General features: G+C 38.4%; 47 protein-coding genes and 8 pseudogenes. 32 read left to right on the top strand and 23 right to left on the bottom strand.

Going from position 1 to position 57,671, the window contains the following annotated elements:
* Nucleotides 1-335 precede the first annotated feature (335 nt).
* A pseudogene (locus V757_RS18830) lies at nt 336-736 on the top strand (aquaporin); the annotation flags it as partial.
* A gap of 109 nt (nt 737-845) precedes the next feature.
* Here V757_RS18830 and V757_RS18825 read toward each other — a convergent pair.
* The 6 genes and pseudogenes from V757_RS18825 to argF all read right to left on the bottom strand — a co-directional run bounded on the left by V757_RS18825 (nt 846) and on the right by argF (nt 7,298).
* Nucleotides 846-1,626, bottom strand: a pseudogene (locus tag V757_RS18825) (ABC transporter ATP-binding protein).
* 22 nt (nt 1,627-1,648) lie between these two features.
* Complete coding sequence (locus tag V757_RS18820; RefSeq protein ID WP_147628847.1) at nt 1,649-3,292, bottom strand: ABC transporter permease; 1,644 nt, start codon at nt 3,290-3,292, stop codon at nt 1,649-1,651.
* A gap of 91 nt (nt 3,293-3,383) precedes the next feature.
* A complete protein-coding gene (locus V757_RS18815; RefSeq protein ID WP_245586958.1) occupies nt 3,384-4,391 on the bottom strand; it encodes a Fe(3+) ABC transporter substrate-binding protein in 1,008 nt (335 codons plus the stop codon).
* A gap of 151 nt (nt 4,392-4,542) precedes the next feature.
* Nucleotides 4,543-4,872, bottom strand: coding sequence for a rhodanese-like domain-containing protein (locus V757_RS18810; protein ID WP_023950076.1), 330 nt, complete (start codon nt 4,870-4,872; stop codon nt 4,543-4,545).
* A 191-nt stretch (nt 4,873-5,063) separates the two neighbouring features.
* On the bottom strand, nt 5,064-6,281 hold the full coding sequence (locus V757_RS18805) for an argininosuccinate synthase (RefSeq protein ID WP_023950074.1): 1,218 nt from the start codon (nt 6,279-6,281) through the stop codon (nt 5,064-5,066).
* 66 nt (nt 6,282-6,347) lie between these two features.
* Nucleotides 6,348-7,298, bottom strand: a complete 951-nt coding sequence (gene argF / locus V757_RS18800; RefSeq protein WP_031274272.1) for an ornithine carbamoyltransferase — start codon at nt 7,296-7,298, stop codon at nt 6,348-6,350.
* Between the two features lie 127 nt (nt 7,299-7,425).
* Between argF and V757_RS18795 the strand changes: the two genes are divergently transcribed.
* Nucleotides 7,426-7,716, top strand: coding sequence for a DUF3579 domain-containing protein (locus V757_RS18795; RefSeq protein ID WP_023950072.1), 291 nt, complete (start codon nt 7,426-7,428; stop codon nt 7,714-7,716).
* A gap of 394 nt (nt 7,717-8,110) precedes the next feature.
* On the opposite strand, the gene rpsT is transcribed toward V757_RS18795, so the two are convergent.
* Entirely contained in the window at nt 8,111-8,374 is a 264-nt protein-coding gene (rpsT, locus tag V757_RS18790) for a 30S ribosomal protein S20 (RefSeq protein WP_023950071.1), read from the bottom strand.
* A 188-nt stretch (nt 8,375-8,562) separates the two neighbouring features.
* Here rpsT and V757_RS18785 point away from each other — a divergent pair, with 188 nt between their 5' ends.
* Nucleotides 8,563-10,332: an SLC13 family permease gene (locus tag V757_RS18785; protein WP_023950070.1), complete on the top strand. Its 1,770-nt coding sequence runs from the start codon at nt 8,563-8,565 to the stop codon at nt 10,330-10,332.
* A 95-nt stretch (nt 10,333-10,427) separates the two neighbouring features.
* Here the strand turns inward: V757_RS18785 and V757_RS18780 are convergent, their stop codons facing one another.
* The 5 genes and pseudogenes from V757_RS18780 to V757_RS18760 form a co-directional block, all read right to left on the bottom strand.
* Complete coding sequence (locus V757_RS18780; RefSeq protein ID WP_023950069.1) at nt 10,428-11,024, bottom strand: SCO family protein; 597 nt, start codon at nt 11,022-11,024, stop codon at nt 10,428-10,430.
* 26 nt (nt 11,025-11,050) lie between these two features.
* Nucleotides 11,051-13,108: a M3 family metallopeptidase gene (locus V757_RS18775; RefSeq protein ID WP_023950068.1), complete on the bottom strand. Its 2,058-nt coding sequence runs from the start codon at nt 13,106-13,108 to the stop codon at nt 11,051-11,053.
* A 188-nt stretch (nt 13,109-13,296) separates the two neighbouring features.
* On the bottom strand, nt 13,297-14,154 hold the full coding sequence (folD, locus tag V757_RS18770; RefSeq protein ID WP_023950067.1) for a bifunctional methylenetetrahydrofolate dehydrogenase/methenyltetrahydrofolate cyclohydrolase FolD: 858 nt from the start codon (nt 14,152-14,154) through the stop codon (nt 13,297-13,299).
* Nucleotides 14,155-14,172: 18 nt separating this feature from the next.
* Nucleotides 14,173-14,790 carry a response regulator transcription factor gene (locus V757_RS18765; protein WP_023950066.1) on the bottom strand — a complete coding sequence of 206 codons (618 nt, stop codon included), beginning with the start codon at nt 14,788-14,790 and terminating at the stop codon, nt 14,173-14,175.
* Nucleotides 14,780-16,536, bottom strand: a pseudogene (locus V757_RS18760) (PAS domain-containing sensor histidine kinase). Before V757_RS18760 ends, V757_RS18765 begins: the two are co-directional and overlap by 11 nt.
* A gap of 293 nt (nt 16,537-16,829) precedes the next feature.
* Here V757_RS18760 and aceE point away from each other — a divergent pair.
* From aceE to lpdA, 3 genes are all read left to right on the top strand, one after another.
* Nucleotides 16,830-19,517, top strand: coding sequence for a pyruvate dehydrogenase (acetyl-transferring), homodimeric type (gene aceE, locus V757_RS18755; RefSeq protein ID WP_023950065.1), 2,688 nt, complete (start codon nt 16,830-16,832; stop codon nt 19,515-19,517).
* A gap of 62 nt (nt 19,518-19,579) precedes the next feature.
* Nucleotides 19,580-21,253 carry a dihydrolipoyllysine-residue acetyltransferase gene (aceF, locus tag V757_RS18750; protein ID WP_023950064.1) on the top strand — a complete coding sequence of 558 codons (1,674 nt, stop codon included), beginning with the start codon at nt 19,580-19,582 and terminating at the stop codon, nt 21,251-21,253.
* A gap of 14 nt (nt 21,254-21,267) precedes the next feature.
* A complete protein-coding gene (gene lpdA / locus V757_RS18745; protein ID WP_023950063.1) occupies nt 21,268-23,040 on the top strand; it encodes a dihydrolipoyl dehydrogenase in 1,773 nt (590 codons plus the stop codon).
* 104 nt (nt 23,041-23,144) lie between these two features.
* Here lpdA and mutM read toward each other — a convergent pair whose 3' ends face one another.
* Nucleotides 23,145-23,960, bottom strand: coding sequence for a bifunctional DNA-formamidopyrimidine glycosylase/DNA-(apurinic or apyrimidinic site) lyase (gene mutM / locus V757_RS18740; RefSeq protein ID WP_023950061.1), 816 nt, complete (start codon nt 23,958-23,960; stop codon nt 23,145-23,147).
* 131 nt (nt 23,961-24,091) lie between these two features.
* On the opposite strand from mutM, the gene V757_RS18735 reads away from it, so the two are divergent.
* From V757_RS18735 to V757_RS18710, 6 genes are all read left to right on the top strand, one after another.
* Nucleotides 24,092-24,637, top strand: coding sequence for a cytochrome b (locus tag V757_RS18735; protein ID WP_023950059.1), 546 nt, complete (start codon nt 24,092-24,094; stop codon nt 24,635-24,637).
* Between the two features lie 77 nt (nt 24,638-24,714).
* Nucleotides 24,715-26,025, top strand: coding sequence for a bifunctional tetrahydrofolate synthase/dihydrofolate synthase (folC, locus tag V757_RS18730; protein ID WP_023950057.1), 1,311 nt, complete (start codon nt 24,715-24,717; stop codon nt 26,023-26,025).
* Nucleotides 26,026-26,042: 17 nt separating this feature from the next.
* Nucleotides 26,043-27,110: an SPOR domain-containing protein gene (locus V757_RS18725; protein ID WP_023950055.1), complete on the top strand. Its 1,068-nt coding sequence runs from the start codon at nt 26,043-26,045 to the stop codon at nt 27,108-27,110.
* Between the two features lie 2 nt (nt 27,111-27,112).
* Nucleotides 27,113-27,601, top strand: coding sequence for a CvpA family protein (locus V757_RS18720; RefSeq protein ID WP_023950053.1), 489 nt, complete (start codon nt 27,113-27,115; stop codon nt 27,599-27,601).
* 21 nt (nt 27,602-27,622) lie between these two features.
* A complete protein-coding gene (gene purF / locus V757_RS18715; RefSeq protein WP_023950052.1) occupies nt 27,623-29,134 on the top strand; it encodes an amidophosphoribosyltransferase in 1,512 nt (503 codons plus the stop codon).
* Between the two features lies 1 nt (nt 29,135).
* Nucleotides 29,136-30,149 (top strand): NAD(P)H-dependent flavin oxidoreductase, encoded by a 1,014-nt coding sequence (locus tag V757_RS18710; protein WP_023950051.1) that lies wholly within the window; start codon nt 29,136-29,138, stop codon nt 30,147-30,149.
* 155 nt (nt 30,150-30,304) lie between these two features.
* Here V757_RS18710 and V757_RS18705 read toward each other — a convergent pair whose 3' ends face one another.
* Complete coding sequence (locus tag V757_RS18705) at nt 30,305-31,351, bottom strand: ornithine cyclodeaminase (RefSeq protein WP_023950050.1); 1,047 nt, start codon at nt 31,349-31,351, stop codon at nt 30,305-30,307.
* A gap of 129 nt (nt 31,352-31,480) precedes the next feature.
* Between V757_RS18705 and V757_RS18700 the strand changes: the two genes are divergently transcribed.
* Entirely contained in the window at nt 31,481-31,909 is a 429-nt protein-coding gene (locus V757_RS18700; RefSeq protein WP_031274263.1) for an Lrp/AsnC family transcriptional regulator, read from the top strand.
* A 93-nt stretch (nt 31,910-32,002) separates the two neighbouring features.
* Here the strand turns inward: V757_RS18700 and V757_RS18695 are convergent, their stop codons facing one another.
* Both V757_RS18695 and V757_RS18690 read right to left on the bottom strand, forming a co-directional pair.
* Entirely contained in the window at nt 32,003-32,506 is a 504-nt protein-coding gene (locus V757_RS18695) for a disulfide bond formation protein B (RefSeq protein WP_031274261.1), read from the bottom strand.
* Nucleotide 32,507: 1 nt separating this feature from the next.
* Nucleotides 32,508-33,114: pseudogene (locus V757_RS18690) on the bottom strand (MarC family protein).
* On the opposite strand from V757_RS18690, the gene V757_RS29585 reads away from it, so the two are divergent.
* Nucleotides 33,032-33,208 carry a hypothetical protein gene (locus V757_RS29585; RefSeq protein ID WP_261796488.1) on the top strand — a complete coding sequence of 59 codons (177 nt, stop codon included), beginning with the start codon at nt 33,032-33,034 and terminating at the stop codon, nt 33,206-33,208. The pseudogene V757_RS18690 and the gene V757_RS29585 sit on opposite strands and share 83 nt — an antisense overlap.
* Here the strand turns inward: V757_RS29585 and V757_RS18685 are convergent.
* Both V757_RS18685 and map read right to left on the bottom strand, forming a co-directional pair.
* Complete coding sequence (locus V757_RS18685; RefSeq protein WP_023950047.1) at nt 33,200-35,797, bottom strand: [protein-PII] uridylyltransferase; 2,598 nt, start codon at nt 35,795-35,797, stop codon at nt 33,200-33,202. The genes V757_RS29585 and V757_RS18685 overlap by 9 nt on opposite strands.
* Nucleotides 35,798-35,808: 11 nt before the next feature.
* Nucleotides 35,809-36,612: a type I methionyl aminopeptidase gene (map, locus tag V757_RS18680; RefSeq protein ID WP_023950046.1), complete on the bottom strand. Its 804-nt coding sequence runs from the start codon at nt 36,610-36,612 to the stop codon at nt 35,809-35,811.
* Between the two features lie 315 nt (nt 36,613-36,927).
* On the opposite strand from map, the gene rpsB reads away from it, so the two are divergent.
* The 17 genes and pseudogenes from rpsB (at nt 36,928) to rnhB (ending at nt 51,806) form a co-directional block, all read left to right on the top strand.
* Nucleotides 36,928-37,665, top strand: coding sequence for a 30S ribosomal protein S2 (rpsB, locus tag V757_RS18675; RefSeq protein ID WP_023950045.1), 738 nt, complete (start codon nt 36,928-36,930; stop codon nt 37,663-37,665).
* Nucleotides 37,666-37,800: 135 nt separating this feature from the next.
* Nucleotides 37,801-38,676, top strand: coding sequence for a translation elongation factor Ts (gene tsf, locus V757_RS18670; RefSeq protein ID WP_023950044.1), 876 nt, complete (start codon nt 37,801-37,803; stop codon nt 38,674-38,676).
* A 338-nt stretch (nt 38,677-39,014) separates the two neighbouring features.
* Nucleotides 39,015-39,728: a UMP kinase gene (gene pyrH / locus V757_RS18665; RefSeq protein WP_023950043.1), complete on the top strand. Its 714-nt coding sequence runs from the start codon at nt 39,015-39,017 to the stop codon at nt 39,726-39,728.
* Nucleotides 39,729-39,765: 37 nt separating this feature from the next.
* On the top strand, nt 39,766-40,326 hold the full coding sequence (frr, locus tag V757_RS18660; RefSeq protein ID WP_023950042.1) for a ribosome recycling factor: 561 nt from the start codon (nt 39,766-39,768) through the stop codon (nt 40,324-40,326).
* Between the two features lie 6 nt (nt 40,327-40,332).
* A pseudogene (gene uppS / locus V757_RS18655) lies at nt 40,333-41,087 on the top strand (polyprenyl diphosphate synthase).
* A gap of 2 nt (nt 41,088-41,089) precedes the next feature.
* Nucleotides 41,090-41,494, top strand: a complete 405-nt coding sequence (locus tag V757_RS27455) for a cytidylyltransferase family protein (RefSeq protein ID WP_052019256.1) — start codon at nt 41,090-41,092, stop codon at nt 41,492-41,494.
* Nucleotides 41,457-41,663, top strand: coding sequence for a phosphatidate cytidylyltransferase (locus V757_RS29885; protein WP_147628846.1), 207 nt, complete (start codon nt 41,457-41,459; stop codon nt 41,661-41,663). Before V757_RS27455 ends, V757_RS29885 begins: the two co-directional genes overlap by 38 nt.
* A complete protein-coding gene (locus V757_RS27450; RefSeq protein ID WP_052019254.1) occupies nt 41,626-42,003 on the top strand; it encodes a phosphatidate cytidylyltransferase in 378 nt (125 codons plus the stop codon). The genes V757_RS29885 and V757_RS27450 overlap by 38 nt, the downstream gene beginning before the upstream one ends.
* A 3-nt stretch (nt 42,004-42,006) precedes the next feature.
* Entirely contained in the window at nt 42,007-43,179 is a 1,173-nt protein-coding gene (gene ispC / locus V757_RS18645; protein WP_023950041.1) for a 1-deoxy-D-xylulose-5-phosphate reductoisomerase, read from the top strand.
* A 2-nt stretch (nt 43,180-43,181) separates the two neighbouring features.
* Nucleotides 43,182-44,522 (top strand): RIP metalloprotease RseP, encoded by a 1,341-nt coding sequence (gene rseP / locus V757_RS18640; protein WP_023950040.1) that lies wholly within the window; start codon nt 43,182-43,184, stop codon nt 44,520-44,522.
* Nucleotides 44,523-44,638: 116 nt separating this feature from the next.
* Complete coding sequence (bamA, locus tag V757_RS18635; RefSeq protein WP_023950039.1) at nt 44,639-47,002, top strand: outer membrane protein assembly factor BamA; 2,364 nt, start codon at nt 44,639-44,641, stop codon at nt 47,000-47,002.
* A 45-nt stretch (nt 47,003-47,047) separates the two neighbouring features.
* A pseudogene (locus V757_RS18630) lies at nt 47,048-47,609 on the top strand (OmpH/Skp family outer membrane protein).
* Between the two features lie 3 nt (nt 47,610-47,612).
* Nucleotides 47,613-48,719 carry a UDP-3-O-(3-hydroxymyristoyl)glucosamine N-acyltransferase gene (gene lpxD, locus V757_RS18625; protein ID WP_023950038.1) on the top strand — a complete coding sequence of 369 codons (1,107 nt, stop codon included), beginning with the start codon at nt 47,613-47,615 and terminating at the stop codon, nt 48,717-48,719.
* Nucleotides 48,720-48,744: 25 nt separating this feature from the next.
* The gene (fabZ, locus tag V757_RS18620; protein ID WP_023950036.1) at nt 48,745-49,200 is read left to right on the top strand and encodes a 3-hydroxyacyl-ACP dehydratase FabZ; all 456 of its coding nucleotides are present in this window, start codon (nt 48,745-48,747) and stop codon (nt 49,198-49,200) included.
* Nucleotide 49,201: 1 nt separating this feature from the next.
* On the top strand, nt 49,202-49,999 hold the full coding sequence (gene lpxA / locus V757_RS18615) for an acyl-ACP--UDP-N-acetylglucosamine O-acyltransferase (RefSeq protein WP_023950034.1): 798 nt from the start codon (nt 49,202-49,204) through the stop codon (nt 49,997-49,999).
* A 6-nt stretch (nt 50,000-50,005) separates the two neighbouring features.
* Nucleotides 50,006-51,175 carry a lipid-A-disaccharide synthase gene (gene lpxB / locus V757_RS18610; protein ID WP_023950032.1) on the top strand — a complete coding sequence of 390 codons (1,170 nt, stop codon included), beginning with the start codon at nt 50,006-50,008 and terminating at the stop codon, nt 51,173-51,175.
* A 13-nt stretch (nt 51,176-51,188) separates the two neighbouring features.
* Nucleotides 51,189-51,806 carry a ribonuclease HII gene (rnhB, locus tag V757_RS18605; protein WP_023950030.1) on the top strand — a complete coding sequence of 206 codons (618 nt, stop codon included), beginning with the start codon at nt 51,189-51,191 and terminating at the stop codon, nt 51,804-51,806.
* On the opposite strand, the pseudogene V757_RS18600 reads toward rnhB, so the two are convergent.
* From V757_RS18600 to V757_RS18580, 5 genes and pseudogenes are all read right to left on the bottom strand, one after another.
* Nucleotides 51,787-53,716: pseudogene (locus V757_RS18600) on the bottom strand (ABC-F family ATP-binding cassette domain-containing protein). The gene rnhB and the pseudogene V757_RS18600 overlap by 20 nt on opposite strands.
* A 131-nt stretch (nt 53,717-53,847) precedes the next feature.
* Complete coding sequence (gene prmB, locus V757_RS18595) at nt 53,848-54,654, bottom strand: 50S ribosomal protein L3 N(5)-glutamine methyltransferase (RefSeq protein WP_315970367.1); 807 nt, start codon at nt 54,652-54,654, stop codon at nt 53,848-53,850.
* Between the two features lie 34 nt (nt 54,655-54,688).
* Nucleotides 54,689-55,822: a succinyl-diaminopimelate desuccinylase gene (dapE, locus tag V757_RS18590; protein ID WP_031274254.1), complete on the bottom strand. Its 1,134-nt coding sequence runs from the start codon at nt 55,820-55,822 to the stop codon at nt 54,689-54,691.
* A gap of 10 nt (nt 55,823-55,832) precedes the next feature.
* Nucleotides 55,833-56,654, bottom strand: a complete 822-nt coding sequence (gene dapD, locus V757_RS18585) for a 2,3,4,5-tetrahydropyridine-2,6-dicarboxylate N-succinyltransferase (protein WP_023950026.1) — start codon at nt 56,652-56,654, stop codon at nt 55,833-55,835.
* Between the two features lie 133 nt (nt 56,655-56,787).
* Entirely contained in the window at nt 56,788-57,201 is a 414-nt protein-coding gene (locus V757_RS18580) for a type II toxin-antitoxin system HicB family antitoxin (protein WP_023950025.1), read from the bottom strand.
* A 199-nt stretch (nt 57,202-57,400) separates the two neighbouring features.
* On the opposite strand from V757_RS18580, the pseudogene V757_RS29145 reads away from it, so the two are divergent.
* Nucleotides 57,401-57,671: pseudogene (locus V757_RS29145) on the top strand (transposase); the annotation flags it as partial.

The following is a 57,671-nucleotide window of genomic DNA, read 5'->3' as shown; positions in this document are numbered from 1 at the left end:
ATAGGCAATATAGTAGTCTAAGCTATGCTTATAGTGGGGTAGTCTTGGTGACAGACTATTTTCAATTACTTTATTTTTCACTGATATCCTACTCTTAACTAAGCAGATTATACCTAACTGCTTTGTACGGATATTATCTGTATCAAAATATATTTGTGTCTTGATAAGAAATAAAATTTAAACGCTTATCAGTTTGTGTTGCCAATGTGCTAACGCCTTAGATGTAATTGTTAATTAATCCAAATAATTGTTAATAATGCTTATCAATACTTTAAATATTAAGCAAAAAGGAGTAAAGTTCACTGCAACTTAGCTATTTAGCAAGTTGTTGTTTTCTTTATTTAATTGCTTCTGGTAAAGCAGGTTTCGATGCATCAGCAGGTTTTGCTAGCAATGGTTTTGGTGAGCATTCACCTGGTGGTTATTCATTAGTATCAGCATTTGTTATTGAAGTGGTCTTAACAGCTGTATTCTTATTTATCATTATGGGTGCGACTGATTCACGTGCACCAGCTGGTTTTGCGCCAATTGCCATTGGTTTAGGATTAACACTTATCCATTTAATTAGTATTCCTGTGACTAACACTTCGGTTAACCCAGCACGTAGTACTGGTGTGGCTTTATTCCAAGGTAGTTGGGCAATTAACAATTATGGTTGTTCTGGCTTGCTCCTATTGTTGGTGGTATTATTGGTGCGCTATTATATCGTTGTGTATCATGCAATAAAAATGCGTAATAATTTATCTAATCCTTTGTTTTAGGTAGCTTTATTGTATAGAAGAAATGCCTTACTGATTTTGTCAGTAAGGCATTTTTTATGGAATGGTTAGAGAGGGGATATTTTATTAGGCAGATTTTAGAAGTTGTTTAAAGTCTTGATAACTGTAAATTGTATCTTTACGAATATAGTTTTTTACCTCTAGGGAATTAGGATTCTCAAGTAATTGATCTGGTGTTGACCATTGCAATAATTGTCCATTGGAGAGAATACCAATCTTATCGGCAAAGACTAATGCTTCTATTTGGTGATGAGTGACCAAGATAGCACTTAGTTTTTTTTTCTTTTAGAATAGATTTAACATCTAATGCGAGTTTTTCGCGTGTATCTATATCTAGATTGGAAAAAGGTTCATCTAGCAGTAATAGTTTAGGTGATGGAGCTATAGCTCGTGCTAGTGCTACTCGTTGCTGTTGACCTCCCGATAACTGATGAGGGTATGCATTAGCATATTGAGTAAGGTTGATTAACTCAAGCATTTCATAGGTAATTCTTTGCGCCTCCGCTTTCGGAAATTTGTGTAAACCAAAACGAATATTTTTTTCAATGGTCAGATGTGGAAATAAGGCATAATCTTGAAACATCATACCAATATGACGATGTTCAGGTGGTAGCATGTTTGAGGGAGTGGACAATAGTTTATCCATCAATAGAATTTTTCCCTCATAAATTGGTTCAAATCCTGCGATGGATCTCAGTAAGGTGGTTTTTCCACAACCAGAAGCACCAATAAAAGAAGCAATTTCACCTGGTTCAATAGTTAAACTTAAATTATGAATAACTGTATTAAAAGAACTATTTTTTTTGTACCCCAAAGTGATGGAGTCAAGAGTTAATAAAGGGTTCATGATTTTTAAAATAAAAAAATTATCAAGCCTGTGAATGTTGTGTTTTAGCAAGAATAATAACGGGTAAAATGCCTACAACTACAATTAGAAGTGCAGCAATAGCTCCATCTTCATATGTTCCACGAGCTGCTTCCGCATAAAGTAATGTAGATAATGTTTCAAAATTAAGTGGTCGCAATAGTAAAGTAGCGGATAATTCTTTCATGGCATCAACAAAGACCAGAAGAGAGGAAACACCTATAGCCGATTTTAGTAAGGGGAGGTGAATATATCCAAAAATTTGATAAGAATTATAACCAAGAGTTGATGCTGCATTATCAAGGGATAGAGGAATTCGTGCATAGCCAGACTCTATGGAACCAATAGAAATGGCTAAAAAACGAATACAATACGCAATGACTAAACCTGCGATACTTCCCATGATATAAAGCTGAGATGGTACGTAAAAGAAGATATTTAGTATCCAATCAATAAAGTTATCCATTATAACAAATGGACTTAATAAGCCAATGGCTAAAATTGTTCCGGGTATAGCATAGCCAAAGCTATTAATTTTGCTCAGCGAGTAGTGTTGATTGCGAGAGTTCATTCGTTGGACCCAAACAATAAAGATACCAAGTAGTACGGTAAATAGAGTGGCTATGCTAGCAAGCAGGACGGTATTAAATGTACTTGATAATAGATTTGCAGATAATTGCTTAAATCCTTGCCAGCGTTTCGTGGTTTCACTCAATAAATATAAGACTGGTAATAGAAAGCCACATACAACAGGAATCCAGCAAAGAATCATTAAAATAACCGCTTTATAACCAGTAATTTTTTGAGGTGAAATCGGTTTAAGTTTTTGAGTGTTGGCATAACGATGATGAAGTCTGCTATTTTTTTCAATATATAACAACAAACTTACAATGAGTAGCATGATAATAGCAATTTGTGCAGCACCTGTTAGGTTAGATCGGGTGACCCATTCATTATAGATAGCGACTGTTAATGTACGTACACCAAGAAATTCAGAAGCTCCTATATCATTTAGTGTTTCCATTAAGGCTAAACTAATGCCTACAGCAAGGGCAGGGCGAGCCATGGGAATGATAATGTAATAAAAAGCTTCTCTATGTGAATATCCTAATGTTCTTGCTGCCTCTATCAGATTCATTGGTTGACTAATGAACATAATACGAGTGCTTAAATATACGTAAGGATAAAGTGCTAAACCCATGATAAAAATAGCACCCCATATTCCTCGTATATCAGGTAAACGAAATTCTCTAGGTGAGGAAATATTTAGAATATCTCTGATGGTTGTTTGAATCGGACCAAGTGGGTGTAATAAATCTAAATAGGCAAATGCCATAATATAGGTCGGAATAGCAAGTGGGAGTAATAATGCCCAGAGTAATATTTTTTTTGAGGGGAAATCATAAGCAGAGGTTATCCATGCACTGCCTGCTCCAAGTAGGCTAACGATGATTGCTACGCCTACCAGTAGCTGTAATGTATTGAGCGAAACTTCAGGAATGACGTAATGTAATAGATTGTCCCAATGTGCCAAATTGCCTGTTAGTGCAATGGTAAGCAAAGATAAAACAGGAGCAATAACACATAGAGCTACTATATATGAAAGAACTTTGCGAGGACTCAATGTATTTAATAATTTACGGCTCATATTTTTGAGCATTTTTAGTTTAAAAAATAAAGACACAACCTGTTATTTTAATAGCTAATAACAAGTTGTGTCCTTAAAGAAAGGGAAATAATTAATTGTCAAAGCCAACTTTATCCACTAATTCACTGGCCTTTTTACGATAGTGAGATATTTCACTCATTGGCAATTCATCAGGAATAAAGTTGCCTAATGATGCGATAATAGGGTCAGGGGTAACATTTTTACGTACAGGATATTCAAAATTTATTTTTGCATATTCACTTTGCGCCTTTTCCCCGACTAAATATTCCATTAATTTAATGGCATTTTCTTTATTTGGTGCATGTTTTGCAACAACAGCGCCTGAGATATTCGCATGAGTACCAGCATTTTGGCCGTTATTGAATGTAGGACGAATAACCTTAATTGCATCTGCCCATTTACGCTGTTCGACATTTTTACCTGTGGCAGTTTTCATTTTGCCTACATAATAGGCATTACCAATACCAATTTCACAAATACCAGCTAAAATATCTCTAGCAACATCACGGTCACCGCCAGTTGCTTTACGTGCTAAATTAGCTTTAACTCCTTTGAGCCACTCCTCTGTTTTTACCTCACCATGATGAGCAATCATCGCTGCAATAAGACTAGTGTTGTAAGGATGTTGGCCAGATCGAATGCATACTTTACCTTTCCATTTAGGGTCAGCTAATTCCTCATAAGTGAAAGAGTTTATGTTTAAATCTTTATGCACATATAGTACACGATCTCTTAGAGAGAGGGTGAACCACTCATTTTTGCTATCGCGATATTGTGCAGGAATAGTTTCTGTTAATATTTTTGAGTCAATGGCCTGTGCCAATCCTTTTTCAGAAAGTTCTGTTAATTTACCGATATCCACCATCATGAGCACATCAGCAGGAGATTTATTGCCTTCCGTTTGAACACGTTCAGCTAATCCATCTTTAACAAAAACCGTATTTACTTTGATACCAGTATCTTTTGTGAACTCATCCAGAAGAGGTTGTAATAAGCCAGGCTCTCTAGTGGTATAAATGTTTACTTCATTTGTGTTTGCAAGGGTAGTACATGTCAAACTTAAAGAACAAATAACCATTATTGATTTTAAAATCGTATTTAATCGCATCAAAAATCCTTATAGAAATAAAAATTATTCTCATTATAATATTCAATAATAATTTTTTGTGGAAATTAATGATGGATTAAAAATAAATTGTATTGGAAAATCTGGGTAGCATCAGAAATGATCAATAGCTAGGTATAGTTGGATCAATAATCTGTGACCATGCGTGAATACCTCCTTGGAGGTTATATATGTCGTCATAACCAATATGATTTAAATATAAACCAACTTGCATACTTCGCATACCATGGTGGCAATAAATCACAATAGGGTGGTTGTCATCAAGCTCCTGGTGACGCATGGGAATTTCATCCATAGGAATATGCTTATTAACACCAGGGATATGGTTAAAGGCTATTTCTTCATTAGTTCGTACATCAAGTAAGGTAAATGGTTTTTCACTTATTAGCCATTCTTTTAAGGTATGAACGGTGATAGTTGAGACTGTTTGCATATTGTTACTTTGGAGGGAGAATCTGAATAATAAATGAGGAAATATTGATAGTAATAATGTGATGATAAAAAATTAAGAAAACCACTTCTTTAAACTAAACTGCCTCAACTGGTGAGGTACAGTTCATTGTTAAGAAGTGGTTTGTTGAGAACTATTTTTTAAATTCGATGTGTAGTCCTCAAGCCTCTGGTTTATCGTCCTGCTTTTGTACCAATACGCATGCGTAGTGCATTTAGTTTGATAAAACCACCAGCATCAGCTTGGTTGTATGCACCACCATCATCGTCAAAGGTAGCTATTGTTTTATCAAATAGGCTATCTTTTGAGTCACGAGAAACAGTGTATACATTGCCTTTGTAAAGTTTTAAACGAACAAAGCCATTCACGAATTGTTGAGTATGATCAATCAATACCTGTAACGCTTTGCGCTCTGGAGACCACCAGTAGCCGTTATAGACAAGTGATGCATAACGTGGCATTAAGTCATCTTTTAGGTGAGCTACTTCACGATCTAGTGTGATAGACTCAATAGCACGGTGACCTTTTAGCATAATTGTACCGCCAGGGGTTTCATAGCAACCACGTGACTTCATGCCAACATAACGGTTTTCTACTAGGTCTAAACGACCAATACCATGTTTACCACCAAGTTCATTTAGTTTAGTTAATACTTGAGCTGGACTTAATTTGATGCCATTGATAGCAACAATATCACCACGTTCGTATTCTAAATCAATATACTCTGGAGTATCAGGTGCTTTTTCTGGTGATACTGTCCAACGCCACATGCTTTCTTCGGCTTCTGCATTAGGATCTTCTAGGTGTCTACCTTCGTAGCTAATGTGCAGAAGGTTTGCATCCATAGAATAAGGTGCACCACCTTGTTTATGTTTCATGTCGACTTCAATACCAGCTTTTTCAGCATAAGCAAGCAATTTCTCACGAGAGAGTAAGTCCCATTCGCGCCATGGGGCGATGATGCGAATGTTTGGGTTTAAGGTATAGTAGCCTAATTCAAAGCGAACTTGGTCATTGCCTTTACCTGTTGCGCCATGTGAAACAGCATCAGCGTTGACTTGTTTAGCGATTTCAATTTGACGTTTAGCAATAAGAGGGCGAGCAATTGATGTACCTAATAGATATTCGCCTTCATAAATTGCATTGGCACGGAACATAGGGAAGACAAAATCACGCACAAATTCTTCGCGTAAGTCATCAATAAAAATATTTTCTGGCTTAATACCAAATTTCAGGGCTTTAGTGCGTGCTGGTTCTAATTCTTCACCTTGGCCAATATCTGCAGTAAACGTAATTACTTCACATTGGTAAGTGTCTTGTAACCATTTTAGAATGACTGATGTGTCTAGCCCACCAGAATAAGCAAGTACAACTTTTTTAACATCGCTCATATATATCTTCTCTCATCAAGGAGTTAATTAACTAAATCATTTTACGCTTTAGTGACAAAAAAAACATTAAAAACTAGGTGTTTCTTTTTTGCCTAATAATAAAAATTCCATTAAGGCTTTTTGTACATGTAGACGATTTTCGGCTTCATCCCAAACCACACTTTGTGGGCCATCAATCACTTCAGCGCTGACTTCTTCTCCACGATGAGCGGGTAAACAATGCATAAATAAAGCATCAGGATTGGCTAGGGACATCATTTCTTGATCGACCATCCAGTTAGCAAAGGCTTGACGACGTTTTTCATTTTCTTGTTCATAACCCATACTGGTCCATACATCAGTGGTAATTAGATCCGCATTGGTTGCTGCTTGCATGGGATCATCAAACTCTTGGAAATGTTTTGGGTTAATCGATGCGATACGCTCTTTGTCTAGCTGATAGCCTTTAGGAGCGGAAATATGCAATTTAAAGTCTAATAGTTGGGCAGCTTGTAGCCATGTATAAGCCATATTGTTGGCATCGCCAATCCACGCCACTGTTTTGCCTTGAATTGAGCCATGGTGCTCAATATAAGTTAATAAGTCCGCTAGAATTTGGCAAGGATGATATTCGTTGGTTAGACCATTAATGACAGGTACACGAGAGTGGGCGGCAAAACGCTCCAAACGTGATTGCTCAAAGGTTCTAATCATTACAATATCAACCATACGTGTGACGACACGTGCCGTATCTTCAATAGGTTCAGAACGGCCTAGTTGGCTATCATTAGAGGTTAGGTTAATGACTAACCCTCCCATTTGATACATGCCCGCCTCAAAAGATACTCGAGTTCTTGTGCTAGCTTTTTCAAAAATCATGGCTAAGGTTCTATCATGCAAAGGCATATGTGGCTCATAGCGTTTGAATTTTTGCTTAATGTAGTGAGCACGTGTTAAGACATAAAGTATTTCAGTCGCAGAAAAATCAGTTAATTGTAAAAAATGGCGCATAGGAGCACTGGTGGTTTGAAGTGACATAGCAATAAAAGTAAAAAGTAAGAACTTGAAAGTATAAATATTAATAATAAACAATTATGCCAAATTTTGTCGAAATTCTTGTGTAAATAGAATAAAATAACATGTCTATTGATGCAGAGTAGAAGAAGTGCAACAATTAATCATTATTGGTCTGACCAAAAAAGGTCAAAAATTTCGCCCTAGTGACTGGGCAGAGCGTTTGGCAGGTGTAATGGCGCAATTTCGTCCACCCGGATTGCAACAAAGCCATATCGCTTATTCCCCTTATGTTATTCCTAGTGATTTTAATGGGAATAAATGTTTGATAGTTGATGAACGCCTACGCCAATTAGAGCCTAGAGCATGGAAGTTTGTTAATGATTTTGCTGTAGATAATGATCTTACTATTGAGTTAAAGGGTGAACCTGAGTTTGATTAAGGTCCTATTCTTTTTGTGTCGATTTAGAGAGCTCTTAAGTGTTTACTTAAGGGCTTTTTTAATGACCTTAAAAGAATGAGAGGAGGGTGCTTTTTTTAGCAAAGAGTTTAGCTAGAGAGGAGAAATAAGGCTAACTGGATAGCATAAAGATATCTAATAGATAGATAATGCTGAAAATAAAGTGAGGGGAAAAGAGGAGGGTGATTATATTAAGAGAAGTTGAGAGATTAAGGCTTCAAGATTAAGAAAAAGTCGTGCGATTAAGGTTTAAAGAAAAATCAGGAAAGAAAAAAAGACGCCATCTTAAATAGCGTCTTTTTTATGCTGAACCCTAGCGTAGATAATTATTTATAGAGGACTATCTGCGCACAACTTAATATGTGAGCAATGAAAATTAAGCTAGGGCTTTAATAGCTGCAGCCAAACGGCTTTTATGACGAGCAGCTTTGTTTTTGTGAATGATTTTCTTATCAGCAACGCGATCAATTACGCTAGTTGCACGAGAGAAAACTTCATTCGCTTTAGCTTGATCGCCGGCTTCGATAGCTTGGCGAACGCGCTTAATTGATGTACGTAGTAAAGAACGTAAGCTAGAGTTGTGTTTGTTTTGTGCTACAGCTTGGCGAGCACGTTTACGAGCTTGGGCAGTATTGGCCATATGTGTATCTTCTATTAAGTTAATTCAGCAAAGCTAGTATTCTAACAGTAAGTATTTAATAACGCAAGGATTTTGCACTTTTGTTGTCTAAAAACCTAAGTTTAAGGGTAAAAACTGTGATTTTTTAATCTTCTTTGCCAGAGAAACTTATGATTCGATTTTATAATAGACAGCCGAAGGAGTAATGAATGGATGTAAATATAATTGCGACATTAACAATAACATTTTTGGCTGTTATATTGTTTGCTACAGAAAAAATTCGTATGGATGCCGTAGCCATAATAGTATTGGTTTTATTGGTGATAACTCATCAGGTCTCGGTCGATGAAGCTATTGCAGGTTTTAGTAACTCAGCTACTATTACTGTGGCGGCTATGTTTGTGTTAGCGACTGGATTACAAAAAAGTGGTGCTTTGGATGGTATTGGTGCTTTATTGGGCAAAGCAAAATCAGCATGGATTTTTTTATTGATTCTGCTCATGATTACTTCTGTTATATCCCCTTTTGTTAATAACACCGCTGTAGTTGCTGTATTTATTCCAATTGTTATTTCGGCTTGTCAGCAAATCAAATTATCACCGTCAAAAGCGTTGATTCCTCTATCTTTTGTTTCACAAATGGCAGGAGTATCTACTCTTATAGGTACATCAACGAACTTATTGGTGAATTCTATTGCTATTCAACAGGGACATAAAGGGTTTGGAATGTTCGATTTCACACCGATGGGAGTGATTTTTTTAGTAGTCGGGGGAGTTTATTTACTCTTTATCAGTAAATGGTTGCTACCTGATACGCATGCCAAAATCGAAGATGAGTTAGGGTTTGGTAAGTATGTTGTAGAGCTAAAAATACTTGCATCATCACCGCTTATTAATAAATTAGCTGATGACGAAAAATTGAATGAAAACTTCAATGTTTATATTCTTGGCTTATTACGTAATGGTGAGAAGCTATCTACGCCATCCCATCAAGAACTACAAGAGAATGATATTTTGTTGGTGCGAGGAGAGGTTGAAGATATTTTAAAGTTGGTCGCTAAGTATGAATTAGCACATAGCTCAGGGTATCAAGACTTAAATCCTCAAGACAAACAACATCAGTTACGCATTGCAGAGGTAATGATTGCGCCTAATTCAAAATGGATTGGTACAAATGTCTCATTATTGATGCGGGTATGGAATAAAGATTGTCGTGTATGGGGAATACAGCGACGAGGCAATGTGGTTAGAGAACGTTTGCGAGATATTTCTTTAAGGGTAGGGGATATTTTATTATTGACCTTGCCTGAAATAGATATCAGTGATTTACGACAGGATAATCATTTTATTTTGTTGTCAGAAGGTAGTGTTCGGCAAGGTAAGAATTGGCGTGCTAAATTTGCTTTATGTGTCATGGGGGCTGTAGTTTTATTGGCAGCTCTGAATATAGTACCTATCGTGATTACGTCATTAATAGGTGCTGTAGCGATGGTAATGGTTGGTTGTTTGTCGGCAGAGGATGCTTATGACAGCATTGATTGGCGTATTATTATTGTCTTAGCTGGGTTATTGCCTTTGGGGCAAGCGATGGCGAATAGTGGGGCAGCACAGTTTATTGTCGATAATACCTTGGGGAAAGTACAAGGTTTTGGTCCATTGGTAGTGTTAATCATTCTTTACTTAATGACAATGATTCTAACTGAATTTATGAGTAATGCTGGAACAGCTGTTCTATTAACACCAATTGCCGTTTCGACTGCCAAGGTACTAGGAGTGGATGCTAGCCCCTTTATTGTTGCAGTAGCATTTGCTGCGGCTACTAGTTTTATGACCCCAGTAGGTTATCAAACCAATACTATGGTCTATGGTGCAGGGGGGTATCGATTTATTGATTTCTTAAAGGTCGGCTTACCATTGAATCTTATTTACCTAGTCTTGGGCGCCATATTTATTCCTATATTTTGGCCATTTACCACATAATCGTCTATAAATGATAAATGCCATACTAAAAGGTTATTCAGATATGGCATTTATTTGGTGATAAGTATTTTAAAAAGATATAGGCAATTTACTCATTAATTAAACAAAGTCTCTAGCTTTTGCTTGATTTTATCAGTGTCCTCACCATTAGAACTCAGCAAGCGAGCCTTGCCATCACGATCAAAGATATAAATGCCTTGAGCGTGCATTACTTCATAATTATTGGCATCATCAGCAGATTTAGGTTTCCCAATTTGGTAAGCAACCCGGTATCGTTTAGCGATATCAGCAATTTCTTTTTCTGTGCCTGTCAGGCCTATAGCACCATTATTAAACGCATCTACATAGGCTTGTAGTACTTTTGGTGTATCACGATGAGGGTCAACACTGATAAACACGATTTGCATTGTTTCCATTTGCTCTTTGCTTAGTGAGTTTCTAAGTTCGCTTAATTCAGCCATAGTCGTAGGACAAATATCAGGGCAAGAGGCATAACCAAAGAAAACGAGAACTACCTTACCCTGTAAGTTTTTCTCGGTGAAATGGTCATTATCAATTTTTTTGAGATCAAATTTTAAATCAGGTAAGTTTCCCTTAATATCATAAATAGTAGTTTCAGCTAATACGGCTGTGTTTAAAAACAAACTCGCTGATAAAGAGAGAGCTGTAAAAATTGTTTTGATTTTAAACATTTTAATCCTCAATTAATATCATAAGGTTAAATATTCTCTAGCATGCCATTATGACGCAATAATGCCTCTGGTTGAGGATCTCTACCTCTGTAAGCTTTAAAGAATTCCGCTGCAGGCATAGAACCTCCTACCGCTAGAATTTTGTCTTTGAATTGACGTCCAATATCAGGATTGACAGTACTACCTTGTGGAGTGCGGTTTTCTTCGAATAGGCTATAGGCATCAGCTGATAAAACCTCAGCCCATTTATAGCTATAATAACCAGCCCCATAGCCTCCAGCAAATAAATGAGAGAAGTTATGAGGAAATCTATTCCATGTGGGAGGAATAATAACAGCTACTTCTTGGCGTACTTGATTTAAGATATCTAGTACATCTTGGATGGTTAGTTTCTCTGTTTTTTGGTGGATAAGCATATCAAAAAGAGCAAATTCGATTTGTCGAACAGTTTGCATACCACTTTGGAAATTTTTGGCAGCTAGCATTTTTGCAAACAAATCATGAGGTAGTTTTTGGTTGGTTTCCCAATGACGAGTCATTGGCTCCATTACTTCCCATTCCCATACAAAGTTTTCCATAAACTGAGAAGGGAGTTCGATAGCATCCCACTCTACACTAGAGAAAGGTGAAGCAGCAGGCTCTTTAACTTTTGATAATAAAGCATGTAGTGCATGTCCACTCTCATGGAATAAGGTGATCAAATCATCTGGTGACAAGAGGGCAGGTTTGTTTGCTGTTGGAGGGGTAAAGTTACATGTCAAATAGACAATTGGCGTAATGGTATTGTCATTATAAATATGACGACTTCTTTCAGAACCAACCCATGCGCCACTTTGCTTGCCTACACGGGCATAAAGATCAAAATAAATGTATCCAATGGTTTGGTTATTTTCTTGTACGGCAAAAACCTTGACATCAGGATGCCATGTTGAAATAGCAATAGGAGCAAAATCAACTTGGTAAAGCGTTTTAACAATAGCAAAAAAGCCTTTTAATACAGTATCCTCAGGGAGATATTGTTTGATTTCTTCATCAGAATAGGTGTATTTTTGTTGTCTTAGCTGCTCGGACACATAGGCATAGTCCCATGGATTTAATGAGTCAATGGCTAATTTTTCTTTAGCAAAGGCTTTGAGTGTATCTATATCTTTTAAGGCATAAGGTTTGGCTCGACTGGCTAAATCGCGTAAGAAGCTGATAACTTGTTCTGCTGTGTTAGCCATACGTGTTTCCAACTGCATATCGGCAAAATTTTTGAACCCGAGCAAGTGTGATTCTTCTTGGCGTAAACGTAATAATTGTTCAATATTGTCAGAGTTGTCAAAACGGGTATCACCTTGGTCAGAGGCAATAGTGCTATAACCACGGTACATAATTTCACGTAGCTTGCCATTTCGTGCATATTGCATAACAGGAAGATAAGACGGCATCTTTAGGGTAAATTTATAGCCATCTTTGCCATCGGCTTTAGCTGCCTCAGCTGCAGCAACTAGAGTATCTTCAGGAATGCCAGTTAGTTCATCCTTAGAAAGTACATAGTGTGCCCAATTATCAACTGCATCTAAAGAGTTTTCGCTAAATTTTTGTGATGTGTTAGCAAGTTGCTCGCTAATTTGTGCATAACGTTCCTTATCATTTCCTTCAAGTTCTACACCACTTAATTTAAAATCTCGAAGAGCAAGTGTAATTACACGTTGTTGACTGAGACTTAATGTGTCAAACTCTGCTGAATTATGTAATGCTTTATAGTGATGATAGAGGTCTTTGTTTAAGCCAATCCATGTTGAATACTCAGTGATAATCGGTAGGATTTCATTGTAGGCAGCTCTTAATTCAGGCGTATTTACCACTGAATTAAGATGGTTTACGACATTCCATGCACGCCATAATTGTGAAGAATTTACGGCTAGAAACTCTACAAAACTGTCCCATGTCAATGGTGCAGGTCTTGCAGCGATTTCTTCAATAAGCGCTTTGTTCTCAGTTAATAACTGTTTTATGGCGGGGACGATATGCTCTGTTTTTATTGAGGAGTAATCGATAAATTCTGTGACTGGAACGAGTAATGGATTATTGCTTGTCATTGTATTCTTGCCTGAATTGATAAGTTTTATTGTCGTGTACTAATTGTGCTTTAGCCCTAGCGTTAAAATTAACTTGATTATGAATCAACGAATGCTTCCTAAGCAGAGAAGGGCTTATTGCTAAAGCTAAAGGGTGGTTTCTTCTAAAAGAAAGTAAACCACCGTTATGACACTATAAGATAGGGATGTTAGGCTGTTTTTAAAGAGCGCTCTGCTGATTCAATTGTATTAACCAACAGCATGACAATTGTCATAGGTCCTACGCCCCCAGGAACTGGTGTGATGGCACTAGCCACTTCTGATGCAGATGAAAACTCTACATCGCCTTTTAATTTACCATCTGCCATACGATTAATTCCTACGTCAATGACAACAGCACCAGGTTTAATCATATCGCCGGTAATCATTTCTGCTCGACCAGTGGCTACCACAAGAATATCAGCACGTTTTGTATGTGCAGCTAGATCTCTGGTCTTTGAATTGCAAATAGTGACGGTTGCACCTTCTTTTTGCAGCAATAGAGCCATAGGCTTACCAACAATATTGCTAGCACCTACAATAACAGCCTCAGCACCACGTAGATTTACTTTTTGTGCTTCAAGCATTTTCATCACACCATATGGCGTGCAAGGAATAAAGCGTGGATTGCCTGTCATCAAGGATCCAGCATTGCTCACATGGAAACCGTCAACATCTTTTTCGGGTGCAATAGTATCAATGACTGTATTGGTATCAATATGTTTAGGCAGTGGTAGTTGCACTAAAATACCATGTAAATCTTTCTGTTGATTGAGTTTGCGAATTTCTGTTAACAATTGTTCTTGTGTAATTTCAGCAGGAAAACGCAACACCTCACTTTTCAACCCCAAGCTAGTGAAGGTATTGTGTTTACTATTCACATAAACTGCTGATGCAGGGTCATCTCCTACTAAAATGACAGTGAGAGCAGGGGTAATGTGGTTTGCTTTTAGGTGTTGGATTCTTTCACTTAAATTTTGTTTAATTGAATTGGCAAGTGCTTTACCATCAATGATAGCTGCTGACATAATAATCCTTTAAAAATACTATTGATTATTAGAGGCGTGCAGAGCCACTTTCATCAGGTCAGCCACAGTAGATACTTGTAGCTTTTCCATGATGTTTGCTCGATGCGCTTCTACTGTTTTGATACTGATGTTCAAATCATCAGCAATTTGTTTGTTTAAACGACCAGCTACAATTCTACCAAGGACTTGTTGCTCTCTAGAAGTTAAGCGGTTGAGTAATTCCTCATTAGCACGTTGGCTTTGAGCAACAGATGCACGTTCAATAGCCTCACGTGTTAAGTTAGAAATTACTTCTTGGATATCGGCTAGATTGAAAGGTTTTTCGATAAAATCTACAGCACCTTTTTTCATGGTGTTTACAACCATTGGTACATTGCCGTGACCCGTGATGAATACAATAGGAATATTGGCTTTACGAGCATTGAGTTCTTCTTGTAATTGTAATCCTGTCATCCCTGGCATACGGACATCGGTAATAAGAATACTAACGATAGTTGGATCATATTTTTCGAGGAATTCTTCACCACTAGCAAACGTTAGCACTTCATGTCCATTGGTTTCTAATAGGAAACGTAAGGAGTCTCTTACGGCATCATCGTCATCTACAATATAAATAGTGCTACTGCTATTTGTCATTATTGATTTCCTCTACTGTGGTTAATTTATCTTTGCTATCTGTATAAGCAAAGGGTATTTTAAACGTAAATATAGTACCACCTTCTGGGTTAGAAGTTGCCCATAATTGACCATTATGAGATTCAATAATGGTTCGGCAAATATTTAATCCCATGCCCAAACCTTCTGTTTTGGTACTAAAAAAGGGTTCAAAAAGTCTATCTGGTTCTTTGAGCCCATGCCCACGATCCACAACGGATACTTCAGCGTGCCGATCGACTTTTTTTACAAAAACCTTGATAGCGGGTTCTTCGCTCTGTTGCATGGCCTCTAGACCATTTTTAATCAGATTGAGTAAGACTTGCTCGATAAGAATAGGATCCGCAAATACATCGGGGAGATTTTCTTCAATATGACAGTCAATTTGCTTACCATATTTACGGGCATCTAATTCTGCTAAGTCTAAGGTATTTGATAGAATGCGATTAATAGAGACTTTTTGTCTGCGTGGATCACTGCGTTTGACAAAAGCCTTAATACGACTAATAATTTTGCCAGCACGTTCAGCTTGTGAGGCTGATTTTTCTAGCGCAGTAATTAGCATTGGGTTATCAGTTTGACCTGCTTTCAATAGGCCAATGGCTGCCGTATTGTAGTTAACAATAGCCGTTAATGGTTGGTTTAACTCATGTGCTAACGTAGAGGCCATTTCCCCCATTGTTGTTAAGCGACTAGTAATTTGAATTTTTTCTTGTTTGAGTCCTTGATTCTTCTTCAAATTTTAATCTTTCGGTAATATCTCGAGCAACTTGAAGCCTAACTTTTCGTCCATCAGTCCAACTTAGTGTGCGATGATGCACTTCAAACCAAATATTAACTAAGGGGATAAAGTATTGATTAACACCGTCAATATTTTCTTTACTCTGTTTTAGTAGTTCTTGATGTCCATAGGGTTGAGAGCCGAATAAACGACGATAGGTACGATTAGCAAAAAGAATTTCAATTCCATTAGGCGTATCGGCAGCGACTGAAATAGCATCATCTAAACTTTCTAATACGGTCATAAAGCGTTCGTGTGCGGCGGAAAGTGCTTCACGTACACGTTTAGGTTCAGTAATGTCTGTCATAGAGGTCATCCAACCTATTTGATGACCGTCAGGATTACGCATGGGAGAAACATACATACGAGCAGTAAAGTGTGTTCCATCACGGCGTTGGACTTCAAGCTCTAGACCAGAACTTGGCGTTTTGCCGGTTAATACTAGTTCCATGGTGCGCATATGTTCTTGGTGTTTACCGGGAATCCAATAAGGATATGGCTGAGTAGACCCTACCAAGCTAGTTTCATCCCAACCAATGAGGCGACAAAAAGCCGGATTGACATAGATGATGCGTCCTTGCATATCAATCACTCGCATCCCTGTGGACATGGAGTTTTCCATCGCTCGTCGGAAAATAGTTTCAGTTTCAAGCGCTTGTTCAGTATTCGCACGTTGACTGTTAAATCGCCACATCAGGAATAAACTAGAAAATAATTAGAACAGATAAGGCAATAATAATGAGGTTTAATAGTCGTTGCAATCCTTCGTTATTATCGACAAAATAGGGTAATAGATTAGTCTGAATTTGTTGTAGACTAAAAAATGCAATCATGACGACTGTATATAGCAAAATCACGAAAACTGGTGCAATCCAATAAAAACGTCGAGGCTTTGTTGCATAGTTCAATGACTTACTGATTAAGTTCTTGTGGCTGTGGTCATTCATAATGTTTTTTAATCTTTCCTAGATTATCTAATTGTACAAAAACACGTATCATCGTTGTGTGCTTTTGCGGAATTAATAAATTGCTAGTTATATAAAGCATCAATGAGGTATAAATTTCTCATAATATGGTAATCAATCTCATTATATAAAAAAAGAAGTATTTAATCTTAATTAGCGTCATAAAAGTATGGCATAATCGGGTGAATAAGTTGAGTTTCCTATGAGAAAGGCGTTAAGGCTTTTTCTTTGGGGGTGACTTGTAAACAAAAAAACGATTTTAATAGGAGCAATGCATGGCTACGAATGAAAAAACACAAGACGTAGATGCCGTAGAAACCAAAGAATGGTTAGAAGCTTTAGAAGCGATTCTTGATAGAGAAGGTCCGGAGAGAGCACACTTTATTATTGAGCAATTAACAGATCTTGCTCGTCGTTCTGGCTCAAATATTCCTTATTCTCCAAATACGGCTTATGTTAATACAATTCCGCCAGGATTAGAGCCACCAAATCCAGGTAACTTAGAGCTAGAAGCTCGCATTCGTGCTTATGTTCGTTGGAATGCGATGGCGATGGTTGTTCGTGCAAACCGTATTGATTCTGATGACGGTGGTAGTCTAGGTGGTCACATTGCTTCTTTTGCTTCGTTAGCTACTATGATTGGTTGCGGTCAGCATCACTTCTGGCATGCAGAGACAGAGGATCATGGTGGTGACTTAGTGTATTTCCAAGGTCATTCATCACCAGGTGTTTATGCGCGTGCCTTTTTAGAAGGACGTATTTCCGAAGAGCAATTAGATAATTTCCGTCAAGAAGTTGACGGCAAAGGCTTGCCTTCTTATCCACATCCAAAATTATTGCCAGATTTTTGGCAATTTCCGACAGTATCAATGGGTTTAGGTCCAATGATGGCGATTTATCAAGCCCGTTTCCTTAAATATTTACATGCACGTGGTATTGCGGATACCTCAAAACGTAAAGTATGGTGCTTCTGCGGTGATGGTGAGATGGATGAACCAGAATCTTTAGGTGCAATCAGTTTAGCGGCACGTGAGAAATTAGATAATCTAATTTTCGTGATTAACTGTAACTTGCAACGTCTAGATGGCCCAGTTCGTGGTAACGGTAAAATTATCCAAGAATTAGAGGGTGATTTCCGTGGTAGTGGTTGGAATGTTATTAAGCTTATCTGGGGTAGTTATTGGGATCCACTGTTAGCACGTGATAAATCAGGCGCTTTACGTAAAATTATGGAAGAGACCGTTGACGGTGAGTACCAAGCCTATAAAGCGAATGACGGTGCTTTTGTGCGTGAGCATTTCTTTGGTAAAGATCCACGTACATTAGAAATGGTTAGCCGAATGAGCGATGAAGAAATTTGGCGTTTAAATCGTGGCGGTCATGACCCTAACAAGGTGTATGCAGCGTTTGATGCGGCAATGAAGACCGAAGGACAACCAACAGTAATTCTTGCTAAAACAATTAAAGGATACGGTTTAGGTCAAGTCGCTCAAGGTAAGAACCCTGCACACCAACAGAAAAAGCTAGATGATGAAGCCGTTCGCGAATTCCGTGACCGTTTCAATATTCCTATTCCAGACGACAAAATTAGTGAAATCCCATATTTCAAACCATCAGAAGATTCTGCTGAGATGAAGTATTTACGTGAACACCGTGAAAAATTAGGTGGTTACTATCCTCGTCGTCGTGAGCGTGCTGAAGAGAAATTCAAAGTACCGAACTTAGATGTGTTTAAGGCAATTTTAGAGCCAACGACAGAGGGTCGTAGTATTTCAACAACGCAAGCATTTGTGCGTTTCTTAAATCAATTGTTGCGTGATAAAGACTTAGGTGAACGTGTTGTACCTATCCTATCTGATGAGTCTCGCACTTTCGGTATGGAAGGTTTATTCCGTCAAATCGGTATTTATGCACCAGAAGGTCAAAAATATGTGCCTGTAGATAAAAATCAGGTGATGTATTACCGAGAAACAGCCAACGGACAATTGCTACAAGAAGGGATTAATGAAGCAGGGGCATTGTGTTCATGGATTGCAGCGGCGACATCGTACTCGACCAACAACCGCATTATGATCCCATTCTTTATTTATTATTCAATGTTTGGTTTCCAACGTATTGGTGATTTTGCTTGGGCGGCAGGTGATATGCAAGCACGAGGCTTCCTATTAGGCGGTACGGCTGGTAGAACAACATTGAATGGTGAAGGTCTACAGCATGAAGATGGTCATAGTCATATGCTTTCTTCTACAATTCCAAATTGTGTTTCTTATGACCCTACTTATGCACATGAGGTTGCTGTGATTATGCAACACGGTTTAAAACGTATGGTTGAAGATCAAGAAAATGTTTTCTACTACATCACATTGATGAACGAAAACTACGCTCATCCTGGTCTTAAAGAGGGTGATGAAGAAGCCATTATTAAAGGTATGTATAAACTTAAAGAGGGTGCGGTAGGTGACTTACGTGTCCAATTATTAGGTTCAGGCACCATCTTACGTGAAGTAGAAGAAGCTCAACTCATGTTAGAGAAAGACTGGGGTGTAGCTGCTGATGTTTGGTCTTGCCCAAGCTTTACAGAGCTACGTCGTGACGGTTTGGATTGTAATCGTGAAAACTTATTGAATCCAACTGCTACACCAAAAGTTCCTTTTGTCACTACACAGTTGCAAAATACTCAAGGTCCCGTGATTGCATCATCTGACTACATGAAGATCTTTGCTGATCAAATTCGTGAGTTTATCCCTGCTGGCCGTACATATCGAGTATTAGGTACAGACGGCTTTGGTCGTTCAGATTTCCGTTTCAAATTACGTAATCACTTTGAAGTGGATCGTTATTTTGTGGTTATTGCTGCCTTAAAAGCATTGGCTGATGAAGGTAAACTACCTGCTGAAAAAGTGCAAGAAGCGATTGCTAAATATGGCATTAATGTCAATAAAGCTAATCCACATCACGCGTAAATTTAATTGAATTTGGGCAAAGTGAAGCAAGTTTCTTTGCCCTCACCAAAAGGAATATGAGAATGAGTCAATTAGTACAAGTCAAGGTACCTGATATAGGTGATTTTGATGAAGTTGAAGTCATTGAGCTGTTAGTCAAGGTAGGGGATACTATTGCTACTGAGCAAAGTTTGATTACTGTAGAATCTGATAAAGCATCTATGGAAATTCCTAGCGATACAGCTGGTGTTGTTAAATCCATTGCCGTCAATGTTGGTGCTAAAGTTAAGCAAGGTAGCGTTATTCTTGAGGTGGAAGCAAATGATAATGTCTCCACCACAGAAACAAAAGCAGAAAACCCAGCGACACCTGCAGTACAGGAAAAAGTAGCTGAGCCAGTTATCGCTACTGCATCTGCACCTGAGAAAGCCTCTGTAGCAGGTGGTTTAGTAGATGTAGTAGTTCCAGATATTGGCGACTTTGATGAGGTAGATGTCATAGAAGTGATGGTTGCCGTTGGTGATGATATCAAAGAAGAACAAAGCTTGATTACTGTAGAGTCAGATAAAGCTTCAATGGAAATACCTTCAAGTCATGCAGGTAAAATTGTTGAATTGAAGGTGAAAGTAGGTGATAAAGTTAAGAAAGGAACTTTAATTGCTAAGGTTGAATCAACTCAAGCTAGCCCTGTAGTGAGCACGGCTAATGCTGCCCCTACAGAGCCAACACCAATAGAGTCAAGCTCTCAAACTGTAGTAGCACCAGTTCAAGCCTCAAAAGAGCCTCCTCGGCAATCCCCAACGGCCTCTTATGCATTAAGTGGTGCAGAGTATAGGAACTTGCCTCATGCTTCTCCTTCTGTTCGTCAATTTGCTCGTGAGTTGGGCGTTGATTTAACACAGGTTAAAGGGACTGGACGTAAAGATAGAATCACAGCAGATGATGTACGTGCCTTTGTTAAAGCAGCATTATCTGTGGCTCCTAATAACAATGTGAGTGCTGGAAGTAGTACTGTCGGTGGTGGTTTATCTGTCTTGGATTGGCCTAAAGTTGATTTCACTAAATTTGGTCCAATTCAAACGAAACCGCTTTCTCGGATTAAGAAAATTTCTGGTGCTAATTTACATCGTAACTGGGTCATGATTCCTCATGTGACTAATAACGATGAAGCAGACATTACTGACTTAGAAGCTTTCCGCGTACAATTGAATAAAGAGTATGAAAAGGCTGGTGTGAAATTCACTATGCTAGCTTTCTTGATTAAAGCTGTTGTTCAATGTCTGAAAAAATTCCCTGAATTTAATGCCTCTTTAGATGGCGATAATCTTGTTTTAAAAGAGTACTACCATATTGGCTTTGCTGCAGATACACCGAATGGTTTGGTGGTTCCTGTGATTAGAGATGCAGATAAAAAATCAGTTTCAGATATTGCTAAGGAAACAGCCGAGTTGGCTAAATTAGCACGCGAAGGCAAATTATCACCAGCACAAATGCAAGGAGGATGTTTCTCTATTTCATCATTAGGTGGTATTGGCGGTACTCATTTTACACCAATTATCAATGCGCCTGAGGTTGCTATTCTTGGCGTGAGTCGTTCATATCAAAAACCAGTATGGGACGGTGAAGCATTTGTACCACGCTTAACAATGCCATTGTCATTGTCATATGATCATCGAGTCATTGATGGTGCAGCTGCCGCTCGTTTTAATGTTTACTTGTCTCAATTATTAAGCGACTTCCGTCGTGCATTAGTGTAAGAGGGGTAGCTAATATGAGTACAGAAATTAAAGTGCCAGATATTGGCGATTTTGATGAGGTTGAGGTCATTGAGATTCTGGTTAACGTGGGTGATACCATCAAACCAGAGCAAAGCTTGATTACTGTTGAATCCGATAAAGCATCGATGGAAATCCCCGCTGATGTTGGTGGTGTTGTCAAGGCTATTAATGTGAAGCTAGGTGATAAAGTGAAGCAGGGCAGTGTTGTACTTACTGTAGAGGCAGATTCTGCTACAGCTCAACAGGCACCAGCCCCAAAGACAGAAACATCAGTAGCTAAGACTGAAGTCAGCCCTCAAAAAGCAACTGAACAAGCAGTTGTTGCGCCTGCAGGAGTAAAGTCTAATGCAGGTGATGATGCCTATGATGTGGTGGTGTTAGGAGCAGGTCCTGGTGGCTATTCCGCGGCATTTAGAGCGGCAGACTTGGGTTTAAAAGTAGCTTTAATTGAGCGCTACTCGACCCTGGGTGGAGTATGCTTAAATGTAGGTTGTATTCCATCTAAAGCGTTGTTACACAATGTCGCTGTCTTGGAAGAGGCTAAACATTTAGCTGCAAATGGTATTAGTTTTGCTGAGCCTACTGTTGATTTAGATAAACTGCGTGCTTATAAAGATAATGTAGTAGCCAAATTAACAGGTGGTCTAAGTGGTATGGCTAAAGCACGTAAAGTCACGATTATTACGGGCACAGCACAATTTAAAGATGATCACCATTTTGTCGTAGAACTTACTGCAGGCGGTACACAGGAAGTTGCTTTTAAAAATGCTATTATTGCTGCGGGTAGTCAATCGGTGAAATTGCCTTTTTTACCAGAGGATGATCGTATTATTGATTCAACTGGTGCATTGGCTCTCAAATCTATTCCACAAAAAATGCTTATCATTGGCGGTGGTATTATTGGTTTAGAGATGGGTACAGTCTATTCTGCATTAGGAGCGAGATTAGATGTTGTGGAAATGATGGATGGTTTAATGCAAGGCGCTGACCGCGATTTGGTTAAAGTCTGGCAGAAAAAGAATGAACATCGTTTTGATAATATTATGATCAAAACCAAAACTGTTGGTGCAGAGGCTAAGAGTGATGGTATTTATGTGACGTTTGAAGGGGAAGGTGCTCCTAAAGAACCACAACGTTATGATTTAGTCTTACAAGCTGTGGGACGCTCTCCAAATGGTAAAAAAATTGCTGCTGACAAGGCTGGCGTTATTGTGAATGAACGAGGTTTTATTCCTGTGGATGCGCAGATGCGCACAAATGTGCCTCATATTTTTGCCATAGGTGATATCGTTGGACAACCAATGCTAGCTCATAAAGCTGTACATGAGGCTCATGTAGCGGCAGAGGTTATTGCAGGACAAAAAACAGTATTTGATGCTCGTGTAATTCCGGGCGTTGCATTTACTGATCCGGAAGTGGCTTGGGTTGGACTAACTGAAGATCAAGCGAAAGCACAAGGCATTAAAATTGAGAAAGGGGTATTCCCATGGGCTGCCTCAGGTCGTGCTATTGCCAATGGTCGTGACGAAGGCTTTACTAAGCTTATTTTTGATGCGGAAACTCATCGCTTACTTGGTGGTGCGATTGTGGGCACGCATGCGGGTGATTTGATTAGTGAAATTTGCTTGGCGGTAGAAATGGGGGCAGATGCTACGGATATTGGCAAAACGATCCACCCACATCCTACGCTAGGAGAGTCAGTCGGTATGGCAGCAGAAGTAGCTCATGGTAGTTGTACTGACTTACCCCCGCAGAAAAAACGTTAAGCGTTAATTCGTTGAGTGGTAGTAAAAAAGGCTCTGGTTAGATGACTAGAGCCTTTTGAGTATTCAGAGTGAACATAATTTTGAGCCAGTTGCTGTTATCCTATTTAACGCTGACATTTTTTACAAAAAAATGTCCCTCTTTGCCCAATAGTCGTTTTTTGAATAGGTGTTTGACAAATTTTGCAGGGTTGACCATCACGACCATAGACAAAATATGTTTGCTGGAAATAACCACTTTTTCCGTCACTATCAACAAAATCTTTGAGAGTACTTCCTCCTAGTGCAATGGATTTCTCCAATACATCTTTAACACACTCTACCAGGCGAACACACTCTTTTTTGGTTAGACGGTTAGCCGGGCGAGTGGGGCGAACTTTGGCATGAAATAGGCTTTCATTCGTGTAGATATTACCCACACCAACGACAACAGAATTGTCCATTAAGGCTGTTTTAATTGGTCGTTTTTGGGTTTTTAAGCAGTCATAAAGATAATCACCATTAAAGTCATCGCTAAGTGGCTCTGGTCCTAGTTGACTAAGTAATGTATGCTGTTGATTTAAATCATTCCATAAAATGGCACCAAATCGTCTAGGATCGTGGTAGCGAAGAGCAGTACCGTCCTCAAAAATAATATCTACATGGTCATGTTTTGATGCAGATGGTATAGGGGAGTGAAAAATGCGTAAACTCCCCGACATACCTAGATGGATAATTAGGTCACCTGTATTGAAATGGATTAACAAGTATTTTGCTCGTCGTGTACAGCCTAGTACTTTATTTTGACATAATAAGTCATTAAGATTATCGGGAATCAGCCAGCGAAGTCTAGGCTGTCGGATAATAGTTGATGATATTTTTTTGTTGAGGATGTAAGGGGTAATTCCACGTAGGGTGGTTTCCACTTCAGGTAATTCGGGCATCTGTTAAACCAATATTTTATTCACGTTTAGTATAGGGTTGAAATAAGTTTTTTTCTTAGTGTAAGTTTAATACTTATATTTGGATTAAACTAAAGTTGGTTTATGTCTCAATAGATTTTATAGGATATATTATGAATAATGGCTCAACAACTACAAATTTAAGTTTTGTAACGCGTTTTTTCCACTGGTTAATTGCTTTAGCCATAATTGGCATGTTGATATTCGGTTTCTTACTAGATGATTTTAAGGAATATAGTGGTTTACATAAATCTATTGGTGCAATTATCTTTGTCGTAGCTACCTGTAGAATATTATGGCGTATTAAAGAAGGATGGCCTACTCCTGTGAATATGGGAGTGCCGCAGTGGAATCTAACCCTTGCAAAAGTTACCCATTGGATACTGATATTGCTCACTGTCTTATTACCTTTAAGTGGTATGTGTATGTCAGTGGCTGCGGGTCGTGGTTTAAATGTGTTTGGTGCTGAAATTTTTGCTTCTAATATAGTAGACGGTAAGGCGGTAGCATTGAATCCCTCGTTAGCAGGTTTTGCTAATGATATGCATGAAACGTTGCCAGTAGTGTTAATTATTATGTTGGTATTGCATATTGTTGGAGCCCTTTATCATCACGTCGTTTTAAAAGACCGTACATTATCTAGAATGATGGGTCACTAAAATGATTTAATACTCAATTCCATGGTAAGGCTGTGTTAAAATGTAGACTTTTCTGCATTACACAGCCTATATTTATTATGTCTGTTCCAACACTACATAGTTCTTTACAAGAGTGGCTTACTTATTTAGAAACTCTTCATCCCAAAACAATTGATTTAGGTCTAGAGAGAATACGTCCAGTAGCGGACAAGCTGGGGTTAAATCAATGGCATGGTAAAAAAATCATTGTTGCAGGTACAAATGGCAAAGGTTCAACTTGTGCTATGTTAGAGGCGATTTATTTATCTGCGGGTTATAAAGCAGGTATGTATACTTCGCCACATTTGATTAAGTTTAATGAACGTATTCGTATTAATGGTGAGTATGCTTCAGATGAGGCAATTATTGCAAAATTTGCTGAAATTGAAGTTGCACGAGGGGATATCACATTAAGTTATTTTGAATATACAACACTGGCAGCATTCTTACTTTTTAAAGAAGCAGAATTAGATATATCTATTCTTGAAGTGGGTTTAGGTGGGCGTCTTGATGTGGTTAATTTGATTGATGCTGACTGTGCGATTGTGACTAGTGTGGATATTGATCACACCGAATATTTGGGGAATACGAGAGAAGCTATAGGTTGGGAAAAAGCTCATGTCTTTAGAACTGGCAAACCCGCTATTTGTAGTGATCCAGAGCCTCCTGAAAGTTTACTTAATTATGCTAAAGAAATCGGTGCTGATTTATGGCTGTTTGGTCGTGATTTTAATTATGATGGGGATAAACAGCAGTGGGCATTTGCTGGTAGAGGTGGTAGGAAAAGTGCTCTTACATATCCTGCGCTAAGAGGAGCAAATCAGTTGCTTAATGCATCGGCGGCTTTGGCGGCAATTGAAGCACTTAAGCCGCATTTAGCGGTTCCAATTCAAGCAATACGAGAAGGGTTGTTACTTGTAACTTGGCCTGGTAGATTTCAAATTTTACCAGGTCAACCAACAACGATTCTAGATGTTGCTCATAATCCTCATGCGGCAGCAGTATTAGCACATAACCTATATAGTATGTCTTATTTTCCTTATACCTATGCAGTTTTAGGTATGCTGAAAGACAAAGATGCTGTAGAAGTTATTCAAAAATTTAAAGGCATTGTTGATTATTGGTATGTTACCGACTTGCCAGGTCCTAGAGGAAGAAAAGGGCAGGAATTAGCCGACATCATCAATACAAACCTACCTAAAGATAGCCAAGGTTTACCGACAGTAGAAGTATGTGCTTCTCCAGAAGAGGCTTATCAAAAGGTCAAAGAAAAAGCAAAAAACAATGACAGAATTGTTGTATTTGGTTCTTTTTTAACCGTTTCTGCTGTATTGGACTATATCAATCAGACAAACAACTCATCACTTTAATCAATTAAAGGATTGAAATGGGATTATTTAATAAAAACTCATCACGTACACACATGACTCAACGCAGACCGATTCCACGCTCTGCGCAAGCTGAACATCAAGATAGTGATTTACGATATAAAGCAAAAAGTAAGCTTATTGGTGCCGTAGTTTTAGCTATTTTAGGCGTTATTTTGTTACCGTTTATTTTTTCAAATGACAAACCAATCTCTACAGTGATACAGGAAGGTCAAGCACCTTTGGTAGCACCTAGTGGGGATAATAAAAATGGTTCAACGGGAGCTATTTCTATTTCTACAGCACCTGGTGTAGCATCGGGTCAAAATGTTAATGAAGGTACTGTACAAACAACACCAGCTGAATCGACAACAGCTAATACAAACACAGGAGCAACTGGCACAGAAGAAATTCCTCAAAGCGTTGCAAATGCTGTTGGCACAGGAATACCATCAACTAAAGGTAACTCTTCTACATCAGTACCTTCAACGTCAGTAGCACAAGATACATCTAATCAGCTATCTAACACGACGGGAAATAGCAAAACTGAAGTGGAAGTATCACCAAAATCAGTAGCGCAACAGACGTCAGATAATCAAGTTTCAGTAACTAAAAATACTGAACCAACACAACCAAATAAAGTAGCGAAAAAACCTGAAAATAAAGTTGCTGATAATAAACCAACAGATAAACCTAAAGCAGCTCCCAAAATGGGCAATACGGTTGATAATGTTAAACGTACAGATGATGGTAGCGCTGCGTTAGCATTGCTAGAAGGACGTAAACCAACTGCAGAGAAAACGACAAGTGCAAGTTTCTCTAAAGCACAATCAGCAGCTAAAGAAACGACAGCCAATACTCGTTTAAATGTTCAAGTTGGGGCATTTTCTTCAATTGATGAAGCTAGAGCACAACGTGATCGCTTAAGTAGCGCAGGTGTGTCTAATGCTTTTGTGCAAAGTGCCGTAGTTAATGGTAAACAGACTTATCGTTTACGAGTAGGACCTTTTACCAGTCAAGAATCCGCTCAAGCTGCCTTAACTCGTTTACGTGGATTAGGTCATAGTGGTTTTATTACAGGTAATTAAGCGTGACAGAGTTTGACTATGTAGTATTGGCTGTGTTGGCTTGTTCTGGGCTATTAGGCTTTATGCGAGGGTTTTTGAAAGAAGCCTTTTCGTTAATTGCTTATGTTGCTGCTGGATATGCTGCCATGATGTGGGGACCAAGGGCTATCCCATGGTTTCAGAGTTTATTTGATAATCATTATGTCAGTACGGCAATAGCTTATGCAGTTGTATTTATAGGTGTACTATTATTGGTGGGTTTGCTTAATATTACATTAAGCTCAATGATTTCATACGCTGGTTTAGGTCCAGCAGATAATGGTCTAGGGTTAATTTTTGGCCTTGCTAGAGGTGTTATTATTATTTTAGTGGTGGCTATTTTACTCGGCTATACTGATTTGCCTCAATCAACTTGGTGGCAAAATGCAAAATTTTCAGGAATTGTTGTTGATGCGATTAATCATTTAAAGACATATGTTCCTGCTGAATTCTCAACATATTTACCGTATTAATTTTTAAAGGGTTTCAACGCTATGTGTGGCATCGTGGGTATTTCAGGATTATCACCTGTTAATCAATCAGTTTATGACGCCTTACTTTTATTGCAGCACCGTGGTCAAGATGCTGCGGGTATAGCAACATCAAAAGATAACCATTTTAGTATGTTCAAAGCACATGGTCTGGTACGAGATGTATTTAGAACCAGAAATATGCGTTCCTTGCCGGGTAATACAGGGATTGGGCAAGTTAGATACCCAACAGCAGGGTCTAGTGATAGTATTGATGAGGCTCAGCCATTCTATGTGAATGCCCCGTTTGGTATTACATTTGCTCATAACGGTAACCTAACTAATCCTGATGAATTACGTGAGCAATTATTCAATATTGATAAAAGACATATCAATACTAATTCTGATTCTGAAGTATTGCTAAATATTTTTGCTCATGAACTACAACTTGCCAGTGATAAGCAACTTAACGATCATGAAATGATATTTACAGCGATTAAGGCATTGCACAAACGTGTACGCGGTGCTTATGCGGTAGTGGCTGAAATTACTGGCTTTGGCATGGTAGGCTTTAGAGATGTTAATGGTATTAGACCCTTGTGTTTGGGACAGTTGAAAACAGAAGCAGGGACTGAATATATGCTAGCTTCTGAGTCAGTAGCTCTTGAGGGGTTAGGCTTTGAATTAGTCCGTGATATTGCACCTGGTGAGGCGGTATTTATTGATGAGCAAAAAAATGTTTTTTCAGAACAATGCTCAGATGCCTCAAAATTGAATCCTTGTATTTTTGAGTATGTGTATTTTGCACGCCCTGACTCAACGATTGATGGTGTGAATGTTTATAATGCACGTCTTAAAATGGGGCAATATTTAGCAGCAAAAGTAGCCAAAGAATTAAGATTATCTGATATCGATGTGGTGATGCCAATTCCAGATACCTCTCGACCAGTTGCTATGGAGTTAGCTGCTCGTTTAGGATTAGACTATCGTGAAGGTTTCATCAAAAATCGTTATGTTGGTCGAACCTTTATTATGCCAGGACAATCAGTCCGTAAGAAATCCGTTCGCCAAAAACTAAATGCCATGAGCGTAGAGTTTAAAGATAAAAATATTCTTTTGGTAGATGACTCTATTGTTCGTGGTACAACAAGTCGTGAAATTGTCGATATGGCAAGGGCAGCAGGAGCTAAAAAAGTCTTTTTTGCTTCCGCTGCACCAGCCGTTCGTTTTCCTAATGTATATGGTATCGATATGCCTACCCAACAAGAATTAATTGCCCATAACCGGACGACAGAAGAAGTGTGTGCAGAAATCGGTGCTGACGGTCTTGTTTATCAGGGGCTAGAAGATTTGAAAAAAGCGGTATGGGATATCAATCCTAATATAGCTAATTTTGATACATCATGTTTTGATGGGATATATGTTACGGGTGATATCGATCAGGCTTATTTAGATCGATTAAGTGCACAAAGAGGCAAACCTATAGAGAAAACCTCTGGTAGCATGTCGGTCAATATGGGTGTAGAGAACGATTAAGATGGATATTATTCAAGCACCTATGGCGGGTGCTCAAGATGCCGATTTAACTATTGCTGTCAGTAAGGCAGGGGGGATAGGTTCTTTGCCTGCGGCAATGCTTTCCACGGAAAAACTTGCCACTGAGTTAGAGCGTATTAACTCAAGTCTTGATGGACAGCATTACAACGTCAATTTTTTTGCACATACCTCACCAGACTATAGTGTTACTCAAATTTCTCAATGGCATGCTTTCCTAAAGCCTTATTTAGAAGAGTTTGGCTTGAGTACACAAGATATTCCTACTGGTGTAGGTCGTATGCCATTTAATCAAGAAGGCCTTGCTTTAATACAAGAATTTCGTCCACCTATTGTGAGTTTTCATTTTGGCTTGCCAGATGACTCGTTGCTAGCGACAATTAAAAAGACTGGTGCAGAAATATGGTCGAGTGCGACAACAGTTGCTGAAGCGAAGTATCTTGAGTCGAAAGGGGTGACTAGGATAATCGCCCAAGGGTTAGAAGCAGGTGGCCATAGAGGAATGTTTTTAAGTCAAGACTTATCTGAGCAACTCGGTTTATTTTCATTGTTACCACAGATAGTCGAAGCAGTAAAATGTCCTGTGATTGCAGCAGGTGGTATTGCCGATGCTAAAGGAGTTAATGCCGCTAGGCAATTAGGAGCAAGTGCGGTTCAAGTGGGTACCGCTTTCTTATTAGCAGATGAAGCTAAGATTTCTGCGGCACATAAGCAAGCGTTGCAAAGTGAACAAGCACACCATACGGTCATCACCAATATTCTTAGTGGTCGATATGCTCGTGGTATTATTAATCGGATTATGCGTGAAAATGGTTTAATACATCCTGATGTATTACCTTTCCCTGGAGCAAGTTTAGCGATAGGTATGCTAAAAGCACATGCTGAAGTAAAACACTGTTATGATTTTTCTTCTTTTTGGGCGGGGCAAAGTGCTTTATTGGCTAAATCTGGTAGTGCCGCTGAAATTTTGCAGCGATTAAAAAAGGGCGATGACTAAAAAATGATCTGCACCCCAGAAGTTGGACTAAATCTCTAACTTAGTAAGGTACAGATTTATTATGACTAAAAAGCCAAAGCTAGACTTCTTTCGATGTTACTAGGCTTTGGCTTTTTTGATATAAGCCTTAACTTATAACTTATGGATAGCTTTGTTTAGTGTTTTTTAAGGTAATTGAATAAGTCTTTAGGATTGTCTAGATTAGGGGCTATAGAGATTGCTTGGGCTAAACCAAGTTCTTTAGCGACATCTGTCATGTAGCGAACCGCAGAGAAGTCCTCAATTGCGAAGCCTACTGAGTCAAAAATAGTAATTTCTTCATCACTCGTGCGAGCAGGATTGCCTGAAGCAAATACATTAGATAATAAAGAAACTTCAAAATCTGCAGGCATATTTTGCAATTCTCCTTCAACACGTGTTTGAGGTTCAAATTCAATATAGACCTTACCCATATTTAGGACGCTAGGCTCTAATTCTGTTTTACCTGGACTATCACCACCAACAGCATTAATATGCATCCCTTTTTCTATCATAGAGGCCTTGATGATATGGGCTTTTGAATATTCTGCTGTGACAGTAGTAATAATATCTGCACCTTTTACGGCTTCTTCGACAGAGTCACAGATAGTAATTTGGATAGAAGTATCTTTTAAATTTTCAGCTAATTTTTTGCTAGCTTCTTTATCAATATCAAAAAGTGCTAATTCATTAATACCTAATAGATAATGAAAGGCAAGAGCTTGGAATTCGCTTTGACAGCCATTACCGATAATCGCCATACGTTTGCTATTTTTACGTGCTAAGAATCTAGCAGTCAATGCCGACATAGCCGCTGTTCTAATGGCCGTAGTCAGTGTGAATTCACTAATAACACCTGGTAAGCCAGTTGAGTTATTAATTAATGCACCGAATGCTAAAACAGTTGATAAACCAGACTTAGGATTGTCAGGATGGCAATTAACATATTTAAAGCTATATTGATCTTTGCTGGCGATAGGCATTAATTCTAAAACACCATTGTCTAAGTAACTAGCAACCCTGGCTGATTTGTCAAACTCGTTCCAACGCAAGTAATCCTTAAGGATATAGTCCGCCACTCCTTCAAAAACTTCCTTAAGTCCTTTTTTGCTGACGATTTGTGCAATATCTTGTGGGCTGATTAGAATAGTTGGCAAGCTGCCTTTAATTGCTGATGTACTCATAACGTTGTCCTTAAAATTATAATATATATAGTTTCTCTTATTTTGATGACAATTAAAATGCTAAATTATGCTAATATTTGTCTATATGTTTATCATAATGACAGTATTAATTATTATTTTGATATTTTTATGCATAATTTTGACCAAACAGATCATCAGCTAATTGAATTATTACGAGAAAATGCTCGTTATTCTATTGCTTATTTAGCGAAAAAATTAAAGGTTTCTCGAGGGACAGTTACCAATCGTATTGCTAAACTTGAAGATAATGGCGTCATCAAGGGGTATACGGTGGAGTTACTAGAAGAACATGATACAGAAAGAGTTCATGCTTGGACAAGCATTGCTATTGAGGGTAATATGACTTTATCAGTAGTTAAAGCGTTAAGGGGCGATCCCTGTGTAGCGGCAATGTATGATACAAATGGACGTTGGGATATTCTGGTTGAGTTAAGGGCTCCGTCTTTAGAAGCACTAGGTAAAGCGCTCGAAAGGATTCGATTAATCAAGAATATTAGTAACTCTGAAACAAGTATCCATTTAAAAACGTATTTATAAATGGATAAATGAAAAGGGATAATGTAAAACATTATCCCTTGAGATCATTTAGTATTGATAGCTATCTAATTTAATGGTGATATATACTTTCACTTAATAAGAATAATGCGAAAATAATTCACGGTTATTTTTTCTAAATACAGCAATCAAAGAGAGTAAAGCACAAAGAACAAACATAGCTAATGCCCATAGTGCATAATCAATACCTAATAAGCTCACCTTTGCGTCCATACAAGTAGCAAAAATACCGAATAACCAAGGGAACATAGCATCTAAACCTGTCCATTTTGACATAAATCTGTCCGCAAATGTCATATCACAAGAAACTAAATTAGACGCTACACTATATTGATACCAAGCACTAAGAATCCCTGTAATAGATAGTGAAAAACTTAGAAACGCACAGAGACGAATTAAAAAGAGAGGCTTAAATAGATTGGCTAATAAGCAAATGACGGCGATAGTCAACAAAATAAGTCGTTGCAAGACACACCATGCACACGGTAGCATGCCTAAATAGTGCTGTGAGAATAATGCAAAGCCAACAGCAGCAATACATAGAAAAGCAATAAAATTTAGTATTTTTTGAGAATTCATATTATTTAATTTTTGCAACGTCAGTGTAGAGAGATATTACTAAATCATGGATACCTGCCCATAGAATTTGTACGCCGATGCATAACAAGATAAAGGCTGATAAACGCATGAAAATAGTTGTTCCATTACGTCCTAATCGATGTAGGAATTGTGCCGCAAAGCGTAGGCAAAGATACACAGTTAGTGCTACGCCTAATACACCCAATATAGTACCACTTAAAATAGCAAAGGTATCTGTATTAATTGAGTTAATTTGCAAACTTGCACCCACGGTAATGGCTGCTGCAATAGTTCCTGGACCACAGGTAATCGGAAAGGTTAGTGGATAAAAGGCATTGTTTTTTGCTTTGTCTACTGTATATTCCTCACTGTTCATAGGGTGTAGACTTGTATCAGGATCTTCAGCATTTAATAGTTTCCATGCGGCAGCAATAACTAATAAGCCACCACCAACACGCACAACAGAGAGGGAGATACCAAGCATAGTCAGTACAAAATTACCTAAAAAAATTCGCCGCAACAACCATGATGAAGACGTTAACAGCAATTCTCTTGGATAACATTTTACGAGTAGCTGCATTGGCTCCACTGGTCATTGTCCAGAAAATGGGGGCAACGCCAGGGGGATTTAGAATGGGTAATACTGTTGCAAAGACAAATAATAAATTACTAATAAAAATAGATGACATAGGCTTATTTTAATAGAATCAGTTGGTTCAACATCTCTAAAATATCACGTTCAAAAGCCAATTGATTTTTAGGATTCTCTAATTGAGAATTAGAAATCATGAAAACGTCTTCGGCTCTTTCCCCCAAGGTCATAATTTTTGCCATTACCAAATTAATATGGTGTTGATTAAACAAATGTGCCAGATGGTAAAGAATACCTGGACAATCTGTCGTCGTAATCGTTAGCAACCAAGATTGACCGTACTCATCCTTTATTAGCTCTATCTTTGGGACAATGGGAAAGGTGCGAGAGCGCCTAACCTCAGCTCCAACAGAGTAGCTTTTGCGTTGAGTTGTATTTAATGCTTGTATATTAGCATTATCAATGGCTTCAGCTAAGCTATTTTCAATAATCGATACAAAATCTCTAGGATTATGAAAGGTTTCTGAAGAAACTGAAAAACTATCTAGCGCATACCCATCAGTATTTGTATGAATTCTAGCATCGAGAATGTTAATACGATGACGATAAAAATAGGCAGCTATGATTTCAAATAAATTCAATTTATCTTTGGTGAACACTACAATTTGCATATGGTCACTTTTTTCTACCGGGCGTGCTCGTACGATAGTGCGTTGGGTATCCATATGAGCATTTAATACACGAGTGTGCCAAGCGATATCGCTAGCTTCATGACGTAAGAAGTAAGCGACATCCATTTTTGACCAGAATCTATCACGCTCATTATCAGACAAACCACTTAATTTGATAATTGCATTGGCTTGTTCTTTTCGTTGTGACAAAATCGTGTTTCTATCAAAGTGATCACTCTCAAACAATAATGCTGTACTGTTGTAGAGATTTTGAAAAAGTTGTCCTTTCCATGCGTTCCATACTTTTGGACTAGTACCACGGACATCAGCTACTGTCAGTAAATAGAGTGCGGTAAGACGACGACGTGTTTTAACTTTTTCACTAAATTCTTTAATGACCTCGGGGTCGGATAAATCTTTTTTCTGAGCAACAGATGAAAGTAGTAAATGGTTAGCTACTAAAAATTCTAATAAATCAGTGTCTTCTGATGATAGTTGATGTAATTCTGCGAATTGTCGTACTTCAATGGCTCCTAATTCAGAGTGATCGCCACCTCTACCTTTAGCAATATCATGAAATAGGGCAGCGATATATAGCAACCATACATCCTCAAAATCAGCAATCAGTTGTGCTGCTAATGGGTTATCTTGAGCATATTCAGGCATAGTAAAGCGACGCATATAACGAATTACTTGCAAGGTATGCTGATCGACCGTATAAACATGAAATAAATCATGCTGCATTTGCCCAACAATTTTTTGCCAAGAGGGAATATAACGAGGCAGGATTTTTAGTTTAGATAGTCGTCTAAACGTATGCACAATTCCTGTGGGGTGTTTTAAAATTTCAAGAAAAATTTGTTGATTAACGCGATTTTGACGAAAAGCAGAATCAATACGTTTGCGTTCACTCCAAATCAGGCGTTGTGTACGAACACTGAAGTCATCTAAATCAGAGTGTTGCTGTAATACCAAAAAAGCCTTTAATAGCAGACTAGGGTTTTTCTCAAAAGCATCATCATGACGAATATCTAATAATTGCCCAATTTTTTGAAAATCATCATCAATAGGAGTAATACGTTTGTCAGAGTCAGGGAATAAATAATTTTTGAAGTTGAGTATCATGAAGTGCGTAATCAGATTTACGATACGGGCCGCACCATAATAATCTTGCATGAAATTTTCTGACGGACGTTTCCCTCCCTGTGCTGTGTATCCATACACTTCAGCTAATAATGGCTGAACATGAAAGAGAATGCGATCATCTCTTTTTTGATGAATAAGATGTAGTTCTATTCTGAAACGTAGAAAATTATTCTCCGTTTTTTTGATGACTTCTGCTTCTTTTTCTGTCATCAGATTAGCTTTTACTAAGCCATTCCAACCATCTTGAATGTTGTTTGAAAGAGCAAGCCACTGAATGAGTTGAATATCACGTAGTGTGCCTGGTGATTCTTTACAGTTTGGTTCTAGTGAATAAGGGGTATTATTGTAACGAGCATAACGCTGATTCATTTCTAACTGTTTTGCTAGAAAAAAATCTTGTGGATTATGATGCTGGAAAAACTCTTTGTGTAATTGCTTAACTAATTGTTGATTACCCAAGATATAACGGCACTCAAGAAGACTAGTCTCAATAGTAATGTCGTTTTTAGCTTCACGTAAGCAGTCTTTGATTGTTCTAACACTTGCACCAATATCTAAACCCAAATCCCAAAAAGATTGCACCAACATTTCAATTTTGGCTTTATCTTCTTTTTGAGGCTCATTCGCTAATAAAATAAGGATATCAATATCGGAATAGGGGAACAGTTGCTCTCTACCATAGCCACCCACAGCACACAAAGCGGCACCGTCAGGTAGAGGACAGAGCTCAATTACTTTGCTTAAACAACAATCTATACGCTGGCTATGCAGTAATAAGAACTCATTAGGATTTAATTGATGCTGCTGATACTTTTCTCTTAACTCCGCTTGTTCATGAGCCGTTGTCTGTTTAATCGCTTGCAAATCTTGAGCAACTGTCATATTGATATACACTATTTGTTAATAATAAATGCGGGTGGGGCAGGCATATTATCAGAAACAGTTAATACTTCATATCCATCAGCTGTCACAATAATAGTATGTTCCCATTGGGCAGATAAGCTACGATCTTTTGTTACTACAGTCCATTTGTCAGGTAGTATTTTTGTGGCATAGTGGCCAGCATTAATCATAGGCTCTATCGTAAAGGTCATGCCTTCCACTAGCTTTAATCCAGTATGAGGTTTGCCATAGTGTAATACCATAGGATCATCATGAAACACTTGACCAATACCATGACCACAATAATCACGCACAACAGAAAAACCCTGTGCTTGAGCATGGGTTTGGATGGCATGACCAATATCCCCTAAGGTTGCCCCAGGTTTCACTTGTTCAATCCCTAGCCACATACATTCATAAGCAGTATCGCTTAATTTTTTAGCTTGAATAGAAGGCTCACCTATGTGATACATACGACTTGTGTCACCAAACCAACCATCTTTGATGATGGTGATATCTATATTCATAATATCACCGTCTTTTAAAACTTTATCTCCTGGAATGCCATGGCAAATGACGTTATTTATAGAGGTACAAATACTAGCAGGGAAAGGGGGGTGTCCTGGGGGGCCATAGCCAATCGTTGCTGATTTAACATGAAGCACGTTGTCAATATAATCGATGACTAAACGATCTAATTCACCAGTAGTAACGCCCGCTTTTACAAAAGGGGTAATGTAGTCCAGTGCTTTGGCGGCATCTCTGCAAGCCGCCCTCATTTTCTGAATATCTTCAGGATTTTTTAGAATAGGCATAAAACTTGAACATTAGTTTAAAAACAGTATATAATTATAGGCTTATCTAGGAAAATTCTAAACCTATATTGATAAATTACGCAAAATTAAAGATGCTTAAAACATTTTTAATATGTAATTAATAAAGAAAAAAGCCTTAGGGAGTAAGTGTACTTCTTTTACAAAGTGCTTGCGTTCTTTTGTTATATGGTTGTGAAGATTTATAGGTAGTTTATTGTTTATTTAATAGCGTGCACAGTCGCATAGGGTGTTGGTACATATTATAAAAATACCGATACTGACTGTTGTACAAGACATAACCCTGTGGAGAAAAATATGTCATTAATGCGTCAAATGTTAGAAGCTGGTGTTCATTTTGGTCACCAAACACGTTACTGGAATCCAAAAATGGGTCAATACATTTTTGGTCAACGTAATAAAATTCATATCATTAACTTAGAAAAAACAGTTGCTAAATACTTAGAAGCAGTAAATTTTGTTCGTCAAACAGCTGCTCGTGGTGGTGATATTCTGTTTGTTGGTACAAAACGTTCTGCTCGTGAAATTATCGCTGAACAAGCTACTCGTGCTAATGTACCATACGTAAATAATCGTTGGTTAGGTGGTATGATGACTAACTTTAAAACAGTTAAGTCTTCTATCAAACGCTTAAAAGATATGGAAGCAGCTGAGCAAGATGGTAGTGTTGAGCGTTTACCTAAAAAAGAAGCATTGTTGTTCACTCGTGATTTGGAAAAATTAAACAAATCAATCGGTGGTATCAAAGATATGCACAAACTTCCTGCTGCATTATTTGTAGTAGACGTTGGCTACCACAAAATTGCTATCCAAGAAGCTCGTACATTAGGTATTCCAGTGATTGCTGTTGTAGATACTAACCACTCACCAGACGGTGTTGATTTTGTTATTCCTGGTAATGATGACTCTGCAAAAGCGATTGAGTTATATGCTGCAGGTATTGCGGATGCGATTTTAGAAGGTCGTCAACAACGTGAAGATGGCTTAGTAGAAGAGATTCGTGAAGAATCAGCAGAAGAAGCTGCGGCAGAATAAGTGAGTACTGTCGTTTTAGTGTAAACGAGAGTTTTTATAATAAAGTCGCTGAGAGTATATACTTGAGTGCGACTTTATTTTTATAGATTGATTACGGCTCAATTATTGAGTCATTTATTTAAATTTGGAGAAAACATGGCTGAAATTAGCGCTGCAATGGTTCGCGAATTACGTGAAAAAACTGATGCTCCTATGATGGAGTGTAAAAAAGCATTAGTAGAAGCAGAGGGTGATTTAGCGCGTGCAGAAGAAATTCTTCGTGTTAAGTTAGGTAACAAAGCCAGCAAAGTAGCTAGCCGCGTTACAGCAGAAGGTCTTGTTGGTTTATTTGTTTCTGATAATGCAAAATCTGGTGCTGTTGTTGAAGTAAACTGCGAAACTGACTTTGTTGCAAAACAAGATGATTTCATTAATTTTGTTAATTCATTAGCTAAGAAAATTGCTGAAGCTAAACCTGCTGATGTAGCTGCGTTAGCTGATTTAGCTTTCGGTGAAGGTACAGTAGAAACAACACGTGCTGCTCTAGTGGGTAAAATTGGTGAAAATATTTCAATTCGCCGTTTCCAACGTATTGATACACCAAACAGTATTGCTAGTTATAGCCATGGTGGTCGTATTGGCGTTCTTGTTGAGTACTCTGGTGATGCAGAGGTTGGTAAAGATGTGGCAATGCATGTAGCTGCAACTAAGCCAAAAGCATTAGATCAAACAGGCGTTTCTGCTGAGGATATCGAAAAAGAACGTTCAGTAGCTTCTCAAAAAGCCGCTGAATCTGGTAAGCCAGCTGAAATTGTTGAAAAAATGGTTGAAGGATCTGTGGCTAAATTCTTAAAAGAAGTTACTCTATTAAATCAACCTTTCGTTAAAAATGATAAATTAAGCGTAGAGCAAATGCTTAAAGAGAAAAAAGCAGCTGTTCAAAGTTTTGCTTTATTTATCGTTGGTGAAGGTATTGAGAAAGCGACAACAGACTTTGCTGCTGAAGTTGCCTCAATGACTCAAGCTAAATAATTCTTTGGTGCATGAAATTTTTAGCCTATGCTAAAAAAAGTTCGTCAAAGTTAAAATAAAGATTTAGCTATATTTTAACCCTCTATTTTATAAATAGAGGGTTGATTTTTTGTATATTTTTTAAAAAATATCTTCCAGTCTTCTGCAGAAGTAGGTGGCTTTGTGTGCTATAAACAGTTTAGCAATAATGAGTTTATGAGAAATCAAGAGTGGAGAGAATAATTACACGCTGAAATACAAAAATCAGCTGTTTTCATTCACTAATGCACTCTTTTGGGCTGAATTGATGTCATAAAATTGTTAAAATAGCGATTATTTTCTTTCAAGGGATTCAAACCATGGCTATTTCTTATAAACGTGTATTACTTAAGCTTTCTGGTGAAGCATTGATGGGTGAGGACGCATTCGGTATTAATCGTGCAACTATTATAAGAATGACTGAAGAAATTGCAGAGGTAGCGAAACAGGGTGTTGAGTTAGCTATTGTTATCGGTGGTGGCAATATTTTCCGTGGTATTGCCCCCGGTGCTCAGGGAATGGATCGTGCAACAGCAGATTATATGGGTATGCTAGCGACTGTGATGAATGCCTTAGCTTTACAAGATGCGTTAAAAAATCATGGTGTCGTAGCGCGCGTTCAGTCTGCTTTGAATATTGATCAAGTAGTAGAACCATATATTCGCCCGAAAGCATTACGTTATCTAGAAGAGAAAAAAGTAGTCATTTTTGCGGCAGGGACAGGTAATCCTTTCTTTACAACTGATACTGCTGCTGCTTTGCGTGGTGCTGAGATGGGTGTTGAAATCGTTCTAAAAGCAACTAAAGTTGATGGTATCTACACAGCAGATCCTAAAAAAGATCCAAATGCAACACGTTATTCTCGTATCACATTTGACGAAGCGATTAGTAAACGTCTTGAAGTGATGGATGCTACAGCCTTTGCTTTGTGTCGTGATCAAAAATTACCAATCAATGTATTTTCTATCAACAAACCTGGTGCACTAAAACGTGCAGTAGCAGGTGAAGATGAAGGTACGTTAGTTCATATTTAATTTAAACATAAATCAATTTAAACTTGAAAGGTTAATAATGAGTATTTCTGAAATTACAAAATCAACAGAAACTCGTATGGGTAAATCGATTGAAAATCTTAAGGGTAATCTCTCAAAAATCCGTACAGGACGTGCACATGCTGGTATTTTAGACCATGTAACAGTGGACTATTATGGTTCTATGGTGCCAGTCGGACAGGTTGCTAATGTTACAGTGATTGATGCTAGGACATTAAATGTTCAACCATGGGAAAAAAACATGGCTGGTCCAATTGAAAAAGCGATTCGTGAGTCTGACTTAGGCTTAAACCCCGTTGGTATGAGTGAGTCTATTCGTGTCCCAATGCCACCGTTAACGGAAGAGCGACGTCGTGATTTGACCAAAGTTGTGCGTTCAGAGGGTGAAGACGCAAAAGTGGCTGTTCGTAATTTGCGTCGTGATGGTAATGATGCCCTAAAACGTTTACTAAAAGACAAAGAAATTTCTGAAGATGATGAGCGTCGTACACAGGATGTTATTCAAAAAATGACGGATAAATATGTCGCAGAAATTGATAAGTTAGTGGCAGAAAAAGAAGCTGAAATCATGAAGGTATAAGCCTTAATGATAGTTAGCTCTACTCAAAACGTTCCGGAGGTTTCTGCAAAACCACGACATGTTGCCATCATTATGGATGGCAACGGTCGTTGGGCGACCTCACGCAAACTTCCTCGTACGGCAGGTCATATACGAGGTGTACAAGCTGTCCGTAGAGCAGTGGAATTATGTGCGAGAGAAAATATTCCATATTTAACTTTGTTTGCATTTAGTTCAGAAAATTGGCGTCGCCCAGAAGAGGAGGTTAGCCTTCTCATGAAGCTATTTGTAAAGGCTTTGCAAAAAGAAGTAGTGAAGCTCAATAAGCATAATATCCGTTTAAAAGTGGTTGGAGATCTTGAACCATTCGGGGATAATTTAGGCAAGCTTATTCAAGAAGCTGAGCATTTGACACATCAAAATACAGGGCTTACCTTGACTATTTGTGCCAACTATGGTGGTAGATGGGATATTTTGCAAGCGATGCAACAAGTGATCAAAACGAGACTTGCTAAGCAAGTTGCACTCGATGATGTTATTTCTGAAAATGAAATAACCCCTTTCTTATCAATGTCTTATGCTCCTGAGCCTGATTTATTTATTCGAACAGGGGAGAGATTCGAATCTCAAACTTTTTGATTTGGCAATTAGCTTATACCGAACTGTATTTTACGGATACCTACTGGCCAGATTTTTCAACGGCTGATTTTGAAGCGGCTATCACTTGGTATGCTCAACGCGAACGACGTTTTGGACGTACCTCGGCTCAACTAGACTCATAATTATGTTAATTCCTAGAATTATTACCGCAATTGTACTGATTGCACTTTTAGCAACAGTCATGTCGCTAAGCAACCCATTGTATTTTGCTTTATTTATCTCTATTGCTTCTGCGATAACATTGTATGAGTGGTTACGGATTTCTTTAAACAATCAATCTAAAAAAACAATAGCAGGTGCTATATCGTTGGTAGTGTTTGTCTTGTTTATTCTCATGTATTTTGTATTATTGCAAAATGGTAATGAAAATCTTTTGAGTACTCTCACTGATATCAAATCTTTTCAAGCAAATCCATGGCCTACAGTCACTTTTTCTGTGTTGATGATGTTGTCCTTTTTTTGTGAGCTTTGTATGGCTATTCATCATTCCTATGGTGTTATATCAAGCCAAAACACAGGTGGTGAATAATAGTATATTTCATAGTGTTTTTGCTGTATTTGCTGTAATTACCACGTGGGCGAGTATCTTGCTAAGTTATTTGTTTTTTGGGGCGTGGTTTTTATTCAGTTTTCTAATTATTATTTGGTGCGCCGATATTTTTGCCTATTTTGGGGGAAGATCTTTTTGGTGGCTCTAAATTAGCCCCAGCTATTAGCCCAGGAAAAACACGTTCTGGAGCCATTTGTGGTGTGTCAAGTGCGGCTATTTGGATGATCGTCAGTGCCTATATTGATAATACTTTTTCTTCGCTTATTACTCAACATATAGGGCTGATTGGTGCTGTAGGTGTGGGTCTTGCTATGGCTGTGTTATCTATTTTTGGTGATTTATATGAGTCTTTATTAAAAAGACGTGCTAGTGTTAAAGATTCAAGTCATTTATTGCCTGGTCATGGTGGTTTTTGGGATAGATTGGATTCTGTTTTGGCGGTAAGTCCAATAGCAATGGCGTTTATTTTTATTTTTTATGTAATCTAAATTATGCAATCTATTGTTGTTTTTGGTGCTACAGGGTCTATAGGTGATAGTACCTTGGATATTATTGCCAGTCATCCAGAAAAATATAAGATTTATGCGTTAAGTGCATTTTCGCAATTAGAAAAACTTAGTTTATTAACGCAAAAATTTTGCCCTAAAGTGCTTATATTGCCTGATGAAAATGCATTAAAAACATTTAAACAAATTCATGCTGGTAAGTCTTGTCAGCCAGAGATTAGATTGGGACAAGAGGGGTTGTGTACAACAGCACAGGACAATGAAGTTGATACGGTTGTATGTGCTATTGTAGGAGCGGCTGGTTTAAAAAGTGCTTATGCGGCAGCGTGTGCTGGTAAACGTATTTTATTAGCTAATAAAGAGGTTTTAGTCAGTGCTGGGGCATTATTTATGGATGCAGTTGTACAGCATAACGCCACCTTATTGCCATTAGATAGTGAACACAATGCTATTTTTCAATGTTTACCAGCAGAAAACCCTAAAAAATACTTACAAAAAGTGATTGTTACGGCATCTGGTGGTCCTTTTAGAGAGAAAACGCTTGCAGAGTTAGAAAGTGTTACCCCTGAACAGGCGTGTAAGCATCCTAATTGGTCAATGGGAAGAAAAATATCTGTGGATTCTGCTACGATGGTGAACAAAGGTCTGGAAGTTATTGAAGCGAAATGGCTTTTTGATTTATCGGTGGAGCAAATTGAGGTAGTCATTCATCCACAAAGTATTGTGCATTCAATGGTGCAGTTTATTGATGGCTCTTTATTAGCGCAATTGGGGCACCATGATATGCGTATTCCAATTTCATACGCATTGGCCTATCCAGAGAGAATTTCACATAATGCAGCTAGTTTTGATTTGCTAGGGTTATCTAGACTGGATTTTATGCCACCTGATTTTAAGCGTTATCCTTGTTTACGATTGGCTTTTGACGCCTTGAAAGAGGGTGGAGGGGCATGTACTGTTCTTAATGCAGCAAATGAAATAGCCGTGGAGAATTTTTTGCAAAAATCGATTAGATTTACGGATATTGCAAAAACAATTGAAACCATGCTTGAGCAAATTACCATCCCTTCTTTAAATCATATTGATGAGGTGATTGCTTTTGATAAGGTAGTGCGAGAAAAAACTCGACATCATTTACAATCTAGCATGAGGGGATAGTATTGTTTAGTTTATTAATGTTTATCATTACGATTAGTGTGGTAGTGGTATTTCATGAATTCGGACATTATTTTGCGGCCCGTTTCTATCATGTTTATGTAGAAAGATTTTCGTTGGGTTTTGGCAAAGTTTTATTTAAGAAAAAAGATAAAAAGGGAACGGAATGGGTGATTTCTATGTTGCCTTTAGGTGGTTATGTAAAACCATTAGCTGAGCCTCGTATCCCTAATAATCCTATTGGTGAGTCTATTGCTGAAAAATCTGCGTTTCAAAAAATAGTCATTTATGCAGCGGGGCCTTTTTTTAGTTTTTTACTAGGCATCATTCTTTATACAGGTGTTTTTATGGTTGGTGAAAACCAACCTGAAGCTATTTTAGCGAATCCTCAACAATCCACAATTGCCTATCAAGGTGGAATTAGAGAGGGAGATAAAATTGTGGCTGTTAATGGTCAAGCTATTAAGAGTTGGGTTGAGGCTGTGGACGAGTTGATTGGTCCTTTTACGCTAGGCCAAGCAGTAGAATTAACTATCAACACTAAACAAGATACGATCAAAACAATTACGTTACATCCCACTGCTTTTAAAGGAAATCTGGAAGAAGTCAATTGGCTGAAAGAGCAGGGGTTAATGTTGTTATCTCCTCCACCTACCATTCAACGGATTATTCCTGACGGTCCTGCAGAAAAAGCGGGTTTAAAGCAAGGTGATAAAATTATTGGTATTGATGGACAATATCAGTTAGGAATTAATGAGGTTATTGGAAAAATTCAGCAATCTCCTAATCAAACTTTAAATTTACTCGTTAATAGAAATGGCACGGAAATTTCTATGGCGATCACTCCAGTGGCTGTTGAGAGTGATAATCCACAAGTCAATGATGGTGGGGTTAAAGGTAGAATTAATGCTGAATTTAGAGCAGATTTTCCATTAGTTAAAGTAGCTTATTCGCCAATAGAAGCGTTTACTAAGGCAATGAATAAAACATGGGATACGGCTTGGTTCTCATTAAAGATGATGTTCAAAATGTTGACAGGGCAAGCGTCTCTTAAAAATATTAGCGGTCCCTTAACCATTGCGGATTATTCAGGTAAAGTAGCTGAAAATGGTTTATTGAATTTTATACAGTTTATTGCACTGATTAGCATTAGTATTGGGGTGTTAAACTTACTACCAATACCTGCGTTAGATGGAGGACAGATGCTAATCAATTTTGTAGAATTAGTGCGTGGAAAGCCATTATCAGACGCCGTTTTAGAGGGTTTAATGAGAATTGGATATGGCTTTTTACTCATGCTAATGATTTTTGCTTTTACAAATGATATTTTAAGGATTTTTACTTAGAGGCTTTTGCATAGAGGTTTATTAGGTATTAGTACTGAATTTACTGACAAACATCGCTGTTATGACTTAAAATATCTTGCTTAAACTATGGATACTCATCTTCAAGGAAAGTACGAATGACTATTCGCCACTTAAAACAATTAAATAAAACAGTATTAGCCTCATTGATATCGGCTATAGCACTTCCGATGACGGCGTCAGCCTTTTCACCTTTTGTGGTTCAAGATATTCGTGTGACTGGTCTGAAAAGTACTGAACCGGGTATGGTGTTTAGTTATATTCCTGCCAAAGTAGGGCAAACGTTTACCCAAGAAATGGCAACAGATTCTTTACGTCGATTATATGCCACTGGTTTATTTAATGATGTAAAAATATCAACTCAAGGTAGGGTGATTAATATTGCCGTTGATGAGCGTCCTACTATTTCATCGGTTATTTTTGAAGGTATGAATGCTTTTAAAAGTGATGATATCGTTAAGTCTTTAAGCGCTGTTGGATTTGGTGAAGGGCGTGCCTTTGATCCAGCACTATTAGACAAAGCCAAAACAGAATTACGCAATCAATACGTTTTAAAAGGTAATTATAGTGTTGATATTCAACCAACAATTACGCCATTACCAAATAATCGTGTTGGAGTGAGTTTCCTTGTTAATGAAGGTAAAGTTGCCAAAATTCGAGAGATTAACTTTGTTGGGAATAAGGCGATTTCATCTTCTGATCTAGAAGACGAAATGAATTTAACAACTCCTGGATTTATGACGTGGTTTACAGGAACAGATAAATTTTCACGCGAAACATTAAATGCTGATGTGGAAAGAATTCGTGATTATTACATGGATTATGGCTACCTTGATGTTAAGGTAGATACCCCTCAGGTGAGTATTTCTCCAAATCTCGAAGATATTGGTATCAATATGACGGTGAGTGAAGGAAAGCCATATACGATTCGTAAGGTTAATGTAGCAGGCGATTTGTTAGGGATGAATGAAGAGCTGAAAGGTTTGATTGAAAATAAACCAGGGGAGCTATTTAATATTACCAAGGCACGTCAAACAGCCAATGCGATAAGTATGCGTTTGGCCGAGCTTGGTTATGCGTTAGCACAAGTGAATCCTGTTCCTCAACCAGTCGCAGGTACTCAAGAAGTGGATTTGGTTTTCTTTGTTGAGCCGGGTAAACGCATATATGTTCGTCGTATTGATATAGGTGGTAACGTTCGCACGAGAGATCAGGTGATTCGTCGTGAGATGCGCCAAGCTGAGGCGGCTTGGTATGACGGTACGCGTGTTGCTACATCTCGAGATAGGATAGATCGTCTAGGTTATTTTAATGATGTCAATATTTCTCAAGTCCCTGTTGAGGGGTCTGATGATCAGGTAGATATTCAAGTGGATGTCAAAGAAAAACCAACAGGCATGATTAACTTAGGTGTTGGATATGGTTCATCGGACAAATTATCTTTCCAAGCAGGGATTAGTCAAGATAATATTTTCGGATCAGGTACAGATTTAGGATTAACGTTCAATACGTCTAAATATAATCGTAATATTGTATTAACACATACAGATCCATATTGGACAACCAGTGGAATTAGCCGTACCACAACAGCCTATTATCGTTTAGATAAACCCTATAATTCATCTCTGGACCAAGATGAGGATACTTATAAAATTCGTTCTATTGGTTTTGGAATGAATTTTGGTGTCCCAATTTCTGAAAATGATCGTATTTTTATGGGAGCCACATTTGAACAAAACAAAATTACGCTTCCGCCAGCTGGATATGTATTCCCTCAAGCCTATCGTGACTTTGTGGATCAATATGGTGCAAAAACTAACTCTGTGATTTTTAACGTTGGTTGGACGAAAGACACGAGAGATAGTGCGATTGCTCCGACAAAAGGTTATCTAACGTCTTTAAATGCTGTTGGTAGTGTAGGTGATTTGAAGTACTATATCTTAAGTGCGCAACAGCAGTATTATCTACCATTAAGCAAAGACTATACGCTAGCCTTTAATGTGGCAGCCGATTGGGGAAGAACATATGGTACAAAGAATAATTTCCCTGTGATTAAAAATTTATATGCAGGTGGTATTGGTTCTGTTCGTGGTTATGAGGGATCATCATTGGGTCCAAGAGATACCCTTTCTGGTGACTATTTAGGGGGTAATACACGTATCTTAGCGAATGCACAGTTATTTTTACCATTCCCGGGTACACAAAATGATCGCTCTTTGAGATGGTTCTTGTTTGCAGATGCGGGTAAAGTAGGGGTGACTGGAGGACAAAAGTGTACTGCGGGCTCTTCTACCTATGGCTCAGTGGTTACAGACCCTTGCGGATGGCGTTATTCTGCAGGTATTGGTCTATCATGGAACTCACCATTAGGTCCATTACAATTGTCATATGCTCGTCCATTAAATGCTAAACAAGGTGATGATAAACAACAATTCCAATTCCAAATTGGTACATCATTCTAATTAACGATTTTTTTATTGAGATAAATTATTTTAAAGGTTTTGAAAATGAGTCAATTTACAAAAGCTCTTTTAGTAACAGCTTTAGGCTTATCAAGTGTTACTAGTGTGTTTGCACAAATCAAACCAGCTGAAGAGAAAAAAGCTGCTCCTGCAGCAACGGAAGCTACAACAGCTATCAAAATTGGTTTTGTTAATACTAGAAAAATTATTACGTGAGTCTAGCCCAGCAAAAGCAGCTGAAGCGAAAATTGAAGAAGAGTTCAAAAAACGTGATGCTGATTTACAAAAATTGGCAGGTGATTTACGTGCAAAATATGAGAAATTTGACAAAAATGCACCAGTAATGTCAGATAGTGATCGTGCAAAAGCACAGCGAGAACTTACTGATTTAGATACGGACTTACAACGTAAACGTCGGGAGTTTCAGGAAGACTTTAACCGTCGACGTAACGATGCGTTTGCAACTATCGTTGAAAAAGCTAACTTAGCTATTAAAGATATTGCTGAAAAAGAAGATTATGATTTAATTTTACAAGATGCGGTAACTGTTAGCCCACGAGTTGATATTACTGACCGTGTTATTAAAGCATTAGATGCGAAAAAATAATCTATGACAATAATCCTTGCAACAAATCAAGCTGTATGCTTAGATAATTTACTTTCCCAAGTAGATACTTCTGGCATTGATTATACTATTAAAACTAATGCTAAAGGTATGCCTACTATAAGGGGCATTGGTTCATTAGTAGATGCAACAGAGCAGGAAATTGGTTTTTTGGCCAATGCAAAATTTTTTGATTTGTTGCAAGTGACTAAAGCTGGTGCAGTCATTCTTCCTAAAAAAGCGATTGATGCTTTGCCTGCTGATGTGCCATTTACTATTGTTGAATGTGAACAGCCTTATTTACTTTATGCTCGCATTACTCAATGGTTTGAGAAAGCAAAATTTTCTCACCATACAGCACAAATACATGAAAAAGCATCAATTGATAGTACGGCTAAAATAGGTAAAAACGTTACAATCAGAGCGTTAGCTGTTATTGAAGCCAATGCTGTGATTGAGGATGATGTCGTCATTGAGGCTGGTGCTGTAGTCGGTGAAGGATGTAAGGTCGGTCAAGGAACTAAGCTTTATCCTAACGTGACTTTATACCATGGCGTAGAAATTGGTCGTCATTGTATTATTCATAGTGGCGCTGTAATCGGTGCAGATGGCTTTGGTTTTGCTCCTGACTCAACCAAGGAGCAAGGAGCATGGTCTAAGATTTCTCAGTTGGGCACTGTTATCATTGAAGACGATGTAGAGATCGGTGCTAATACAACGATTGATCGTGGGGCATTAGCCAATACAGTTATTCATAGAGGGGTTAAACTAGATAACCAAATTATGATTGGTCATAACTGTGAGGTTGGTGAACATACAGCCATGGCGGCTTGTGTGGGGATTGCTGGTTCTACAAAAATAGGTAAACGTTGTACTTTAGCTGGTGCAGCGATGATGGCTGGCCATATAGAATTAGGTGATGATGTCCATATTTCTGGTGCTACGGGAGTCATGTCAAGTATTACAAAACCGGGAAGATATACAGGTGCGTGGCCAATTCAAGAACATAGAGATTGGCAAAGAAATGCTGCTGCGCTAACGGGATTGTATGAATTACGCCGTCGTTTACAAAAAGTAGAACAATTCATCGATAATATGGATAGTAAAGAATAAATTTGTATCGAATAGTGGAAGAATTATGGAAATAGACATTCGTGGTATTATGGAACACATCCCTCATCGTTATCCAATGCTATTGGTGGATAGGGTTATTGAGATGGTACCGGGGGAAAGTATTGTTGCGATTAAAAATGTGACAATTAATGAGCCTTTTTTTGTAGGACATTTCCCCCATTTACCAGTTATGCCTGGTGTATTAATTATTGAAGCTCTAGCACAAGCTGCCGCCATTTTTTCGTTTTCAAAACCTGACGGTGAAACGACACTCGATAGCAAAACAACAGCTTATTATTTAGTTGGTGTGGATGAAGCCAGATTCCGTAAACCGGTTGTACCTGGTGATCAATTAAGATTAGAAGTGAAAGCCATTCGAATCAGTAAAGTAATGTGTAAATATGATGCGAAAGCTCTCGTAGATGGGCAGGTGGTTGCAGAAGCCAAAATTATGTGTGCTATCCGTGATATAGGTGAATAATATGGCCAAGATACATCCAACAGCAATTGTACATGAAGGTGCTGATCTTCATGAAAGCGTAGAAGTCAAAGCATATGCGGTGATTCATGAGAACGTAAAGATTGGTGAGGGAACAATCGTTGGTGAGCACTGTGTAATTGATGGGCATACAACGATTGGAAAAAACAACGTTTTCTATCGATTCTGCTCTATTGGTGGTATTCCTCAAGATAAAAAATATAATAATGAAATCACTTACTTAGAAATAGGTGACAATAATACCATCCGTGAATATGTGACTATTAATACTGGTACGTCTCAAGATGTTGGTGTGACAAGATTAGGTAATGATAACTGGATTATGGCTTATGTCCATATCGCACATGATTGCCAAATCGGTAGCCATACCATTATTGCTAATACGGTTCAATTAGCAGGACATATCCATGTGGGTGATTGGGCGATTATTGGTGGTATGTCTGCAGCACATCAATTTATCCATATTGGCGCTCATTCAATGACAGGAGGCATGTCTTCCATTCGTCAGGATATTCCTCCCTATGTGTTAGGAGCAGGGCAACCTTATAAACCTGCAGGGATTAATTCCGAAGGGTTAAAGCGTCGTGGTTTTACGGCTGAACAGATTCAAGTTCTTAGAGAAGCTTACAAGGTAATTTATTTGCGTCAATTACCACTGCCTGATGCCATCACAGAATTAAAACGATTACAAGGGCAACACCCAGACTGCGCAGATCACTTGCAAGTATTTTTAGACTTTTTCTCGACATCAGGTCGTGGTATTGGTCGTAATAATCATTAATTGTCTATGAGTAAGAAAATAGCGATAGTGGCCGGTGAACCCTCAGGGGATTTACTGGCCTCACGTATTATTAAGGGTATGCAAGATCACCAAGCTAACTTGTCTTTTAATGGTATTGGTGGTCCAAATATGGCAGCAACGGGGATGCATATTGACTATCCTATGGATTTGCTGACAGTATTTGGTTATGTAGATGCGTTGAAGTCTTTACCTAAGCTGATTGCTACCTATAAAGGGCTGGAAAAACGTCTTTTAATGAACAAACCCGATGTTTATGTTGGTGTAGATGCGCCTGACTTTAATTTGCGTTTAGAGCATAAACTTAAAGCTAATGGTATTCCAACGGTTCATTTTGTAGGCCCCTCAATCTGGGCTTGGCGATATGAGCGGATTCACCAAATACGCGAAGCTGTATCGCATATGTTGGTGCTTTTTCCTTTTGAAACAGCTATTTATAAAAAAGAAGGAATACCTGTTACTTTTGTGGGTCATCCTTTAGCATCACAAATTCCTCTTGATACAGATATTCAACAAGCAAAACAGGCTTTAGGATTGCCTATAGATGCTAAAGTGTTGGCGATACTTCCTGGCAGCCGTAGTTCAGAAATAAAACTCCTCGCAGAGCCTTTTTTAAAAACAGCTCAATTGCTTGCACAGCGGGATCCAAATTTACATTTTATTGTGCCTTTGGTGAATGAAAAACGCAAGACTCAGTTCAATACCATTGCTAAAGATATACCCGTACCCAATCTACATATTTACGATAAAAAAGTCTCTGATTGGCCTATTTCATGGAATGTTATGCAAGCTTGTGATGCAGCATTGGTGGCTAGTGGTACAGCGACATTAGAAACAGCTTTATTCAAAAAACCTATGGTTATCTCCTATAAACTCTCGCCCTTAGTGAGAAAAATAATGGAGTGGAAATCAGGTCAAGAAAAGCCTTATGTCCCCTGGGTGGGTTTACCAAATGTATTATTAAATGAGTTTGCTGTGCCGGAGCTATTACAAGAAGAGGCCAATCCAAACCAATTAAGCCAAGCGTGTATTAAGGCACTTGAAGATGTGGAATATATTTCAGATTTAAAACAAAAATTTCACCAACTTCATTTAACCTTAAAACAAGACACAGCACAAAAAGCAGCAGAGGTGATTTTATCTTTGGCGAATCGTTAGGATGGCATAGCGAGTGGAAAATTTATCACTATTTGACGTAGAAAACTATCAGCTGATTGCTGGTGTTGACGAAGCAGGAAGAGGGCCTCTAGCTGGTGATGTCTTTGCGGCAGCTGTTATTTTAGATGGCAATTATTCCATAGAAGGTTTAACAGATTCAAAAAAATTATCCGAAGCTAAACGTGATAAATTAGCGATAGAAATTAAACAAAAAGCATTAGCTTGGTGTATTGCCAGTGCGAGTGTGACAGAAATTGATACGCTTAATATATTACAAGCAACGATGTTAGCGATGATAAGAGCCGTTAAAGGATTGTCTATCAAACCAGAACTGGTACTTATTGATGGAAATAGGGTGCCAAAGGAATTAAGAATACCTGCTAGAGCTATTGTAAAGGGAGATTTAAAAGAGCAATGCATTTCTGCCGCGTCTATTCTCGCTAAAACAGCACGTGATGCCTCTTTGGTTGAGTTGCATCAACAATTTCCACAATATGCATTCAATCAACATAAAGGCTATGGCACAGCACAGCATCTTTCTTTATTAAAGCAATATGGTCCCTGTATAGCTCACCGTAGGAGCTTTTCTCCAGTCAAAGAAATGCTTGTATTTAAACACCTTGCTGATTAATGGCTTCTATTTCTTCAAGAGTATTAAGCCATTCTTCTTCAAGCTCTGTTGCTTGACGGCTAAGATTACCGTGTTCTTCGAGTAATTTTATCCGCTTCATCTCGTCTAGCATCGGAGTAAAAGCTTTCATCCGCAATAAAAGCATCAATTTCGCTAATACGTTGCTGAATACGCTGTACTTTATTTTCTAAGTCAATCGCCTTTTTTTCTAATGGTTTACGTAAAGCAGATTTACGTTGACGCTCTTCAGCCTCTAAACGTTTTTGTTCCTTTCTGTCTATGACAATATCAGAGGAATTGACTTGACGGTCTTCTTTGCGTTGTTGCTGTTGGCGATTATTTAGCCATGCTTGATAATCTTCTAAATCCCCGTCAAATTCAATAACAGAGCCATCGGCAACAATCCAAAAACTATCCACAGTTGTTCGCAATAGATGACGATCATGCGAAACTAACAGTACACTTCCTTCAAATTCAGCTAATGCCGTTGCTAATGCTTCACGAGTATCGGTATCAAGGTGATTACTAGGCTCATCCAGTAATAATAAATTTGGCTTTTGCCATACAATCAATGATAAAGCGAGACGGGCTTTTTCACCACCTGAAAAAGGCAGAATAACTGAATTAACAGTGTCACCACTAAAACCAAACGTACCTAAATAATTTCTTAGCTCTTGCTCACGGATAGCAGGATCAGCAATACGCTGTAAATGCATCAAAGGAGTAGCTTGCATATCCAACATATCCAGTTGATGTTGTGCAAAATAGCCTATAGATAAGCCTTTAGATGCCGTGAATGTTCCTGATAAAGGAGGTATTTCATGGGCAATTGTTTTGATAAGTGTGGATTTACCAGCACCGTTAACACCCAGTACGCCAATACGAGCACCACCACGAAGCATTAAGCTGATATGGCTAAGAATAGGTTTATCACCTTGATCAGTGTGGTATCCCACACAGAGTTTATCCATCACCAATAAAGGATCAGGCATATGATCAGGCGATGGAATTTTTATGTCAATGGAAGATTCTACTTTAATAGGGGATAGTGCTTGCATTCGTGCTAGTGCTTTAACACGACTTTGAGCCTGTTTTGCCTTGGTAGCTTTGGCTTTAAAACGATCAATAAAGCTTTGCAAACGTTGCGTCTCTCTTGCCTGTCTATCAATAGCGACTTGTTGTTGACGTAGGCGTTCGGCTTTTTGTGTTAGAAAACTGTCGTAGTCACCTTTGTAGCGTACCAATTGCTGACCGTCAAAATTTAAAATAGTTTTTGCAACCGCATTAAGAAACTCTGTATCATGAGAGATTAAGAGAACAGTACCCGGATAGCTGTGTAGCCATTTTTCTAGCCACAGCATAGCATCTAAGTCTAAATGGTTAGTTGGCTCATCCAGTAATAATAAATCTGAAGGCATCATTAAAGCACGAGCTAATGCCAGTCTTACCTGCCATCCACCAGAAAAATTCTCAATAGCTTCTTCCCATTGCTCAGGGGTAAAGCCTAGACCTGCTAATAACTGTTCAGCTCGTGATTTTGCTGTCCAATGCCCGGCTTCAGTCAGCTCATGTTCTAGTTCGGCAATTCGTTGTCCATCATTGTCAGCTGTATGTAGACGTTGCTCTTGAAGTGCTCTAAGGTGTGTATCACCGTCTATCACAAAGTCTCTAGCAGACTGTTTGCCGATGAGTGTATTTTGTTTTACATGAGCAATTCGCCAAGAAGCAGGGATTTCTAAATCGCCTGCATCCTGATCAATTTCACCGAGTATTAGTGCAAATAAACTGGATTTTCCAGCTCCGTTTTTACCAACAATACCAACACGCTCTCCGGGATGAACAACAAAATCAGTATTATCTAATAGGACTTTTGTTCCTCGGCGAAGGCTAAGATGTGAAGCACGAATCATTTAACGTAAACTAAAATAGCTAAAATAAATCAATTAATCCAACATGAGCAAATCTTCTTTGGTGAGTAAAAGAATGCTTTCTGTAGTCGTTTCTGTTTCTAGTAGTGTTGGGTTGATAGAAGGAAAAACAGTCAAGAAGTTTTCATATTCATGACCAATTTCCAAGACAATAAAGCCTCATCACGAAGATAACGGGGGGCATCATGTAGGATTTTACGGATTAGATCCATGCCATCCTCACCACCTGTAAGTGCCATCTTAGGCTCATTTTGATACTCTTCAGGAAGAGCTTGCATAGAGGTTTCATTGACATAAGGTGGGTTGCAAATAATGATGTCATATTGTTTTTCAGGTAAGTCAGTGAATAAATCACTTTGGTATAGACTTACTTGATGAGCAAACTGATAAAGCTCAACATTCTGCTTAGCGACTTTAAGGGCTTTTTCAGAGACATCGACAGCATCAACATGCGCATGAGGGAAGTTAATTGCCGCTAAAATAGCCAAATTAGCAGACCCAGTACACATATCGAGAATGTTTAATCTTGCGTCTGGATTAATGACCCATGGGCTTAATTGTTGTCCAAGTAATTCTGAGATAGGGGAGCGAGGAACGATAACATGCTTATCGACAATAAAGCGATAACCTTGTAGCCAAGCCTCACCTGTTAAGTAAGCTAGGGGAACTCTTTTTTTAACGCGTTCATGGATGAGATCTAAGCAACGTTTTCTCTCTTTTTTCAAGATATGTGCATCAATATAAACATCTAACTCATCTAAGGGCAAATTTAGAGCAAAAAGCGTTAAATAAACAGCCTCATCCCATGCATTATCAGAACCATGCCCAAAGAACAGTTTATGTTCATTAAATTGGGAAACTGCATAGCGAATTACATCACGAATTGTCGTTAATTCTTCAAAGTTTTCAGTAGAACTCATGGTTCAATCCTTTTTCATAAAAAAGACTAGCAGATTAGAGTAGAAGATTGCTCAAGGTTTTTTTATAAATTTCTTTTAATGGCTCTAAGTCATCAACAGCAATATGCTCATTTAGCTGGTGAATAGAGGCATTAATCGGTCCAAACTCAATCACTTGTGGGCAAATTTTAGCAATAAAACGCCCATCTGATGTGCCACCCACCGTATTTAACTCCGCGGTAATACCTGTTGTATCTAGGATTGCTTGTTGAATCGCTTTAGTTAAGTTACCTGTTTCAGTTAAGAATGGCTCCCCACCCAAAACCCAATCTAAGTCATAGTCTAGATGATACTTATCTAAAATAGAGTGTACCGTTTTTTTCAAACTTTCAGGTGTGCTAGCGGTAGAAAAACGGAAATTAAAAATAACTGTTGCAGTGCCAGGAACAACATTTGTTGCACCAGTACCAGAGTGATAATTGGAGATTTGGAAGGTGGTCGGTGGAAAATAATCATTCCCGTTATCCCACACCTGAGCGCTTAAATCAGCGATGGCCTGTGCACTTAAGTGAATTGGATTACGGACTTTTTCTGGATAAGCGACATGACCTTGTTTACCTTTAATGGTTAAGGTACCTGTTAGCGAACCTCTACGACCGTTTTTAATCGTATCACCAAATGCTTTACTTGACGTTGGCTCTCCAACAATACAATAGTCAATATGTTCTTGTCGTTGCTTTAATACTTCACATACCTTAACGGTGCCATTGATAGAAGGACCTTCTTCATCAGACGTGATGAGTAGAGCAAGCGAGCCTTTGTGATCAGGGTGTTTTTCCACAAATTCACGACAAGCTAAGGTAAAGGCAGCCACTGAGCTTTTCATATCAGCTGCCCCACGGCCATAAAGCAAGCCATCTTTTACAGTTGCCTCAAACGGTGGTGATGACCAACAATCAACTGGACCAGTAGGCACAACATCAGTATGACCAGCAAAAACCACAACAGGATGTTGTGTTCCTTTACGAATCCACAAGTTTTGTACGTCTTCAAACGGTAGATATTCAGCCTGAAAACCTACCTCTTCAAGAATTTCGGTAATTCGCTCTTGGCAGCCCTTATCTTCTGGCGTAATGGAATCACGATTAATTAAATCAATTGCTAATTCTAAAACAGTTGGTTTAGTCATCGTCATTGTATTAGGCTCTTAATAAATCATTAATACTTGTTTTTGAACGAGTCTGTGCATCAACACGTTTTACAATAACAGCGCAAGCAAGGCTATGAGTACCATCAGCACTAGGTAAAGAGCCGGGGACTACGACCGAGCCAGACGGTACACGACCATAGGTAATTTCACCTGTCTCACGATTATAGATTTTAGTGCTTTGAGAGAGAAATACGCCCATAGCAAGAACAGAGTTCTCTTCTACAATCACACCCTCTACAATTTCTGAGCGAGCACCGATAAAGCAGTTATCTTCAATAATCGTAGGGTTAGCTTGTAATGGCTCTAATACGCCACCAATACCGACACCCCCTGATAGGTGAACGTTTTTACCAATTTGAGCGCATGAGCCAACCGTTGCCCATGTATCAACCATTGTGCCTTCATCAACATAAGCACCAATATTGACGTAAGAGGGCATAAGTACTACATTTTTACCGATAAAAGCACCACGGCGAGCAACAGCAGGAGGAACAACACGGAAGCCTGCTTTTTTGAAGTCTTCACTAGTATAGTCTTGGCATTTTAGCGGTACTTTATCGTAGAACTGAAGAGGAGCACCATTAATGATGGCATTGTCATTTAATCTAAACGATAATAAAACAGCTTTTTTTAGCCATTGATTTACTTGCCATTGACCATTAATTTTTTCGGCTACGCGGAAAGTACCTGCATCTAGACCAGCAATGGCGGTATTTACGGCATCTTTAAGCTCTGCAGAGGCTGTGTCAATAGAGATGTTTGCACGGTCTTCCCATGCTTGTTCTAATAGAGATTGAAGTTGTTGGGTCATAATAAATTGCTCTCTTGGACAGTTTTAGCTAGGACAAACTAGCCTTAAATGGACGAAATAGCTTTTTTATCGCAAATGTGTGACGATAAAGGTAGGGATGATTTTAGCATGAGAGACCGTATGAACGGCTGATTCATGCAAGCGTTAAGATTAATTGCTTATTTAATGCAGCCAGTGATTTAGCAATGGTATCAATTTTGGTGGGATGGTTTAGATTAGTGATACGCTGCATTTCTTGGGGTCTAACATCAATACGACGAGCCAACTCAGCATTGGAGACGTGTTGTTTGACCATTTCATTGAGTAATAAAACTTTTGCATAAAGACTAGAGGGTAACTCAATAAGCACATCACCTTCCTGTGCTTTGCTAGGACTAGGTACTTCTCGTTGATCTTCAAAGTAGAAATCTAGAGCAGTGATGAGCGCATCTTTTGCCATATGTAGTGCATCATTCCAATTGTCTCCGCAAGTAATCGCTTCAGGAATATCACGAAAAGTCACACTATAACCTGTGTTTTCTTTGGTAAATATAGCAGGATAGAGCATATTTTTCCTTTTTTATCTAAGACCGAGTTGTTTTTTGATTGCTTCAATGGTGCCATTAGCTATTTCCTTAGCAGGGTGTCGTGGCATGACGGATTGCTTATTTTTGAAATAAAGTTTGTAACCATCCCCTAAATTAAGACAACAAGAAAGTAGAACTTTTTTGAACGTTACCGTAAACTTATTTCAAAGGAGTTTTACCATGAGTAAACGTACTAGCGAAAGCCAAATTATCAACATTCTTAAACAAGCCGAGGCAGGCACCCCTGTTCAAGAGTTATGCCGTCAACATGGCATTTCTTCTGCCACATTCTACAAATGGCGAGAACGTTATGGGGGGATGGAAGTCTCTGATGTAAGAACGCTTAAAAGAACTCGAAGCGGAGAATCGATCGGCTCAAGCAGATGATATGCCGAGCTCAAGTCTTAAATCCAGTAGAATGCAGGAAAGAAATCATAAAAAAGAACCTCAA

The sequence above is a fragment of the Pelistega indica genome (assembly GCF_000506865.1).
Lineage (GTDB): Bacteria > Pseudomonadota > Gammaproteobacteria > Burkholderiales > Burkholderiaceae_B > Taylorella > Taylorella indica.
This window is presented reverse-complemented; position numbering and strand designations above follow the sequence as displayed.

Coding starts and splice junctions, on each gene's coding strand:
- V757_RS18820 (WP_147628847.1), bottom strand. CDS start 3,292: ATGAGCCGTAAATTATTAAATACATTGAGTCCTCGCAAAGTTCTTTCA.
- V757_RS18815 (WP_245586958.1), bottom strand. CDS start 4,391: ATGGTTATTTGTTCTTTAAGTTTGACATGTACTACCCTTGCAAACACA.
- V757_RS18810 (WP_023950076.1), bottom strand. CDS start 4,872: ATGCAAACAGTCTCAACTATCACCGTTCATACCTTAAAAGAATGGCTA.
- V757_RS18805 (WP_023950074.1), bottom strand. CDS start 6,281: ATGAGCGATGTTAAAAAAGTTGTACTTGCTTATTCTGGTGGGCTAGAC.
- argF (WP_031274272.1), bottom strand. CDS start 7,298: ATGTCACTTCAAACCACCAGTGCTCCTATGCGCCATTTTTTACAATTA.
- rpsT (WP_023950071.1), bottom strand. CDS start 8,374: ATGGCCAATACTGCCCAAGCTCGTAAACGTGCTCGCCAAGCTGTAGCA.
- V757_RS18785 (WP_023950070.1), top strand. CDS start 8,563: ATGGATGTAAATATAATTGCGACATTAACAATAACATTTTTGGCTGTT.
- V757_RS18780 (WP_023950069.1), bottom strand. CDS start 11,024: ATGTTTAAAATCAAAACAATTTTTACAGCTCTCTCTTTATCAGCGAGT.
- V757_RS18775 (WP_023950068.1), bottom strand. CDS start 13,108: ATGACAAGCAATAATCCATTACTCGTTCCAGTCACAGAATTTATCGAT.
- folD (WP_023950067.1), bottom strand. CDS start 14,154: ATGTCAGCAGCTATCATTGATGGTAAAGCACTTGCCAATTCAATTAAA.
- V757_RS18765 (WP_023950066.1), bottom strand. CDS start 14,790: ATGACAAATAGCAGTAGCACTATTTATATTGTAGATGACGATGATGCC.
- aceE (WP_023950065.1), top strand. CDS start 16,830: ATGGCTACGAATGAAAAAACACAAGACGTAGATGCCGTAGAAACCAAA.
- aceF (WP_023950064.1), top strand. CDS start 19,580: ATGAGTCAATTAGTACAAGTCAAGGTACCTGATATAGGTGATTTTGAT.
- lpdA (WP_023950063.1), top strand. CDS start 21,268: ATGAGTACAGAAATTAAAGTGCCAGATATTGGCGATTTTGATGAGGTT.
- mutM (WP_023950061.1), bottom strand. CDS start 23,960: ATGCCCGAATTACCTGAAGTGGAAACCACCCTACGTGGAATTACCCCT.
- V757_RS18735 (WP_023950059.1), top strand. CDS start 24,092: ATGAATAATGGCTCAACAACTACAAATTTAAGTTTTGTAACGCGTTTT.
- folC (WP_023950057.1), top strand. CDS start 24,715: ATGTCTGTTCCAACACTACATAGTTCTTTACAAGAGTGGCTTACTTAT.
- V757_RS18725 (WP_023950055.1), top strand. CDS start 26,043: ATGGGATTATTTAATAAAAACTCATCACGTACACACATGACTCAACGC.
- purF (WP_023950052.1), top strand. CDS start 27,623: ATGTGTGGCATCGTGGGTATTTCAGGATTATCACCTGTTAATCAATCA.
- V757_RS18710 (WP_023950051.1), top strand. CDS start 29,136: ATGGATATTATTCAAGCACCTATGGCGGGTGCTCAAGATGCCGATTTA.
- V757_RS18705 (WP_023950050.1), bottom strand. CDS start 31,351: ATGAGTACATCAGCAATTAAAGGCAGCTTGCCAACTATTCTAATCAGC.
- V757_RS18700 (WP_031274263.1), top strand. CDS start 31,481: ATGCATAATTTTGACCAAACAGATCATCAGCTAATTGAATTATTACGA.
- V757_RS18695 (WP_031274261.1), bottom strand. CDS start 32,506: ATGAATTCTCAAAAAATACTAAATTTTATTGCTTTTCTATGTATTGCT.
- V757_RS29585 (WP_261796488.1), top strand. CDS start 33,032: ATGATGAAGACGTTAACAGCAATTCTCTTGGATAACATTTTACGAGTA.
- V757_RS18685 (WP_023950047.1), bottom strand. CDS start 35,797: ATGACAGTTGCTCAAGATTTGCAAGCGATTAAACAGACAACGGCTCAT.
- map (WP_023950046.1), bottom strand. CDS start 36,612: ATGCCTATTCTAAAAAATCCTGAAGATATTCAGAAAATGAGGGCGGCT.
- rpsB (WP_023950045.1), top strand. CDS start 36,928: ATGTCATTAATGCGTCAAATGTTAGAAGCTGGTGTTCATTTTGGTCAC.
- tsf (WP_023950044.1), top strand. CDS start 37,801: ATGGCTGAAATTAGCGCTGCAATGGTTCGCGAATTACGTGAAAAAACT.
- pyrH (WP_023950043.1), top strand. CDS start 39,015: ATGGCTATTTCTTATAAACGTGTATTACTTAAGCTTTCTGGTGAAGCA.
- frr (WP_023950042.1), top strand. CDS start 39,766: ATGAGTATTTCTGAAATTACAAAATCAACAGAAACTCGTATGGGTAAA.
- V757_RS27455 (WP_052019256.1), top strand. CDS start 41,090: ATGTTAATTCCTAGAATTATTACCGCAATTGTACTGATTGCACTTTTA.
- V757_RS29885 (WP_147628846.1), top strand. CDS start 41,457: ATGGTGTTATATCAAGCCAAAACACAGGTGGTGAATAATAGTATATTT.
- ispC (WP_023950041.1), top strand. CDS start 42,007: ATGCAATCTATTGTTGTTTTTGGTGCTACAGGGTCTATAGGTGATAGT.
- bamA (WP_023950039.1), top strand. CDS start 44,639: ATGACTATTCGCCACTTAAAACAATTAAATAAAACAGTATTAGCCTCA.
- lpxD (WP_023950038.1), top strand. CDS start 47,613: ATGACAATAATCCTTGCAACAAATCAAGCTGTATGCTTAGATAATTTA.
- fabZ (WP_023950036.1), top strand. CDS start 48,745: ATGGAAATAGACATTCGTGGTATTATGGAACACATCCCTCATCGTTAT.
- lpxA (WP_023950034.1), top strand. CDS start 49,202: ATGGCCAAGATACATCCAACAGCAATTGTACATGAAGGTGCTGATCTT.
- lpxB (WP_023950032.1), top strand. CDS start 50,006: ATGAGTAAGAAAATAGCGATAGTGGCCGGTGAACCCTCAGGGGATTTA.
- prmB (WP_315970367.1), bottom strand. CDS start 54,654: ATGAGTTCTACTGAAAACTTTGAAGAATTAACGACAATTCGTGATGTA.
- dapE (WP_031274254.1), bottom strand. CDS start 55,822: ATGACTAAACCAACTGTTTTAGAATTAGCAATTGATTTAATTAATCGT.
- dapD (WP_023950026.1), bottom strand. CDS start 56,654: ATGACCCAACAACTTCAATCTCTATTAGAACAAGCATGGGAAGACCGT.
- V757_RS18580 (WP_023950025.1), bottom strand. CDS start 57,201: ATGCTCTATCCTGCTATATTTACCAAAGAAAACACAGGTTATAGTGTG.